General features: G+C 53.5%; 58 protein-coding genes and 1 CRISPR repeat array. Of the genes, 27 read left to right on the top strand and 31 right to left on the bottom strand.

Annotation, left to right across the window (positions count from 1 at the left end):
• Nucleotides 1–396 precede the first annotated feature (396 nt).
• From NP596_RS03920 to NP596_RS03910, 3 genes are all read left to right on the top strand, one after another.
• Nucleotides 397–963 (top strand): PAS domain S-box protein, encoded by a 567-nt coding sequence (locus tag NP596_RS03920; RefSeq protein WP_256613929.1) that lies wholly within the window; start codon nt 397–399, stop codon nt 961–963.
• Between the two features lie 133 nt (nt 964–1,096).
• Entirely contained in the window at nt 1,097–1,405 is a 309-nt protein-coding gene (locus NP596_RS03915; RefSeq protein ID WP_256613928.1) for a hypothetical protein, read from the top strand.
• A 208-nt stretch (nt 1,406–1,613) separates the two neighbouring features.
• Nucleotides 1,614–2,105: a septal ring lytic transglycosylase RlpA family protein gene (locus tag NP596_RS03910; RefSeq protein ID WP_256613927.1), complete on the top strand. Its 492-nt coding sequence runs from the start codon at nt 1,614–1,616 to the stop codon at nt 2,103–2,105.
• 96 nt (nt 2,106–2,201) lie between these two features.
• Here the strand turns inward: NP596_RS03910 and shc are convergent, their stop codons facing one another.
• Nucleotides 2,202–4,169 carry a squalene--hopene cyclase gene (gene shc / locus NP596_RS03905; protein ID WP_256613925.1) on the bottom strand — a complete coding sequence of 656 codons (1,968 nt, stop codon included), beginning with the start codon at nt 4,167–4,169 and terminating at the stop codon, nt 2,202–2,204.
• Nucleotides 4,170–4,606: 437 nt separating this feature from the next.
• Between shc and NP596_RS03900 the strand changes: the two genes are divergently transcribed.
• Nucleotides 4,607–5,335 (top strand): Crp/Fnr family transcriptional regulator, encoded by a 729-nt coding sequence (locus NP596_RS03900; protein ID WP_256613924.1) that lies wholly within the window; start codon nt 4,607–4,609, stop codon nt 5,333–5,335.
• Nucleotides 5,336–5,440: 105 nt separating this feature from the next.
• Here NP596_RS03900 and NP596_RS03895 read toward each other — a convergent pair whose 3' ends face one another.
• Nucleotides 5,441–5,779, bottom strand: a complete 339-nt coding sequence (locus NP596_RS03895) for a small metal-binding protein SmbP (protein WP_256613923.1) — start codon at nt 5,777–5,779, stop codon at nt 5,441–5,443.
• Nucleotides 5,780–6,168: 389 nt separating this feature from the next.
• On the opposite strand from NP596_RS03895, the gene NP596_RS03890 reads away from it, so the two are divergent.
• Nucleotides 6,169–6,903, top strand: coding sequence for a Crp/Fnr family transcriptional regulator (locus NP596_RS03890; protein WP_256613922.1), 735 nt, complete (start codon nt 6,169–6,171; stop codon nt 6,901–6,903).
• Between the two features lie 139 nt (nt 6,904–7,042).
• Here NP596_RS03890 and NP596_RS03885 read toward each other — a convergent pair whose 3' ends face one another.
• Entirely contained in the window at nt 7,043–7,411 is a 369-nt protein-coding gene (locus tag NP596_RS03885) for a DUF4870 family protein (RefSeq protein ID WP_256613921.1), read from the bottom strand.
• Between NP596_RS03885 and NP596_RS03880 the strand changes: the two genes are divergently transcribed.
• Nucleotides 7,410–7,658 carry a hypothetical protein gene (locus tag NP596_RS03880; RefSeq protein WP_256613920.1) on the top strand — a complete coding sequence of 83 codons (249 nt, stop codon included), beginning with the start codon at nt 7,410–7,412 and terminating at the stop codon, nt 7,656–7,658. The two genes, NP596_RS03885 and NP596_RS03880, sit on opposite strands and share 2 nt — an antisense overlap.
• On the opposite strand, the gene NP596_RS03875 is transcribed toward NP596_RS03880, so the two are convergent.
• Nucleotides 7,655–8,779 (bottom strand): DUF1207 domain-containing protein, encoded by a 1,125-nt coding sequence (locus tag NP596_RS03875; RefSeq protein ID WP_256613919.1) that lies wholly within the window; start codon nt 8,777–8,779, stop codon nt 7,655–7,657. The genes NP596_RS03880 and NP596_RS03875 overlap by 4 nt on opposite strands.
• Nucleotides 8,776–9,384 carry a BON domain-containing protein gene (locus tag NP596_RS03870; RefSeq protein ID WP_256613918.1) on the bottom strand — a complete coding sequence of 203 codons (609 nt, stop codon included), beginning with the start codon at nt 9,382–9,384 and terminating at the stop codon, nt 8,776–8,778. Before NP596_RS03870 ends, NP596_RS03875 begins: the two co-directional genes overlap by 4 nt.
• 330 nt (nt 9,385–9,714) lie before the next feature.
• Between NP596_RS03870 and hpnR the strand changes: the two genes are divergently transcribed.
• Nucleotides 9,715–11,262, top strand: a complete 1,548-nt coding sequence (gene hpnR / locus NP596_RS03865) for a hopanoid C-3 methylase HpnR (protein ID WP_256613917.1) — start codon at nt 9,715–9,717, stop codon at nt 11,260–11,262.
• 31 nt (nt 11,263–11,293) lie between these two features.
• On the opposite strand, the gene NP596_RS03860 is transcribed toward hpnR, so the two are convergent.
• Nucleotides 11,294–13,492, bottom strand: coding sequence for a putative bifunctional diguanylate cyclase/phosphodiesterase (locus tag NP596_RS03860; RefSeq protein WP_256613916.1), 2,199 nt, complete (start codon nt 13,490–13,492; stop codon nt 11,294–11,296).
• Between the two features lie 4 nt (nt 13,493–13,496).
• Entirely contained in the window at nt 13,497–16,103 is a 2,607-nt protein-coding gene (locus tag NP596_RS03855; protein ID WP_256613915.1) for a chemotaxis protein CheB, read from the bottom strand.
• Nucleotides 16,104–16,401: 298 nt separating this feature from the next.
• On the opposite strand from NP596_RS03855, the gene NP596_RS03850 reads away from it, so the two are divergent.
• On the top strand, nt 16,402–16,584 hold the full coding sequence (locus NP596_RS03850; RefSeq protein ID WP_256613914.1) for a hypothetical protein: 183 nt from the start codon (nt 16,402–16,404) through the stop codon (nt 16,582–16,584).
• A gap of 173 nt (nt 16,585–16,757) precedes the next feature.
• Here NP596_RS03850 and NP596_RS03845 read toward each other — a convergent pair whose 3' ends face one another.
• Nucleotides 16,758–17,813 (bottom strand): OmpA family protein, encoded by a 1,056-nt coding sequence (locus NP596_RS03845; RefSeq protein WP_256613913.1) that lies wholly within the window; start codon nt 17,811–17,813, stop codon nt 16,758–16,760.
• Between the two features lie 508 nt (nt 17,814–18,321).
• On the opposite strand from NP596_RS03845, the gene NP596_RS03840 reads away from it, so the two are divergent.
• A complete protein-coding gene (locus NP596_RS03840) occupies nt 18,322–18,636 on the top strand; it encodes a BON domain-containing protein (protein WP_256613912.1) in 315 nt (104 codons plus the stop codon).
• 287 nt (nt 18,637–18,923) lie between these two features.
• Here NP596_RS03840 and NP596_RS03835 read toward each other — a convergent pair whose 3' ends face one another.
• From NP596_RS03835 to NP596_RS03785, 11 genes are all read right to left on the bottom strand, one after another.
• Complete coding sequence (locus NP596_RS03835) at nt 18,924–19,145, bottom strand: hypothetical protein (RefSeq protein ID WP_256613911.1); 222 nt, start codon at nt 19,143–19,145, stop codon at nt 18,924–18,926.
• Nucleotides 19,146–19,195: 50 nt separating this feature from the next.
• Nucleotides 19,196–19,345 (bottom strand): lmo0937 family membrane protein, encoded by a 150-nt coding sequence (locus NP596_RS03830; RefSeq protein ID WP_256613910.1) that lies wholly within the window; start codon nt 19,343–19,345, stop codon nt 19,196–19,198.
• 155 nt (nt 19,346–19,500) lie between these two features.
• Entirely contained in the window at nt 19,501–19,818 is a 318-nt protein-coding gene (gene smbP, locus NP596_RS03825) for a small metal-binding protein SmbP (protein WP_256613909.1), read from the bottom strand.
• Between the two features lie 91 nt (nt 19,819–19,909).
• Nucleotides 19,910–20,086: a CsbD family protein gene (locus NP596_RS03820; protein ID WP_256613908.1), complete on the bottom strand. Its 177-nt coding sequence runs from the start codon at nt 20,084–20,086 to the stop codon at nt 19,910–19,912.
• A 610-nt stretch (nt 20,087–20,696) separates the two neighbouring features.
• On the bottom strand, nt 20,697–21,440 hold the full coding sequence (eutC, locus tag NP596_RS03815; RefSeq protein WP_256613907.1) for an ethanolamine ammonia-lyase subunit EutC: 744 nt from the start codon (nt 21,438–21,440) through the stop codon (nt 20,697–20,699).
• Nucleotides 21,437–22,825, bottom strand: a complete 1,389-nt coding sequence (locus tag NP596_RS03810) for an ethanolamine ammonia-lyase subunit EutB (protein WP_256613906.1) — start codon at nt 22,823–22,825, stop codon at nt 21,437–21,439. The genes eutC and NP596_RS03810 overlap by 4 nt, the downstream gene beginning before the upstream one ends.
• A 136-nt stretch (nt 22,826–22,961) precedes the next feature.
• The gene (lpxB, locus tag NP596_RS03805; RefSeq protein WP_256613905.1) at nt 22,962–24,110 is read right to left on the bottom strand and encodes a lipid-A-disaccharide synthase; all 1,149 of its coding nucleotides are present in this window, start codon (nt 24,108–24,110) and stop codon (nt 22,962–22,964) included.
• A 63-nt stretch (nt 24,111–24,173) separates the two neighbouring features.
• A complete protein-coding gene (locus NP596_RS03800; RefSeq protein ID WP_256613904.1) occupies nt 24,174–25,271 on the bottom strand; it encodes a DegT/DnrJ/EryC1/StrS family aminotransferase in 1,098 nt (365 codons plus the stop codon).
• An 11-nt stretch (nt 25,272–25,282) separates the two neighbouring features.
• Nucleotides 25,283–26,221 (bottom strand): Gfo/Idh/MocA family protein, encoded by a 939-nt coding sequence (locus NP596_RS03795; protein WP_256613903.1) that lies wholly within the window; start codon nt 26,219–26,221, stop codon nt 25,283–25,285.
• Between the two features lie 245 nt (nt 26,222–26,466).
• Nucleotides 26,467–28,728: a heavy metal translocating P-type ATPase gene (locus tag NP596_RS03790; protein ID WP_256613902.1), complete on the bottom strand. Its 2,262-nt coding sequence runs from the start codon at nt 28,726–28,728 to the stop codon at nt 26,467–26,469.
• Nucleotides 28,729–28,783: 55 nt separating this feature from the next.
• Nucleotides 28,784–28,993 (bottom strand): heavy-metal-associated domain-containing protein, encoded by a 210-nt coding sequence (locus NP596_RS03785; protein ID WP_256613901.1) that lies wholly within the window; start codon nt 28,991–28,993, stop codon nt 28,784–28,786.
• A 133-nt stretch (nt 28,994–29,126) separates the two neighbouring features.
• On the opposite strand from NP596_RS03785, the gene NP596_RS03780 reads away from it, so the two are divergent.
• The 4 genes from NP596_RS03780 to mutM are packed head-to-tail and all read left to right on the top strand — an operon-like array spanning nt 29,127 to nt 32,234.
• Complete coding sequence (locus NP596_RS03780; RefSeq protein ID WP_256613900.1) at nt 29,127–30,338, top strand: EAL and HDOD domain-containing protein; 1,212 nt, start codon at nt 29,127–29,129, stop codon at nt 30,336–30,338.
• Between the two features lie 5 nt (nt 30,339–30,343).
• A complete protein-coding gene (locus NP596_RS03775; RefSeq protein ID WP_256613899.1) occupies nt 30,344–30,784 on the top strand; it encodes a rhodanese-like domain-containing protein in 441 nt (146 codons plus the stop codon).
• A 5-nt stretch (nt 30,785–30,789) separates the two neighbouring features.
• On the top strand, nt 30,790–31,413 hold the full coding sequence (gene hflD / locus NP596_RS03770; RefSeq protein WP_256613898.1) for a high frequency lysogenization protein HflD: 624 nt from the start codon (nt 30,790–30,792) through the stop codon (nt 31,411–31,413).
• Nucleotides 31,414–31,418: 5 nt separating this feature from the next.
• Nucleotides 31,419–32,234 carry a bifunctional DNA-formamidopyrimidine glycosylase/DNA-(apurinic or apyrimidinic site) lyase gene (gene mutM / locus NP596_RS03765; RefSeq protein ID WP_256613897.1) on the top strand — a complete coding sequence of 272 codons (816 nt, stop codon included), beginning with the start codon at nt 31,419–31,421 and terminating at the stop codon, nt 32,232–32,234.
• An 8-nt stretch (nt 32,235–32,242) separates the two neighbouring features.
• On the opposite strand, the gene NP596_RS03760 is transcribed toward mutM, so the two are convergent.
• On the bottom strand, nt 32,243–33,940 hold the full coding sequence (locus tag NP596_RS03760) for an ATP-binding SpoIIE family protein phosphatase (protein WP_256613895.1): 1,698 nt from the start codon (nt 33,938–33,940) through the stop codon (nt 32,243–32,245).
• Nucleotides 33,941–34,025: 85 nt separating this feature from the next.
• On the opposite strand from NP596_RS03760, the gene NP596_RS03755 reads away from it, so the two are divergent.
• Nucleotides 34,026–34,391, top strand: a complete 366-nt coding sequence (locus tag NP596_RS03755) for a DUF6164 family protein (protein ID WP_256613893.1) — start codon at nt 34,026–34,028, stop codon at nt 34,389–34,391.
• 9 nt (nt 34,392–34,400) lie between these two features.
• On the opposite strand, the gene NP596_RS03750 is transcribed toward NP596_RS03755, so the two are convergent.
• The 11 genes from NP596_RS03750 to NP596_RS03700 form a co-directional block, all read right to left on the bottom strand.
• Complete coding sequence (locus tag NP596_RS03750; protein WP_256613892.1) at nt 34,401–34,637, bottom strand: TIGR02647 family protein; 237 nt, start codon at nt 34,635–34,637, stop codon at nt 34,401–34,403.
• Nucleotides 34,638–34,666: 29 nt separating this feature from the next.
• Nucleotides 34,667–35,443: a DUF3530 family protein gene (locus NP596_RS03745; RefSeq protein WP_256613891.1), complete on the bottom strand. Its 777-nt coding sequence runs from the start codon at nt 35,441–35,443 to the stop codon at nt 34,667–34,669.
• The gene (locus NP596_RS03740) at nt 35,440–36,519 is read right to left on the bottom strand and encodes an AI-2E family transporter (protein ID WP_256613890.1); all 1,080 of its coding nucleotides are present in this window, start codon (nt 36,517–36,519) and stop codon (nt 35,440–35,442) included. Before NP596_RS03740 ends, NP596_RS03745 begins: the two co-directional genes overlap by 4 nt.
• Nucleotides 36,520–36,602: 83 nt before the next feature.
• Nucleotides 36,603–36,941, bottom strand: coding sequence for a cold shock domain-containing protein (locus NP596_RS03735; RefSeq protein ID WP_256613889.1), 339 nt, complete (start codon nt 36,939–36,941; stop codon nt 36,603–36,605).
• Between the two features lie 440 nt (nt 36,942–37,381).
• Entirely contained in the window at nt 37,382–37,744 is a 363-nt protein-coding gene (locus NP596_RS03730) for a hypothetical protein (RefSeq protein WP_256613888.1), read from the bottom strand.
• 133 nt (nt 37,745–37,877) lie between these two features.
• Nucleotides 37,878–38,285, bottom strand: a complete 408-nt coding sequence (locus NP596_RS03725) for a ketosteroid isomerase-related protein (protein WP_256613887.1) — start codon at nt 38,283–38,285, stop codon at nt 37,878–37,880.
• A 64-nt stretch (nt 38,286–38,349) separates the two neighbouring features.
• A complete protein-coding gene (gene cobO, locus NP596_RS03720) occupies nt 38,350–38,886 on the bottom strand; it encodes a cob(I)yrinic acid a,c-diamide adenosyltransferase (protein ID WP_256613886.1) in 537 nt (178 codons plus the stop codon).
• Nucleotides 38,883–40,145 (bottom strand): cobyrinic acid a,c-diamide synthase CobB, encoded by a 1,263-nt coding sequence (locus NP596_RS03715; RefSeq protein ID WP_256613885.1) that lies wholly within the window; start codon nt 40,143–40,145, stop codon nt 38,883–38,885. The genes cobO and NP596_RS03715 overlap by 4 nt, the downstream gene beginning before the upstream one ends.
• Nucleotides 40,146–40,159: 14 nt before the next feature.
• Nucleotides 40,160–40,426, bottom strand: a complete 267-nt coding sequence (locus NP596_RS03710; protein WP_256613884.1) for a SemiSWEET transporter — start codon at nt 40,424–40,426, stop codon at nt 40,160–40,162.
• 7 nt (nt 40,427–40,433) lie between these two features.
• A complete protein-coding gene (locus NP596_RS03705) occupies nt 40,434–40,631 on the bottom strand; it encodes a hypothetical protein (RefSeq protein ID WP_256613883.1) in 198 nt (65 codons plus the stop codon).
• Between the two features lie 6 nt (nt 40,632–40,637).
• Complete coding sequence (locus tag NP596_RS03700; RefSeq protein WP_256613882.1) at nt 40,638–42,947, bottom strand: DNA translocase FtsK; 2,310 nt, start codon at nt 42,945–42,947, stop codon at nt 40,638–40,640.
• Nucleotides 42,948–43,120: 173 nt separating this feature from the next.
• Between NP596_RS03700 and trxB the strand changes: the two genes are divergently transcribed.
• The 13 genes from trxB (at nt 43,121) to cas2 (ending at nt 54,939) form a co-directional block, all read left to right on the top strand.
• The gene (trxB, locus tag NP596_RS03695; RefSeq protein ID WP_256613881.1) at nt 43,121–44,077 is read left to right on the top strand and encodes a thioredoxin-disulfide reductase; all 957 of its coding nucleotides are present in this window, start codon (nt 43,121–43,123) and stop codon (nt 44,075–44,077) included.
• 43 nt (nt 44,078–44,120) lie between these two features.
• Nucleotides 44,121–44,813, top strand: a complete 693-nt coding sequence (aat, locus tag NP596_RS03690) for a leucyl/phenylalanyl-tRNA--protein transferase (RefSeq protein ID WP_256613880.1) — start codon at nt 44,121–44,123, stop codon at nt 44,811–44,813.
• On the top strand, nt 44,801–45,529 hold the full coding sequence (locus tag NP596_RS03685; RefSeq protein WP_371927894.1) for an arginyltransferase: 729 nt from the start codon (nt 44,801–44,803) through the stop codon (nt 45,527–45,529). Before aat ends, NP596_RS03685 begins: the two co-directional genes overlap by 13 nt.
• Before the next feature lie 3 nt (nt 45,530–45,532).
• Nucleotides 45,533–46,099: an elongation factor P-like protein EfpL gene (efpL, locus tag NP596_RS03680; RefSeq protein ID WP_256613879.1), complete on the top strand. Its 567-nt coding sequence runs from the start codon at nt 45,533–45,535 to the stop codon at nt 46,097–46,099.
• A gap of 158 nt (nt 46,100–46,257) precedes the next feature.
• Complete coding sequence (gene cas3 / locus NP596_RS03675; RefSeq protein ID WP_256613878.1) at nt 46,258–48,528, top strand: CRISPR-associated helicase Cas3'; 2,271 nt, start codon at nt 46,258–46,260, stop codon at nt 48,526–48,528.
• Between the two features lie 47 nt (nt 48,529–48,575).
• Nucleotides 48,576–49,259, top strand: a complete 684-nt coding sequence (cas5c, locus tag NP596_RS03670) for a type I-C CRISPR-associated protein Cas5c (RefSeq protein ID WP_256613877.1) — start codon at nt 48,576–48,578, stop codon at nt 49,257–49,259.
• Nucleotides 49,256–51,157 carry a type I-C CRISPR-associated protein Cas8c/Csd1 gene (cas8c, locus tag NP596_RS03665; protein WP_256613876.1) on the top strand — a complete coding sequence of 634 codons (1,902 nt, stop codon included), beginning with the start codon at nt 49,256–49,258 and terminating at the stop codon, nt 51,155–51,157. The genes cas5c and cas8c overlap by 4 nt, the downstream gene beginning before the upstream one ends.
• Entirely contained in the window at nt 51,157–52,143 is a 987-nt protein-coding gene (cas7c, locus tag NP596_RS03660) for a type I-C CRISPR-associated protein Cas7/Csd2 (RefSeq protein WP_256613875.1), read from the top strand. The genes cas8c and cas7c overlap by 1 nt, the downstream gene beginning before the upstream one ends.
• Nucleotides 52,144–52,254: 111 nt before the next feature.
• Nucleotides 52,255–52,515 (top strand): hypothetical protein, encoded by a 261-nt coding sequence (locus tag NP596_RS03655; protein ID WP_256613874.1) that lies wholly within the window; start codon nt 52,255–52,257, stop codon nt 52,513–52,515.
• Nucleotides 52,515–52,913 (top strand): type II toxin-antitoxin system VapC family toxin, encoded by a 399-nt coding sequence (locus NP596_RS03650; RefSeq protein WP_256613873.1) that lies wholly within the window; start codon nt 52,515–52,517, stop codon nt 52,911–52,913. Before NP596_RS03655 ends, NP596_RS03650 begins: the two co-directional genes overlap by 1 nt.
• A 59-nt stretch (nt 52,914–52,972) precedes the next feature.
• Nucleotides 52,973–53,596, top strand: a complete 624-nt coding sequence (gene cas4 / locus NP596_RS03645; RefSeq protein ID WP_256613872.1) for a CRISPR-associated protein Cas4 — start codon at nt 52,973–52,975, stop codon at nt 53,594–53,596.
• A gap of 2 nt (nt 53,597–53,598) precedes the next feature.
• Nucleotides 53,599–54,633 carry a type I-C CRISPR-associated endonuclease Cas1c gene (gene cas1c / locus NP596_RS03640; RefSeq protein WP_256613871.1) on the top strand — a complete coding sequence of 345 codons (1,035 nt, stop codon included), beginning with the start codon at nt 53,599–53,601 and terminating at the stop codon, nt 54,631–54,633.
• Between the two features lie 15 nt (nt 54,634–54,648).
• Nucleotides 54,649–54,939, top strand: coding sequence for a CRISPR-associated endonuclease Cas2 (cas2, locus tag NP596_RS03635; protein ID WP_256613870.1), 291 nt, complete (start codon nt 54,649–54,651; stop codon nt 54,937–54,939).
• A 177-nt stretch (nt 54,940–55,116) separates the two neighbouring features.
• Nucleotides 55,117–55,469: a CRISPR direct-repeat array (repeat unit 32 nt; unit sequence GTCGCGCCCCACGCGGGCGCGTGGATTGAAAC).
• Nucleotides 55,470–55,516 lie beyond the last annotated feature (47 nt).

The raw sequence follows: 55,516 nt of genomic DNA, 5'->3' as shown, positions 1-55,516 counted from the left end.
CGGCGGCATGCTTGCGCAACCGCCGACAAAGGCGGCGGCCGCCGCACAGAGGCCAATGCCGCACAGCGAATGAGAGTATTTGAACGGGCTTAGTTTTTTCATGATATTTATCCTTATGAAAGATTGGCGTCCTTTCGAGCGACGCCAAAACGAATGGCATTGGAACAGGTTAATACACGGCCCATGGCATACAAATCCATGACTATGTTTAAAACCAAGCGTTTCTAATAAGCTTCGTGGATAATTAAACGCGCTTCCGCCGCTCAACACAGTTCGCTGGCGCACATACAGCGCCAGCGGATAAAGATAGAGTCCAGCGCTGAGCCGATTTTGGCCATAAAACCGATCCGTCGTTGATTGAACGACAACCACGACTCGCTCAAAGGAGAATACGGCATGAGTCCACAATGGAATGGCATTGAACGGCGTAAGACGCTGAGAATGAAGGCCGAGGCCATGGTTTCCAGTTTTTCCCCAGAGGAAATGAAGGCCAAACCGGCCGAAGTGCTGGTTCATGAGTTACTGGTCCACAAGATCGAGCTGGAGATGCAGAATGACGAGTTGCGTAACGCCCTCGATGCATTGCAGGAGGCTCGCAACCGTTACCGGGACCTTTATGAGTTTGCCCCGGTCGGCTACATTTCCCTCAACCGGGAAGATTTAATCAGCGCACTCAATCTAACCGGGGCTTCATTGCTGGGTGACGAACGCGACAAACTGGTCAATCAACGTTTCTCGAAGTTTGTCGCCCCCCGGGACAGCGACCGTTGGTTTCGCTTGTTGGTGGACATCATGGCAGCCGGCAACGCGGAAAAACGGGCTTTCGGTCTGCAAATAAAACGTGCCGACGGCGCCTGTTTTTATGCCCATCTCGACTGCCAGTACCGCGCAACCTCGGATGAGCCGCCGATGTTGCAAATCGCGCTAACGGACATCAGCCATAGCTGGCCGACCGATAACTAAACCTCCGCGCCGGCCGAGCTATCGCCAATGTGCGACAGCGTACGGACTTGAAGCCGTTGCATGGGTATCTTCTCAGCTTGGCAATAGCTATTGCCAACGGTTGCAAAATTCCCTCACGACAGGAGATATCCCCATGAAACGCTTCGTCCGAATCCTTGTTTTATCCGCCTTACTCCCTTTCTACAGCATCTGTGGCGCCGAACAAGCCAACGATCCCGCCATGGCCGGCGGCATGGATCCCGCGAAGCTGGAAGCCCATCTCAAGGATAGGCAAGCGCATGAATTGGCAATGCACGACTTGTCCGACAAAATTCTGGCCGAAACCGATCCGCAAAAGCTGCAGACGCTAAAAGACCAACAACTGGAATTGATGAAAACCGAACACCTAAAAATGATGTCTAAACATAAATCGATGGACCATAAGAAAATGCGCCAACCTTAACGCGCCTTGAGCGTAGTGATTCAGGCAGCGAGTCGCTCAATTGTCGCTACCGCCGTCTCTAGCCTTGGGGCCTGTTCATAAGCGCGCATAAACATCCCTGCTTCCCATCGTTAAGCAATGGCCATTGGCCATGCGTGCGCCAGAGTACAGACCCGGCAACCGATATAGCGCATAGTTATCTCTAACAACTTACATCGGGAGAACGGCGGTGTCATTCCATCCTTGGTATTCAGAGTTTTTCCGGCCGCTCTTGCTGGGTTGTGTACTTGTTGCCGTCACCGGCTGTAGTTCGGACCAAACGTCCCGACAAGACGACCGGAAGGCAAACGTCGAGTCCGCACCGAACGTTCACAAGGAAGTCGGCGAGGCATCCTGGTATGGTCCGGGATTCCAGGGCAAGGAAACCTCCAGCGGAGAAACGTTCGATCAAAAAAAAATGACCGCCGCTCATCCCACGTTACCGATGGGCACCAAGGCCACGGTGACTAACCTGGATAACGGCAACAAGGTCGAGGTCATTATCAACGATCGCGGCCCTGACGCCGATAATCGCGTCATCGATCTCTCGGGTGGCGCGGCCAACAAACTGGACATGAAAGAAGACGGCACGGCTCGGGTAAAAATCGAGACAAAAACCGCCGTAAAGAAAGGCGCCAAGGGCGAGCCAACGCTAATAGCGCCGGAACAGCTCAACGATTAAGGAAGCGTCCAGGCAGATACCGAAGCCGAAAGGAAACATTCTCTCCCACAGTATCGTAATTTAAAGCGGCAATGATATAACCACCAACCACCGCTTTTACAAAACGCGCCGCCGAATCTCGTTGCGGTAACGCGCCAACGCCCACAACGGGAAAAACTTGTCGTAACCGTGGTATTTCAGGTAAAAAAACTTCGGAAAGCCCGGCGCATTGAAGTATTCGTCCTCCCAGAAGCCGTGGACTCGTTGACTTTTCAGTAAATAATCCACTCCAGCCTCGACTTCCCCGCAGCCTACTTCTCCGGCCGCCAGCAACGCCAACAGCGCCAGCGAGGTGTGAAAGGCCGTGCCGGTGGAAAATTCGCCGCGGATGCCCGCATCGTGATAGCTGATGTTGCCCTCGCCCCAGCCGCCGTCTTCGCGTTGCTTGGATTTCAACCAGACAACGGCCTTGCGAATGCCGGGATCCTGCTTATCGACACCGACCGCCTCGAAGCCCAGCAACACCGACCAGGTGCCGTAAATGTAGTTGCTGCCCCAACGCCCGAACCAGGAACCGTCGGCCTCCTGCTGCTTGCGCAAATACGCCATGCAACGGTCAATGACATCGCGGTAGTCCGGGTGCCGGTTACCCAGTTTGCCCAACAACATGATACAGCGGGCGCTGACATCGGCGGTGGGCGGATCCAGTAAGGCACCATGGTCGGCAAACGGAATTTGGTTGAGGAAATAATGGGTATTGTCGACATCGAACGCGCCGTAACCGCCGTTTTTGGATTGCATGCCGGCAATCCAGTTGGCTGCGCGGCGAATATTACCGGCGAATTCCGGACTATCGGATTGCATCATCGCGTAGGCAACCACGGCGGTATCGTCGACATCCGGGTAATAACTGTTGCCGAACTGGAAAGCCCAACCGCCGCCGCGCAGGTTGGGCCGCTGAACTTGCCAGTCGCCGGGTTCGTCGCGTAATTGTTTCCTGGCCAGCCAGTCCAGGGCCGTTTTAATGGACTGCCCACTATGCGGCTCCCGGCCATGCCGCTCCACTTCCTGCAGCGCCAGCACCGCTAGGCCGGTATCCCAGACCGGCGATACGCAGGGCTGGCAATAGGCCGTATCGCCCTTGACGACCAACAATTTATCGATCGCCGCGCGGGCGATTTGCCGCTGCTCATTGTCGGCGGAAATACCGAGGTAATCCATGGCCTCGTAAGCATTGACCATCGCGGTAAAAATGCCCCCGAGTCCATCGTAACCGTTCAGTCTGGCCATGAACCAGTCTTGTGCCCTGGCGGTCGCCTGGCGGCGCACGAAACCGGGTATCAAGGGTTCCATCAGCAGGCCGATACGGTCCAGCACCAGAATGGCCTTGCCCAGCCGGGTATTGACATGAGAAAAATACCGTTTTTCCTGCGCCGGCGGCCGGATAAATAACTCGGGGATGCCGATTTCGAGCGGATTGCGCGCCTTGACCCGGTTGGAGCAAAGTATAGACAAAGGCACCATCACGGTACGCGACCAGTAGGAAATCTTATCCGGGTGGAACGGAAACCACCTGGGCAGCAACATGATTTCGACCGGGATAAAAGGTACCGCGCGCCAGGGAATTTGCTCGAACATCGCCAACATGATGCGGGTAAACACATTGGCCTTGGCCGCGCCGCCTTGAGCCAGTATCCAGAGCCGCGCCTTGCGCATGTGCGCCGCATCGGGCGAATCGCCGGCCAGTTTCAATGCGTAATAGGTTTTGACGGTACAGCTCAGGTCGCCGTCGCCGCCTGTATAAAGCGGGTGGCTGCCGTCGGCGCTTTGCCGACCGCGCAGGAAATTGGCGATCTTGCGCTGTAGCGCCGGGTCGATTTCGTCCATGTAATGCATCATCAGGATGTATTCGGCGGGAATCGTGCAATCCGCTTCCAGTTCGAACACCCAATATCCCGCCGGGTTTTGCAAACCCAGAAGACTATCCTTGGCCGAGGCAATGGCTCTGTCCAGGACTGAAGAAGAACGACAGAAATCGGCATAATCCGTATCCGAACCGGACAGTGAAGAGTTTTCTGTTAGCATGGTTAAGGTTTATCCGATTTCACTGGTCTGGTTGGGACTTGTTCGGCGTCCGTCAGGCCATGGGCCGTTCAAAAAAAACGCCGCAACGTTGAGCACATTGCCGCGGCGAAGGGGGCACCCATGGCCCATAAGTATATTATCTTGGCGTTTCAAGCCGATTTAGACACAGTTTAGTATTGCCCCGACACGGCTTGAAGCGCCGACGGTCAGTCTAAGCGGCTGTTCATGCACGGTCTGTACGCTGCCGCACATAGCGCCGATTCCCGCGCGCAAAGCCCGCGGATAACTTAGCGGACTGGCTTATCATAAAACCGGCAAAATGATCCGTGCTGTAGCGAACAGAGCGGAATCTCTCAACCCCGTAACATTGGAGAGTTACACTAGCCTTGCGCCAATGAGCCAATCCGATTTCCCCCCATTTCTATCGAGGATAGCTGATGACCGATCTCGACAATTCTGCTCTGAACCAGTTATTGAACACTCTACCCGGCGAGGAATACCAGCGGTTGCGACCGCATCTTGAGCCTATTGAAATGCCGCTAGGCGAGGTCATTTACGAACCCGGCGGCGAATTGCGCTACGTCTATTTCCCCATCACCTGCATTGTGTCGCTGCTGTATGTCATGGAAAACGGCTCGTCGGCGGAAATTGCCGTTATCGGCAACGACGGCATGGTCGGCGTGGCATTGTTCATGGGCGGCGGCAGCATGCCCAATCGGGCCGTAGTGCAAAGCTCGGGCCGCGCCTACCGCCTGCGGGCCCATCAACTGATGCGGGAATTCAACCAATTCGGCGCCATGCTGCACCTGCTACTGCGTTACACGCAATCGCTGATTACCCAAATGGCGCAGACCGCAGTCTGCAACCGGCATCATACGGTGGACCAGCAATTGTGCCGCTGGCTACTGTTAAGCCTGGATCGGTTGCCAAGCAACGAATTGAACATGACCCAAGAGTTGATCGCCAATATGCTGGGCGTGCGCCGGGAAGGCGTCACCGAGGCCGCCGGCAAACTGCAGCAGGCAGGATTGATTCAGTACAGCCGCGGCCACATTACGGTATTAGACCGGCCCGGCCTGGAGACCCGGGTTTGCGAGTGCTACCACGTCGTCAAAGCCGAATCGGACCGACTCTTCCCCCCCCCCCCCCCGATGCCGCTAGGTTAGAAGCGCACGCCATTCTTCCAACGGCGGAAAATCAGGGGGGGATTTAGCCGATCGAAAAAAACGGATTTCCGTTAACGATCGGCTAGCATTCCCCAAGCTTGAATCTTATTTATCGACCTGCATGTCCGCGATGCCTTGCTCAACCTCGACGATGCCTGCTTGCAAATTGCCGGCTTTTGCCGCTTTTATCGCTGCCTTGAGTTTGGAATTAGCCCTTTGCAGGCGAATGGAGCTTCCTTTCTCGTTTTGTTCCTTTAATGCTTCCCAGGCAACAGTGGCACTGTCGATAAAACCTTGGGTATCGCCTTTTTTACCTATCTCAATGGCGTTTTTGGATAAGGCAATCAGGTTTGTAAAGCTTTCATTCATCGGGCTACCTGCGGCATGCGCGCTAAGCGAAACGCAAGACAGAAGCAATGCCGCCAAAAAGTATTTAATTTTCATAATCTTACCTATTTACACAGTGTATTGGAGATACAAAGCGACAACTTTTGACAGTTTTAAGCTCTCAAGAGATTGTCTCTTGCCATGACAGCATCGCGATTAACCCGAGGCCTGCCGCATGGATATGCATGGCGCGAGTTCCCAATCTTTCTGCCGGGCAATAACACTTTAGCGGTATCGCTCCGCCATAGTCTGTACGCTAAAGCACATATCGCCGGTTCGAACCTAAATTTCAACGTCGGCCGCTGCCTGCCTACGTGCGCCAACATACAGACAACGAAATCCCACTTCGGTAGTCTTCCCGAGCCCGGAGGAGTTGTCTTGTCCGGCCGCCCCGGCAGCGCCGTTACCGTCGGCCGGGCTTCTTACGACATCGCCGGAGGGCAAGCGTGCCGTCTATCCAAACCATCCATGCCGCCAACCGGCTCCTGACAACGCTTCCCGCCAAGGATCGCGGCAATGTGCTTACACATTGCGAACCGGTTGAGTTGGTGTTTGCCGAGATACTCTATTGCGCCGGCGACCGAATACAGCACGTCTATTTCCCCACCAGTAGTTTTATTTCCCTGGTCACGCCGGTGAATCGGAATAACGGTTTGGAAGTGGGCTTGATAGGCAACGAGGGCTTGCTGGGTATTACCCTGATGCTGGACATCGATACCGCGCCGTTTCAAGCGCTGGTGCAGGGAGCCGGCACCGCTTTACGGATAGCGGCGCCGCTGTTTTTGGATGAACTGGCGCGGAGCCAGGCATTGCAATCGGAACTAAAACGCTATCTTTACGTATCGATGAGCCAGTTGGCGCAAACGGCGGCCTGCAACCGCTTTCATCTGGTGGAGGCGCGCTTGGCGCGCTGGCTGCTGATGACGCACGACCGCGCCCACGCCGATACCTTTCATGTCACCCACATCTTCCTGGCGTATATATTGGGCGTACGCCGAGTCGGCATCACTAAAGCGGCGCTGTCGCTACAACAGCAAAAATTGATCAGTTACCGGCGCGGCGACATCACGATTCTGGATCGCGCTGGCCTGGAGGCTGCCGCGTGCGAATGCTATCGAACCGAGCAAGAAACTTACGATCGCATCTTGGGATGCGGGACGGCGGCGAGCCGGATGGATTAAAGATTAAAATTTTGTCAAAAAATAACATCCCTGCCTTCTCAGGATTGTTGCCGGCAGGAGTTACCTTGGCGCCGGGCGGTTTGTTAGGCGCATGCCGAACCGATAGCCTTGGCAGCGGAGAACAAGGAGCGGCAAGCCATCAAGTCAGCTCGGTAAGAGGTTTTTCGGCGCTCAAGGCCGTCCAGCCAATGACAATTCTATAAATCAGCAACAGCAGGGTCGGAATCAAAATGATCAGACTGATTTGAATGTCCACCATCAATACCAGCCCCGACAAGGCAAACCCCGCCAAGGTGACCCAAACGGTTTTGATCTGCCAGTTAAAATGCGATTCCAGCCAAGTATCTTTCACATTGTTGCGATAGAAGAAATTAATGGCCACACCGACTAATAGAGGTGCCCCCGCCAAGGCAAAGGTCAATATCTGACACAGATACACCGTAGCGGTGAGTTTTTTAAGCGCGGCAAAATCCTCGGCGGTTTTTGCGTTAGTGATTGGCGTGTTCATGAATACTTACCTCATCGTGAAGAATTTATCTTTGGCTCCATGGATTCTCTCCAATCGGAACCCGTGTTCGGCGGCGCCAAACCGTAATCCGAACTGTAGCCCTAAAAATCCCGTCTACGCGGACGGCGTAAAAGAGAATCAAAAAGACCTTCCCGAGAAACAGCAAGAACTCAGCGAAACACAAGAAGAAGTCCATGAAAAACAGATCGAACTCAATCAAGCCAACAAGGCTGCAGGGAGCGCTTAAAAGTGATAATGCGCTCCCAAGCCGACGTATTCCACTTTGTCCTTATAGAACTGGCCGCTGGGCGTAAAGCCGTTGAAGTATTCGACCATGACCTGCAGTTTGCGGCCCATGACTTGTAAATTGTCGAACTCGACCCCGGCTCTGGCCGAAATATCGGTACTCCAATCGTTTTCCTCGTAATTTTTGATGTCGGCGGCAATGATGGGCCGCATGTTGGCAAGCTCGAAACGCCAGGGGCTCCTAAACTCGATACCGTATTGGGCCGACCATGTTTTCAGTGCCGACGGTTCGGTGTGAAACAAACCGGCGCCGCCGCCGTATATTCTGACCCCATAGGGCAACTCATAGGACAATTTCAGATCCGCGCCTTCATAACTGAGGTTCACCCGCTCGAACTTGGTGTTGACCTTGCGCAGTAGAAATTCGTCGCCCAGATGCGAACTCTGATGGAACAACCTGCCGAAGGCGGAAAACTGCCCGGCCCGCACGCTGGAATACAGGGATGCGATGAAATCGGTATTGACCAGATCGGACGATGAGGCACCCAGATTGAAATCGCTAAACACGCCGGCCTGAATGCCGGTTTCCCATTGCGCCGAGGAATGCCCGTAGTTGGCGCGGTAAAACGGTATGGTTTCGCCGAAACTCACCGACGCGATATCGCGGCCGTCGAAATTGTTACTCTGGTAATTGCGGTAGGCCGCCGAAAAATGGGCCCAACGCGGATCGGCCAACAGGGGTTTGAATAAATGCCCGGACGGCAGCAAGCCGGTCGGCAGTATCAGCGAATCCGCTGTCGCGACCGCCTCGGTACCGGTAATGGCGGCGGCTTCCGTCGCCTGTTCGCTGGTGATTTCGGCGACCTTGACCGCCGCAACGCCGGGGATGGTCGACAGGATTCCGACGGCTTCCGCGCGTTCGCGATCGGCCAAATCGGCCGCCGGCAAGGTAATCACGCCGTCTTTTACCGTCAATGTCGGCATATCCAGTTTTAAATCATGCTTTAACATTGCGGCGGCATAGCCGGCGATGTAAGCGTCGTTAGCGGCCGCGGCCCAAACGCACGTCACAGGCGCCAGAAATAAGGCGGCTAACCCTAGCCGGAAACGATAAGTCATCATTGCTGACTCGGCACGCCGGCTTTGATCATCAGCTGGTTTTGCACCGACTTTACATGCTCCTGACTATTCGCCAAGCCGATGGCGCGCGCAACCAGTTGCTCGGAATCGACAGCGCCGCTCAAGGTCACCACGCCATTCACGGTAGTGACTTCAATTTGCGAGGCCTGCAAAAATTCGTCTTTTATCATGCTGGCCTTGATATTGGCGGTAATCGCCGAGTCGTCAAAATATTCGCCGGTTGCCACGCCGGTATCGACAACCGCTTCCTTGACGCTATCGATTTGATTTCCCGCTTTATTGATCGCCTGATCGATTTGTTTGCCGGCTTTTTCCAGCGAGGACTCGGAGGCTGTAACCGACTCATCGATATAGGCGCCGGTCTTTTCGGATTGTTCGGTCACGGACTGTTTGACGGCGTCCATCTTCCGGCCGGCTTTTACTGTCGTGTCCTCGATATTTTGACCGACGCTTTCAACGGCCTTATCGACTTTTTGCCCGGCCTTTTCCGCCGAACCTTCTTGCTGGCAGGCCGGCAGGCTGAGCGCGATGGCCATGCAGCCCAGGTACATGAGTAGTGCTTGTTTGTGTTGATGAGTGATTTTCATTGGATATTCCTGTTATGGCGTAATTAACCGTGGACTAAACTGGCCCGAAAACGCTGCCGTTAACTATCAAGCTTGCGGAAAGGCATTGGACAGTGTGTTGTATGCTTGCCATGGATATTAACTACAAGCTCGGGCCGGGTCTGTACGCTGTCGAACATAAGCCCGCTATCGCTGTTGCCGGGCCGGCTTGGACCGATCCGTTGAATGAATTAAGTTTGACCGCCGCGCCTTAGCTTCTTATAGTGAAGTCGAATCTACGATTGCGTAGGGCCGTTATGCTCAAGCATGGAACGCCACGGACAGTCATTAGTCACTATAGGAATCAAGGCCATGAAGTTTCTTGCCGTTCATCCCAGTCCGTTGATGTACACCAAGGTGTTTTTACGCCTCGAACCGCTCGGTTTGGAAATGATCGCCGAAACCGCCCGCCGCTGCGGTTGTCAGGTTAGACTGATCGACTTGCAGGTGGAATCGCATCAAGACTTGAACCGTCTGCTGAACGACTGGCAACCCGACATCGTGGCGTTTTCATTGAATTATCTGGCCAATGTGCCGGAGGTGATCGATTTGGCCAAGGCGGCTAAAGACCGCTTGCCGAACAGCTTTGTGTTTATCGGCGGTCATAGTGCCTCGTTCACCGCCGAGGAATTGTTGGAACACGGCGAAGGTAAAATCGATGCCGTGCTGAAGGGCGAGGGCGAATCGGGTCTACCGTTGTTGCTGAGGGCCCTGAAAGACGACCGAGCCACTCTGCATGCCATACCGGGCGTGGTGACGATGAATGGCAGCGGCGGACAACCGACGTTCATCCCCAATCTGGACGATCTGTCGCCGGCCCGCGATTTGATCAAACACCGCAAAAAGTATTTTCTGGGCATGCTGGACCCGTGCGCGTCTATCGAATTCTCCAGGGGTTGCCCCTGGGATTGTTCGTTCTGTAGCGCCTGGACTTTTTACGGCCGCAGCTATCGGGTGATGAGCCCCGATAAAGTCGTCGAAGAAATGCAGCGTATTCGTGAACCCGGGGTTTTTATCGTCGACGACGTTGCCTTTATCCAGGAGAAAATGGGCTTTGAAATCGGCGAAGCGCTGATCAGAAAAGGCATCCGTAAAAGATATTATCTGGAAACCCGCGGCGACGTGCTGTTGCGCAACAAGGATGTGTTCAGGCTATGGAAACAGCTGGGGATGAGTTATCTGTTTTTGGGTATCGAATCCATCGATGAAGGCGGCCTGGAAAAATACCGCAAACGCATCGATTTGAGCCGTAATTTCGAAGCCCTGGAATTTGCCCGCTCGCTGGACATTATGGTTGCCATCAATATCATCGCCGACACCGACTGGGACCATGAGCGTTTCAGGGTGGTCCGGGAATGGTGCAAGGAAGTGCCGGAAATCGTCAATATCAGCGTCAATACGCCCTACCCCGGCACCGAGAGCTGGCTGACCGAATCGCGTAAGCTGACGACCCGCGATTACCGCTTGTTCGACATACAGCACGCGGTGTTGCCGACCCGGATGTCGCTTGAAGAATTTTATGCCGAGTTGATCGAGACCCAGCGCGTGATGTTCACCAAGCACATGGGCTGGTCGGCGATTAAGAAACTGTCGAAAAACATCGGCGGCAACCTGTTGCGCGGGCAAACCAATTTCGTCGGCAATTTATGGAAATTCGACAAGGTATTCAACCCGGCGTTGCAACTGGCCGATCATCAAATGCCGGTCGAATATCAAATGAAACCGCCGGTTCGCGATACCCAATTCGCCAGCGCCAAGGCGCTTTCGCAATCGCTTTATGTGCATCAACCGCTGGGACGCGCCAGTCGGCAACTGGACGATGACACCGAGCAATTTGTCGACGAGAGTCGGGGCGTTTGAGTCATTTGTGCTGACAAACTCGAAACCCAACTCAGCCTTTAACTTGAGTCGCCTTAAGCAGTGCCTCAAACTCTTCGGCGGACACCGGTTTCGAGAACAAATAGCCTTGGCCGTAATCGCAGCCGGCTTGGATCAGCAATTCATGCTGTTCGTCCGTCTCCACCCCTTCGGCGATAACCTTCATACCCAACGTGTGCGCCATCAGGATAATGGCGCGGCATAAAGCTATGTCGCTGGAGTTGGCGGTCAGATTGGAAACGAAGCTCCGGTCTATTTTCAAGAAATCGATGTGGTATTTTTTCAGATAGGCTAGCGCCGAATAGCCGGTACCGAAATTATCGAGCGAAGTCTGAACGCCGGCGCTTTTTAAAGCCCGCAATTTTTCGGAAACGACGGCAGAAGCGTCAAGCAACAATCCCTCGGTAATTTCCACCGCAATACAACCGCCGGGCAGTCCCAGGCTCTCCAGGTGCTCCAACCAATCGCTCAGTTTGTCGGCGTTACTGTGAAACTGCGCGGAAGACTTATTGATGCCGACCTGGAACAGCGGGCAATAATCGGCGCGCCAATCGGCCACCTGCTTGGCCACCTGATGGAATACCCATCCGCCTAGTTCGGTAATCAGACCGGTGTCTTCGGCGACGGACATAAACTCGGCGGGGCTGACCTGTCCGCGGGTAGGGTGTTGCCAGCGAATCAATGCCTCGGCTTTCTCAATTGCACCGCTTGCCAAGTCGATAATGGGTTGATAGGCCACCCAGATTTGATGATCGCTCAGTGCGTGGCGTAAGTCATTGGTCAAGCGCAAGCGAACTTCGGCGGCTTCCTGCATGGCCGGCGTGAAGTAGCTGAAACGGCCGCGCCCCATATCCTTAGCCGCATACATGGCCTGGTCCGCTTTCTTCAACAACTCCTCCAGATTGTCGGCGTCGTCCGGATACAGGGCAATGCCGATGCTGACGGAAACATAGCTACGTTCGCCTTTCAACTGAAATGGCGCCATCATGGTCCGCAACATGGCTTCGGCCACGCGCTCGATACTGTTGGTTTCTTGCAGTTCGCCCATAATCAGCGTGAATTCGTCTCCGCCGGGCCGCGCCAGGGTATCGGTTTCGCGAATGCAGGCCTGCAGTCTTTGCGCGGTTTCCCTCAGCAAACGATCGCCAATGTCGTGTCCCAGAGTATCGTTAATATCCTTGAAATGGTCCAGGTCCAGGAACATCAGTGCCAGTTTCTGATGTCCGCGGCGGGTTTTATTGATGGCTCGCTGCAGCCGGTCGAGAAACATTCGCCGGTTAGGCAATCCGGTCAGAGGGTCGATGTTGGCCTGTTTATGCATGATCTCGGCCGCGCGTTTTTTTTCAGTGATATCGGAGGATGTGGCAACCCGGCGGATGACCTTACCCTTGTCGTTATACAGCGTGTTGATGGATAAATACTCCAGGTACTCCTCGCCGTTTTTTCGCCGGTTCCATATCTCGCCCTGCCATTTCCCATTGGTATTAAGCTTGTTCCACATATCCCGATAAAAGGCATCATCCTGGCGTCCGGATTTAAGCAGCGACCTGGTTTGGCCGACAACCTCTTCCGCCGAGTACCCCGTCAATTGGGTAAAGGCCCGGTTAACGGCGATAATCCGGCTGTTTTCATCCATCACCGTAATGGCTTCTTCCAGCGTCAAATAAACGGCCGCCGCCAGTTGTAACTCCCGTTCGCTCTGTTTGCGGCTGCTGATATCCAATACCGCGACAAGACAGCTTTGCCGGCTAATATCCGCAGTCGCCTCAATGACGATCCAGCAGGGATCGTTATCGGTCTGTAGCGTTAACTCGCAGCTCCGTACCCCATCGTCGGTGAACGCTTTTTCCAGAAAGTGATTGAATAAGCTCCTATCCTCTTGGGAAATGCGATGGACAAAATGACGTCCGACTAAGTCGGACCGCTCGCTACCCAGCAATTTTTCGCCGCAATAATTCGTCTGGCGAATAATGCCCTCCCTCCCTAGCGTAAAATAAGCGATCGGCGCAAAATCGAACAGTTCCGCATAGCGTTCCAGCGCTTGCTCGGCGCAGACGCGAGCTTCCCGCAAGGCTTCGTTCTGCATTTCCAGCTCGATCTGGTGCACTTGCAACTCATGCAGCAGCCGATCTTGCGTTTCGGCCGTTTTTTGCGTCGCGGTTTCGGCCAGCCGCCGTTCGGCGCGCTGGCGCAGCCCTCCTTTCGTACCCATCGCGTTATTCCGATTGTTCATTGCCCTTCCTTAATTCGGCTTCCAGCTTCTTGGTTTCGGAGATATCGATAAAGGTAATGACCACGCCGTCGATCAAATTGTCCTGGGTTCGATACGGCATGATCCGCACCTTGAACCAACGCTTGTCGCCCGCTCTAATCTGCTTTTCGACGAACACCAGCGTCCGCAGCACTTCTTGAGCATCCTGCTGCAGTTCGGGGTAGTCCAGATCGGTGACGATATCGGATAGCGGCCGGCCGACATCGGCCGCGATCAATTTGAACAAATGGCTGATATGGCTGGTAAAACGGCGGATATTGAGGCTGCCGTCCAGAAACACGGTGGCGACTTCCATGCTGTTCAGCAGGTTGTTCATGTCGTTGCTGGCCCGCGACAGATCTTCGACCTTGATCTGCAATTCGGTATTCACGGTTTGCAGTTCCTCGTTTAACGACTGCATCTCTTCCTTGGAAGTGGTCAGCTCCTCGTTAGTGGATTGCAATTCTTCATTGGTGGATTGCAGTTCTTCATTGGCGGATTTCAATTCCTCCTGCGAGGTCTGCATTTCTTCGCGCAGGGTTTGTAAATCTTCCTGGGCTTGCACGAGTTCCGCCCGCAGTAGTTTCTGCGCCGCATTCGGCGATTTGCGCGACGATTTACCGGCTGGCGGCGTCGCCACATCGGTAAACACCACCATCAACATACCTTTTAGTGCATCGGGTTTGTGAATGGCCTGTACCGACAAATTAACGGTTTGGCAGCCGCCATCGGTAGCGACCGTCAAACCCGGGATCCGCACGACCTCGGTTTGAGTTCGGGCTTTACTCAGTGCGCCGATCAATTCGTGCCGCAAACCGTCGCGGGCCATGGCATGGATATTCCAATTGGCTTTACCCGCGGCCGGCTCCAGATATTTACCGGTGCGGCCGCTGATGTACAGAATATCGCCATCGGCGTTGACCAATACCGCCGCCGGCGCGAAGTGTTGCAATAACAATTGGTCCGCCAAGGTTTGCAAGTTGGCGATCGGTGGGTGTTTTTCGGTTTCTTCGACCATAGCTGCAACGGGAAAATATTTGGTGGGGAAATCGACATTCAACGAAAAAGGGGTACCGATGCGGCGATAAATCCGGGATTTGTTGTCGATTACGCTAAATAAATGGCCGGCATTACCAATCGCTTCGGCGCTGCCGAGCAACAGAATACCGTGGTTGCCGAGGGTATAGTGAAACAACAAAATCAGTTTTTTCTGTAACTCCTGGTTTAAGTAAATCAAGAGATTGCGGCAGAAAAGCAGGTCGAGTTTGGTAAACGGCGGCTCCATAATCACGTTATGCGGCGCGAAAATCACCATCTCGCGGATATCCTTTTTTATGCGGTAGCCACTGCCATCGACACTAAAAAAACGGCTAAGCCTATCCTCGGACACATCGCTAACGATATTGGCGGGATAGAAACCTTGCCGCGCCTTGTCGATGGCATCCTGGTCCAGGTCGGTGGCAAAGATTTGCAGTTTGAACGGCTGCCGGCCCTGGCTTTCCGCCAACACTTCCTTGAAAATCATCGCCAGCGAATAAGCTTCCTCGCCGGTCGAGCACGCCGGGATCCAAGCCCTCAAGGACTTACCGGCCGGGTATTCGGTCAACAGCGCCGGAATGGCCTCGGACTTTAGCGACTCCCAGACCCCCGGATCGCGGAAAAAACTGGTGACGCCGATCAGCAATTCCTTGAACAACAAATCCAGTTCCTGAGGATTCTCGCGCAGATAGCGCACATATTTGGCTATCGAGTCGATTTGGTGCAAGCCCATGCGCCGCTCGATACGACGGTAGATGGTGTTTTTTTTGTACAGCAAAAAATCGTTGCCGGTACGTTCGCGCAGCAAGATAACAATTTGTTCCAGCGCGCTCCGGCCTTTTAAGGCCACCGCCAATTCAGGCACGACATGCAAACCGCGCGGACTGTGCCCGAGATAAGCCAGTATCTTATGCCACATCTCCGACGGTGGCGCCACGATATCCGCCAAGCCGGCATTGATCGCACTACGCGGCATCGAATCGAATTGAGCGGACTCCGGAGACTGCACTACAGCCAGACCGGCATTTTCCTTGATGGCGCGTAACCCCAAGGTACCGTCCGAACCCATACCCGACAGAATCACGCCGATTGCCCGCTCATGCTGGTCGTCGGCCAACGCTCGGAAAAACGCATCGATCGGCAATCGCAAGCCTCTTGGCGCCAGCGGCTCCAGTAGATGCAGTTTGCCGTGCAGGATGGACAAATCTTTATTGGGCGGAATCACATACACCCAGTCCGGCTTAACGTGCATGCGATCGCCGGCCTGAATGACTGTCAACGGCGAGGCGCGCTGCAATAATTCCGGTAGCATGCCTTGATGATGGGGATCGAGATGCTGAATAACGACAAACGCCACGCCACTGACTGCCGGAATCTGGGCAAAAAATTGTTCCATGGCATCCAACCCGCCCGCCGATGCACCGATGGCAATAATAGGCGGCTTACTATCGATACTGGCATTAGCGGCCGGGAAGGGGGGGCTGACTTGCGCTAAGGTGTCCGGTCCTAAACTGGCGACATGAGTTTTAACCATTTTTTCCGGTTCACTTGGGATTAGACGAATGCCGAGAATCAACGCCACTAGATTGTTGTCATTCCTTAGCGCGAGTTTAGCGGCTGCATTTTATGAGATCCGCAGAGGCTATGCTCGCCCTCGCTTAATGATTTCCAGCGTTAAAATTAACACAACCATAACATCACCTCGGTACGTTAACACACATAACGTCACAGTTCCGAAACGTGAATTACACCCCCAATTACACCCATCTCACGTTCCACGATTTGAAACGCAAAACCATCACAGGCAGGAATGAAACCGAACAGGAAAAAAGATGCGTTACAGGCTTGCCATCCTTGGTTTCCGTTTCTGGGCAATCCCTGCGGAGATGGCGGTTTTTGACTTAACCGAACAAAAATCCGGTGCCATTCAGGTACCTTTATTCGTAATTATTCAGTCAAAACAGCGTAAAACAAGCGTAGGCTGGGTAGGTGAAGCCCAGCCGGCAATCATGTGAATGGCACGGCTTTATACACGCTATAGGTCAAAACCGCCGAATAGATACATTTACGCTTGGCAATCGCCTTAGATGTTGAAATTTCTCTTCGAATTCTGCACAAACATGCAAAAAGCCCACTTTAAAAAGCAGGCTTTCGTTTAAATTTGAACCGCTTTTGGCTTAAAAATCCATCATTCTTCAATCCAGATCAATTCGACCCGGCGATTTTCGGATTTACCCGCTTCGGTAGCATTGTCGGCAATTGGCTGGGTTTCACCGTAACCTTTCGCTGACAATTTATTAGAGACACCCTTCATTTTCAGATATTCAACCACCGAATGCGCCCGGCGTTGCGAAAGCCTCATGTTGTAGGAATCCGTGCCTTCGCTGCTGGCGTGTCCCTGCACTTCGATTTCGTTCTTCTGCGGGAAGGCAATCAAATCCCTGGCAACAGCATCCAACAATTCTTTAGCATTCAAGCTCAGTTCGGCGGAATCGTATTCGAAGTGCTGTCCTCTGAGTATCAGCCTGACCGCGCAACCTTTGGCATCGACCATGGCGCCTTTGATAGTTCCAGGGCATTTATCCAGACAATCGTTGACGCCGTCGGCATCGGCATCGAGCTTGCTGCAATCGACTTTGGCCGCAACAACCGGAGCGGTTTCCATGCGGGTTTCGGACTTGGCCACGTATTTAGGCTTGTCGCCAAACGGTATCACCACACCCAGATTAACCGTCATATCGTGGAATTCGTCGGTACCCGCTTGGACGTGGGCATTGAGATTATTATTGTAGCGATAACGCACGTCGCTGCGAATCAACAAATGGTCGTTGACCTCGTAACTCGCCCCCACGCCAGCTTCGCCGATTAAACCAACGCCGCAGTTGGCGGAAGCGCAGGTATTCATGCCGCCCACGCCCACTACCGCATACGGCGAGAACGTGTCGCGGAAAAAATAGTATTGCAAATCGGCCGTGCCGCCGGCCAAGTCCCAAGGCCCGTTATCGCCGCCGAAACCTTGATAAAAACCTCGAAGTTCGGCGTTGAAATGCTCATCGATCATCTTGCCGACACCGACACCGCCACCCCAGCCATCGGCGGCACGCCTATCGCCGCCGGTATTGACAAACGAAGCGAAAGGCGCCACGTACCATCGATTATCGTCGAGTCGATCGGCGGCTTGGGCCAACGGTAGGCAACCCGCTCCGACCAACGATACTATGACCCATTGTTTTTGTTTCAGCATGATGCTTTCCTTTAATTAAAGTAAAAATAGAGTTCCAGGAGCGACATCGTCATGCTGCCAAACCCGGGAAACATGCTTGCCCGTTAGATCGGCCCCTACGGCCAACCCGACTGCCACCGTTACCCGGCGAAAACTGGCCGGGCACCTGAACAAGCAGGACATGTTGTTACAAAATCTCAAATGTAGCCTAACCGCAACAGCCGCGGAACGTCGGTGCGTTACCGCACATAGCCTAAAAATCCGTGCCTGCCGCTAACGGCTATAACGCATTTAGGGTTTACAGAATGAATACATAATTCCGCTACGAATATGTTCGGTAGCGTACCGACGAAGATCGGTCTTGCGCCTAGAGTGCATTACAGGGAATCGCTTAACCGGATGGTTCCGCCCCTGGATCGGCAAGCCAACACTGAATGGAGCAAGCATTTTCCGTTCGTCCGTTTATAGATGACCATGGCGAAGCCTGTCGAAAGACTTAATCAGTTAATCCTTAACCGGAGACCTAATCATGAAACAACTTAGCAAAGTTTTAGCCGCATTTATTGTGGCTCTTACATTAATCGCCGCAACGGGTTGCGCTTCAACGGCTAAACACGAGGGAACCGGCGAATATGTCGACGACAGCGTCATCACCACCAAGGTGAAAGCGATGTTATTCGACGAGCCCAATCTCAGATCGGGTCAGATCAATGTCGAAACTTTCAAGGGTGTCGTGCAATTGAGCGGCTTTGTCGGCACGCGAGCGGACATCAATCGAGCTGTCGAGATTGCTCGCGGCGTCAAAGGCGTGGAGTCGGTCAAAAACGACATGCGTCTTAAATAACCCAGGAAACCATAAATAAGGCATCGAATTTTACGCATGCGGCCGTCGATAAAATCGCCAGCGCCTATCTCCGCGACAATACCCGCGACTTTGCCGGGTATAGCGGTAGGCGCCCGCTTTGCCGCCGGCCAGGATGATCAAATCGTCCTGTCAACCGGCCCCATCGCATCAATCATGCAACGGCTGGCGCCGAAAGAGCAGCCAGCCGTTTTGTTGATCCATGCATTGGATGCTATCAAACCGCCGAGGCCTCCTCAGACTCGCGCCCGATCGACCTGCAGGCGGCGCTAGACTTTCCTGCCCGCAACCAGCAACAACGCACCGCCCGCCGCTATTGCCGCCACGCCAGCCCAAACCGGGATATTCACGGTCTTGGTATCCTTGACCAATAACTCTAACGGCCCCAACTTGGCCTCCTGCGTTGCCTGGGTATAGCTGAAACGGCCGTATATCAACCCCAATATCCCCGTAACGATCAGTAGGATGGCCACAATCTTGAGTGTGCTCATATCGTTTCCCCTAGCAATGATGGCGATAAAATTCTACAAACCCGGTGTAGCTAAAGAACTCGCCGGCCCTTTATAACCCGCAACACGATCACAATCAGCGCAATGACCAATAACAAATGAACGAATCCGCCAAGCGTGTAAGAGGAAACCAGGCCCAATAACCAGAGGACAATCAATACAATCGCTAATGTTTCAAGCATGTTTTACTCCCAAAATGCCCGTCGACTGACGGCGCAAAAAAGAATCGGAGACGAGCAATAACAGTGTTGCCGACAATGACCCGGTCACTTGACGCTCATCTCCGGTTAAAAATCGCATGCCGGATTTTTAATCCGCCGCGAAAGCGACAGCCGGCTTATTGGGCCGCTTTCAGATGCGTTACCGCTTCTTCCGCCGCTTTTTTCGCTAAATCGGCGTGCCCCTGCTTACCATGTTCGATGGCTGAATCCAGGCTCGTGGCACCGGCTTTCAAATGTTCTTCAGCGATGGTCACATGGCTCTTCGCCGTCTCCGCATGTTCGGTTATCGCCTTTGCATCGGCGGCCTTGGCCCCGGCTTCTGCATGCTTAAGGGCTTGCGCCATATGGCTTTCGGCGGCATAAGCGCCGAAACAAGCCATGGTCAAGGCAATGCCAACCCCAAAAGTGTTCAATTTCATAGCAGTAAGTTTCATAGTTGTTTCCTGAAAAATATTGGGAATATTCAGTTGCCATCGGGCAAATCAGGCCATCGTAATGGCTTGAGTTGCCAGATTGCAGGGGTACTTAGTCGGATTTTTTGATATCTTCCTTAAGATCCCCAAAACCCGCTCGGACCTTGCCGAGCGTTTTCTGAAGCGTGCCTTCCACTTCCAGTGTCTCGTCGTCCGTAATCTTACCGATTGCTTCCTTAACGTTGCCTTTGGCTTCTTCGACCCTGCCTTTCACTTGATCTTTATTCATAAGTCCCCCGGTAATTGTGAGTTTTTTACAACACGGCGCTGAAGGTACTCCAAGCGCCAAGCTATAACATACGCATACAAGGGGATGCAGTCGGTACGGCAACGCACATAGACTAAGAGCTAGTTTCGACGGCGCCCAATAACTTGAGCAGGAGTAGCGGTGTTGCGCCAGTACCACCTATGTGCCGGTCAATAAAGAGAGTTGCGACTTGGTCTATGAAACGGTGAACTGGTGGCCGACCAGTTGCCCGGATGTTTCGGCCAAGATTTTCGCGCAATTCAAAGTGGCCGGGCCGTTGTTGAAAAATATCCAGATACTTGATGGCGGGCCATTGGTCAGAGTATTCTTGATGCCCGCCGGCCCTGGCTGTGTATCGATTAAAAAAGAAACCGTGTTTTAGCCACACCAGGCGGATCGCGAACGGACCCAGCCACGTAGGCCGGAATAAGCGGTAGCGTTTCCGGCAGACTTTAAATCGCCGGAAACGCCTATCGGCTTATTCCGGCCTACGACTAAACAGGCGTTTTGCTGCTGTCGGCAAAGCTCGACGTCAAACCGGCATTCCGAACCTATCGATTGGATTTCAGGTTTAAAGTCCGGAATCGATGACTCAGCCGAGCAACCGCTTCGGCATATCGTCCTTTAACAGCACGCCGGAAATACCGCTGCGTAACGCTTCCCGGCTCAGATAGGCCAGTTTTTGCGCGGCGGCTTCATAGGACAAGCCGTCCGGCGGGCGGATGTTGGACAGGCAGTTGCGTTCGGCGTCGGTGTTACCTTCGCGCGGAGCGTAGGTCATATACACACCCAAGCTGTCGGCGGCGCTGAGGCCCGGGCGTTCGCCGACCACTATCACGGACAGACGGGCATGCAATAAAGCGCCGATGGGATCGGAAATGGCCACCCGCGCATTGGGCAGCAGACAAATGGGCGCGATGCTTAATTGCATTTCCGTGTAACGGGCCACGATGCGTTGCAATAACGGCATGCCATGGGTTTCCACCGCCGTCGACGACAGGCCGTTGCTGATAACAATCGCCACATCGAAACCCGGTTCGGCAACCTGTTTAAGGCGTTGCAAGCTGTCGTCATCCAACCGGCGCCCCAAATCGGGCCGCCGCAGATAGTGGGTTCTGTCGATTACCGGGGTGTTCAAACGGATATGAGCCAGCGACTGCTGCTGGAGTTGCTCGGCAAAATCGTCCACGTTCCAAGTTTGCTGCACGGCATCGCGGGCGCCGGCGTGCGCCAGCTGAAATTCAAGATAGGCCGCCGTGGTAACGCCGCTACCGGCCCGGCCCAAGGCGATTCTAGCCTGGGTGAAGCGGCGCAGGCCGTGCCAGGGATCGTTCATAGCGCTTCTCCCGAAATGCCGCGAAATTCGCTTAGTAAGGGGATACTCGAACGCGCATCCGCCAAGCTGTTGCGGCCATTGAAAATACCCATGCCATTCAGCCAGGCCTCGAACTCCGGCGCCGGCCTTAAACCCAACACCTGGCGCAAATACAGGGCATCGTGAAACGAGGTGCTTTGGTAAGCCAGCATCACATCGTCCGCGCCCGGCACCCCCATGATATAGGAGCATCCCGCCACGCCCAGCAGGGTCAGCAGATTATCCATATCGTTTTGATCGGCTTCGGCATGGTTGGTGTAGCACACGTCGCACCCCATCGGCAGACCCAGCAACTTGCCGCAAAAATGATCTTCCAGCCCGGCGCGGATGATTTGTTTGCCGTCGTACAGATATTCCGGGCCGATAAATCCCACCACGGTGTTGACCAAAAGCGGCGAAAACTCTCTGGCCACCGCGTAAGCCCGCGCTTCGCAGGTTTGGGCATCGATGCCGTGATGCGCATCGGCGGACAACGCGCTGCCCTGGCCGGTTTCGAAATACATCAGATTGCTGCCCGCATCGCCCCGCCCTAACGACTCGGCCATGGCTTTGGCTTCCCGCAGCATCGCCAAATCCACGCCAAAACTACGATTGGCGGCTTCGGTGCCGGCAATGGATTGAAACACCAAATCCACCGGCGCGCCGCGCTGCATCAGTTGCATGCTGGTGCTGACATGCGCCAGCACGCAGGATTGGGTCGGGATATGGTGATACTGGATAATGTCGTCCAGCAGATTCAGCAAGGTGCAGACATTGTCCAGATTATCGGTGGCGGGGTTGATGCCTATCACCGCGTCGCCGCTGCCGTACAGCAAGCCATCCAGAATACTGGCGGCAACCCCGCGCGGATTGTCGGTGGGGTGATTGGGTTGCAGGCGGGTGGAAAGCCGCCCCGGCAAGCCCAGGGTGTCGCGAAAACGTGTAACCACCCTGCAACGGCGCGCCACGGCGATCAAGTCCTGATTGCGCATGATCTTGCTGACCGCGGCCGCCATCTCCGGCGTCAAACCGAAACGCAGGTGTGACAAGTCGCTGCCGCCCGCCAACAGCCAGTCGCGGAATTCGCCGACGCTCATGGTCGCGAGCGGCGCGAAGGCAACAGCATCATGCTGTTGCAGAATCAGCCGGGACACTTCATCGGTTTCCGGAGCGATCAACGGTTCTTCGATAAACCGGCTTAACGGCACCTCGGCCAACAGGCGTTGCGCCAGCGCCCGTTCCACTTCCGATTCAGCCGCCAGCCCGGCTAATTCGTCGGCGGCACGGCACGGCGAGGCCTTGGCCAGCAAGGTACGCAAATTTTTAAAATTAAAGCATTTGCCTTGAACGGAAATCGAATAGTTCATGTTATGCGCCTATGGATAGCGGCGATCCCTTCTCACTGACCAGCCCGCAAGAGTACGGCAAGGATATGACGGTTATGTGACAGAACGATTGCCGGAAACGCTTACGCTTATTCCGGCCTACCCGATACCGGGACGGTTATCTCAACATCTCCAACGCCAAATCCGCCATGTTTTTCGAACCGCCGCCCTCGCCCAGCAGTGTTTTGACCCCTTGCAGTTCGAACAATACGCTTTGGCGATAATCCGCGTCGAACAGCAGGCGTTCTATTTCGCCGGCCAGATTTTCCGCACTGACGTCATCTTGGATTAGCTCTTTAACGATAGCCTTACCGGCGATAATGTTAGGCAAACCGATAAAGGGAATTTTTACCAGCTGTTTACCCAGCCAATAGGTAAACGGCGACAGGCGGTAGGCAATCAGCATCGGTACTTGCAGCAAGGCGATTTCCAACGATGCGGTTCCGGACGTGGTCATCACCGCATCGCAACATTGAATGGCGTCATAGACCTGCTGTTTGATGACCTTGACCGGCACGGCACAATCCCGCAGATAACTTTGCAGCACCTCATCGGAAACGGAATCGGCCTGCGGCAGCACGAATTGCAACTCGGGAACGCGCGGCGACAACAAGGTAACCGCCTGCAGCATGACCGGCAGCATGCGTTTGATTTCATTGGCCCGGCTACCGGGCAACACACCCACCACTTGGCGCGTGGCATCCAGGCCGAATAAAGCAAAGTCTTCCTGTTTGCCGCGCAAGGGATGTACTTTATCGACCGACGGGTGGCCGACGTAACGCACCGGGACGTTTTTCGCGTCGTAATAGGCCGTTTCGAACGGAAAGATTACCGCCATCATGTCGATGGCCTTGCCGTAAGTCTCCACCCGCCCCGGCCGCCAGGCCCAGACTTGCGGACTGACATAAAACAGCACTTTCACACCCCGGCGCTTGGCGAATTGCGCCAGTTTCAGATTGAATTCCTTGTAATCGACGCAGACCAGCAAATCCGGTTTTTCGTCGGCGACAAGCTGTTTCATCAGCCGCAAGGCCCGGCGAATTTCGCCGTAATGCTTAAGGATTTCCACCAAGCCGATCACGCCGATGCCGGACGAGTCGAAACGAATATCGATGCCGGCCTGGCGCATCTTGTTGCCGCCCATGCCCATGCCGCGAATACCCGGACATTGCTTATGCAATTCCTGAAACATATGCGCGGCGTGCTGATCGCCGGAGGATTCGCCGGCGCTAAACATCACCGTGTAGCTTGTGCTGGAATCGGACATTTGAACGGAGTTTGGGGAAACGTGGTGGGCTTTGCTTTGCTTAGCCCACCCTACATTTTTAACTTAGGCTCGGAAAACGTTACGAATAACGCCGACTATTTGTTTGACGGTTTCATCGCTCAAATTGGCGCAAATCGGCAGCGAGAAACAGCGCGCGGCCACCGATTCGGTTACCGGCAACGACAAACCGGCGCATTCGTCCTTGAACACATTTTGCCGGTGCAGCGGTACCGGGTAATAGACCGCGCAGCCGATCTGCCGGTCCTGCAAGGCTTTCATCACCTCGTCGCGGCGATCGCATAGCAAGGTGTATTGATGGTAAACGTGCACGCCCACCCCGTCTTCGTAAGGGGTGGTCAACGGTAAATCCTCCATCAGGCTGGAATATAAGTGCGCGGCGTGGCGGCGGGCGGCATTGTATTGATCGATGCGTTTCAATTTGGCCCGCAATACCACGGCCTGCAATTCATCCAACCGGCTGTTGTAACCGATTACGTCATGGTAATAACGCACATCGGATCCGTGGTTGCGGTATTGCCTGATTTTGGCCGCCGTGTCGTCGCAGTTTGTGGCGACCAGGCCGCCGTCGCCGAAACAGCCCAGGTTTTTGCTCGGAAAAAAACTGAAGCCCGCGGCAAGCCCGAAACTGCCGGTTTGCTGGTTGTTGACCGTGGCGCCGAAGGATTGCGCGCAGTCCTCGATCAGTTTCAGGCCGTGCTTGTCGCAAATGGCCTTGATGGCCGGCAGATCGGCCGGTTGGCCGAACAAGTGCACTGGCATCACCGCCTTGGTTTTAGGGGTAATCGCCTTCAAAATATTTTCCGGGGTAATATTGAAAGTACCCGGATCGATATCCACGAATACCGGCGTGGCGCCGACATATTTTATGGCCTCGGCGGTGGCGATAAAGGTAAAGGCGCTGGTGATGACTTCATCGCCCTGCCCTATGCCGGCCGCCAACAGCGCCAGATGCAATGCATCCGTTCCCGACGCGCAGCCGATCGCATGTTTGACCCCCAAGTATTCGGCTGCCTCTTTTTCGAACGCCTGCACATTCGGCCCTAGAATAAAGGCGCAATTGTCCAGGGTTTCGGCAAAGCCGCCCAGGATTTCGTCTTGAATGTCGGCGTATTGCGCCTTTAAATTGACCATGGGGATCATAGCTGCTGCCTTTAACCGTGTTTGAGGAATTTGGTGATTTCGATGGCGGTAGCCAGCGCTTTTCGCCCGGCCTCGCCCGATACCAGCGGATTTTCGCCGGTTTTGACGCAATGTACAAAATGTTTGATTTCTTCCAGCAAGGCATCGCCCGATTCGAATACCGATTCTTCGGTAACAATCTCGGGGATACCGGGGAACATTTCTTTTTCGCCGGTGCGGTGTTTGATCAACACACGGTTCTGGAAATCCACCGAAATATAGGAACAAGGCCGGAACATGCGCATTTTGCGCTCCATTTTCATGCTGATGCGGCTGGCGGTAACGTTGGCGACGCAACCGTTTTTGAAGGTAATGCGGGCGTTGGCGATATCGGTGCCCTGGGTCAAAACCGAGGTGCCGCTGGCATCGATTCGCTCCACTTCGGAACCGACCAGCGCCAGAATGATGTCGATATCGTGGATCATCAAATCCAGCACCACGCTGACATCGTTGGCGCGCGGGTTAAACGGCGACAGCCGGTGCGACTCGATAAATAGCGGCTTGTCTTCCATTTTTTCCAGCCCGGCCACGGCGGGATTGAATCGCTCCAGGTGCCCGACCTGCAGGATGACATTTTTTTCCCTGGCAATCGCAATCAACTCGTCGGCTTCTTCAACCGTTACCGTAATCGGCTTTTCCACCAACACGTGCGCCCCGGCATTTAGAAAATCGCGCGATACGAGGTGGTGCAAACTGGTGGGCACTACAACGCTAACCGCGTCGACTTGGCCCAACAGGGGTTGATAGTCCGTCATGGCTTGCGCGCCATGCAGCTGAGCGACTTGCTCGGCGGCGTCGCGGTTGATGTCGACCACGGCGACTAATTCGCAATCCTTTAACGCCGCATATTTTTCTGCATGAAATTTTCCCAAATAGCCGGCGCCTATCACGGCACACTTCAGTTTACTCATAAACGACCACACGTTGATTCAGCGTTCCCCCGAACCGTGGCGGCCCGGGCGTAAAACAGACTATTGTAACATTAGAACGTATTCAGAATCAGCCGTAGCTGCAAATCGCAAACCGCATATACCGCAATGAAAATGACGGCAAAAACCGCGATAAGCCTTTACTAAAACTTGGCCGCGGCTGGAAAACGTATGCCAATTTGACGATGCCGGCGGTAGCGCTTTCTAAAGGCAAGCGCCGGCATTATTCAGGAATAGGGCTCTTCGCCATTGAGCTTGATCCAGCGCAAGCGGTTGGCATTGCTGACCACCGTCACGGAGGACATGGCCATGGCCGCCCCGGCTATCATTGGGTTCAACAAAATGCCGAACAAGGGATACAACAAACCCGCCGCGACCGGAATGCCGATGGTGTTGTAAAAAAACGCGCCCAACAGATTTTGCTTGATATTGGCAACGGTCAATACTGACAACGCCATCGCCTCCGGCACTTTCAATAACGAACCTTGCAGCAACACCACATCGGCGCTTTCGATCGCCACATCGGTACCGGTGCCGATGGCAAAGCCGACATCGGCCTGCGCCAAGGCCGGCGCATCGTTAATGCCGTCGCCCACCATGCCGACCTTTTCGCCCTGGGCCTGCAATTCCTTGACAACCGTTGCCTTGTCTTGCGGCAACACTTGGGCGCGCACTTCGGTTATCCCCGCCTGGGCCGCAATGGCTTTAGCGGTGATTTCATTGTCGCCGGTCACCATCAGTACCCGCACGCCGCGTTGTTTTAACTGTTGTACAGCCCTTGCCGAATCGGCTTTGATCGGATCCGCCACCGCCACGATGCCCACCAGAATTTTGTCGGCCGCCAGCAGCATCGGCGTTTGCCCTTGCCCTGCCAATTCGGCCATAGTGTCGGCATGCGCATCGATGGCAATGCCATGCTCCGCCATCAGCGCGGCATTGCCGAACAGCCAGGGTTGCTTGTCGATCAAACCGGTGATGCCGTGGCCGGCCACGGCGTGAAATTTCCTGACCTTATCCAGCTTGAGTTGTTTCTGTTCGGCCGCCATCAATATTGCCGCCGCCAAGGGATGCTCGGAACCGGATTCCAGACTGGCGGCGCGTTGCAACACCTGATCTTCGCTGTAGCCTTCAAAAGCCGCGATATGCGACAACGTCGGCTTGCCCACCGTCACCGTGCCGGTTTTATCCAGAATCAGACAAGTCAATTTGCCGGCCGTTTGCAGGGCCTCGCCCTTGCGAATCAGCACACCCATCTGCGCCGCCCGGCCCACGGCCACCATCACCGAAATAGGCGTCGCCAGCCCCAAGGCGCACGGGCAGGCTATTACCAGCACAGTCATCGAGGTGACGAAGGCATAACCCAAGGATGGCGATGGACCGAAAATCAGCCAGATAAAAAAGGTGAATATCGAGATGGCCACTACCGCCGGCACGAAAACCGCCGAAATCTTATCAGCCAATTTGGCCAACTCGGGTTTGCTGCTTTGCGCCTGCCGCACGCTATAAATGATTTGCGCCAGCGCCGTATCGCGGCCGATACGGGTTGCGGTAAACAAGAAACTACCGTTTTGGTTGATGGTGCCGGCCGCCACATTGGCGCCGGCGCTTTTTTCCACCGGCAGCGATTCGCCGGTCAGCATGGATTCGTCGACCGTGGAATGGCCTTCCAGCAATACGCCGTCCACGGCGATTTTTTCGCCGGGCCTGACCCGCAACACCTCGCCCAAACCCACTTCTTCGATGGGAATGTCGACTTCCTGCCCGTCCCGCACTACCCTGGCGGTACGCGGCTGCAGGCCTATCAAGGCCCGAATGGCCGCCGAGGTTTTGCCGCGGGCGCGGGTCTCCAAGGCGCTACCCAAATTGATAAACGCCAGGATAATCGCGGACGCTTCGAAATACGCATGATTCGATAATGACGGCAGTTGGTCGGAATAATCGATGACGATGGAGGAATACAGCCAGGCCGAACCGGTACCCAAGGCAATCAGGGTATCCATATTGGCTTGCTTGACGCGCATCAATTTGATGGCGCTGGCGAAAAAGTGGCCGCCGGAATAAAACATCACCACCAGGGTCAAGACGGCGACGTTAGTCCAGAACCCGGTCCCGGCACTGGTGCCCATCAAAGGAAACCAGTCCAGATGCGCGCCCAACATCAGCGGCACCCCCAAGGCACCGGCCACGGCCGCTTTCCGCATCAAATCCCGGTAACGTTCTTCTTCCTGCTTTTCCTCTTCGCCCGGATCTTCCAAACCTTCCATCACCGCCGCATCGTAACCGGCCTGTTTCAAAGCCAATTTCATCTGCTCCGGTTCCGCCGCCCCCGTCACCACGGCCGAATGATCGGCAAAATTGACGTTAACGGTTTTCACCCCGGCCACGCCTTGTAGCGCCGTTTCCACGGCGGCAATGCAGCCGGCGCAGCGCATACCCAAAATGGATAAACGTATTTCCTGTTCCTGATTGAAAGTGTGTTCCGTATTCATAACAACCTGCTCGGATGGGTTTTGGTTTAACATTTAGGGAATGCGAATGACATCTCTACTCGACGCTGAACCCGGCGTCGGTGATGGCATCCTCGATTTCGTCCAGATCGGTTTTGCCGGGATCGAACTCAACCTCCACCTTTTTGTCCTGGTGCGACGCCTTGACGGACAACACGCCGTCGATCGCCTTTAGCGCGGTAGTTACCGTGTTTTCGCAACCGCCGCATTTCATGCCGGTGACGTTAATCGATGCTGATTCGGACATAATGTACCTCCTGAGTAAAATTGGAAAATTGCAAAAAACCTTAGCTTGGCGCCAACTCGACTTGGTTTTGTCACTCATGGTATAAGGTTTTTAATTTTCATCATAGTTCAACGCTTCTCGATTCGTAAACTAAATGACAGACTTCTTAATCGGTCGCCAACAAATCCTCGACCATAAACTGAATACCTTTGCCTATGAAATTCTGTTCCGCGGCAAGGATTTCGATTTATCGGTTCAAGAAAGCGCCGCCTCGGCCACCAATCAAGTCATTACCGACACCATACTGGAAATCGGCTTAAACGAATTGGTGGGGCCTCATCTGGCCTTTATCAACTTTACCGCGCAAAACATTCTGGAAAAGACCCCGCTGGACCTGCCCAGGGACCGCATCGTAGTGGAGGTTTTGGAGAATGTGAAAGTGGACATGCACATCGTCAAGAATTTGCGCGAATTGTCCTCGCGCGGCTATACCATCGCGCTGGACGATTTCGAGCTGACGCCGGAATGGCTGCCGCTGCTGGAATTTGTCGACATCATCAAACTGGACATCATGGCTTATAGCCTGGAAGACACCCGGCGGCTGATCGAAACACTAAAACCCTATAAACTCAAGCTGCTGGCGGAAAAAGTCGAGACGCATCAGGAGTTCAAATTATTACAGGAATGGGGCTGCGAACTGTTTCAAGGCTTTTTTTTCAGCAAGCCCAACATTGTGGAAGGCAAGCGCATCGGGGTCTCGCAAACCGCCACTCTGCAGCTGCTGGCGGCCATCAACAAGCCGGACGTCACTTTTCAGGCAGTCAGCAAAGTCATCTCCCAAGATGTCAGCTTGAGTTATAAATTGCTGCATTACATCAACTCGGCCTCCTTTGCCATACCCAACAAAATTCAATCGCTGCAACACGCCGCCACCTATCTGGGACTCAAGGAATTAAGACGCTGGACGAATATTTTGGCGCTTTCCTCCATGTCGTCGAAACCGCCCGCCGTATTACAAACCGTGTTAGTACGGGCCAAAATGTGCGAATTGCTGGCGACCGAGATCAAACAAGACCCGGAGACTTATTTTTTGGTGGGCTTGCTGTCCGGCCTGGACAGCATTTTGGATATGCCCTTGGAAAAAGGTTTGCAGCAATTGCCCTTATCCAATCTGGTCAGCGACGCGATATTACAAAAAACCGGTTCTGCCGGCGAAGCATTACAATACGCGCTGGATTACGAACGCTGGGATGTGGATCGGCCCACTTTCGGCAACATCAAGCCTAAGCGTATTGCCGACATCTACCTCGAATGCATCCAATGGTGGAGTACCCAGGTTTATCCCCATATTAAAAACACGGTCTAAATACCATGAAAATCCTTCCGAATCTGCTGTTTACCGGTTTTCTATTCTGTAGTCAAACGTTGCCGGCCGATGAAGTGACCGGGATCGGCCCCGAACAATTGCTGGACATGCAGCAAAACCGAAATGCACTGGTCGTCGACATTCGCACCGCGGACGAGTGGCAACATTCCGGCGTCATTGCCGATAGCCGCAAATTGCAATCCTTCGACCGGCAAGGCCGCTTCGACCAGGAAAAGTGGCTGGCCGACCTGGAGAAAATGAAGTCTTCTCCCGACCAACCGGTGATCCTGGTTTGCCGCTCCGGCAACCGCAGCGGCAAGGTCGGTGCGTTTTTGGCCCAACAAGCGGGCATGAAAAATATTTATCACCTGGATAACGGTCTGCAATCCTGGCTGAAAGCCGGCCACCCAGTCTCGCCCAATTGCTTACAAGTCGCCTGCAAATAACCTACATGTCATTAATTTCGCTCAGCAATCAAACCATCGCCCTGGCCGGCATCGCTCAGGCCTGCTCGTTGGTTCGCCAACTGGCCACCACCGGCAACGCGGATCCTGACGCCATGACGGCCAGTATCGGCAGCGTGCTAAAAATAGATTCGGACAGCGTGGCCGATGTTTACGGGGGCTTGAGCGGCATAAAACTCGGCCTGGAACAGCTGGATTTGCAGCTCACCAGCCGAGTGGTCGCCAACCCCGAGCAAGCCCGTTATGCTGCCCAATTGGTGCATCTGCAAAAACAGCTAAGCCAAAACCGCGACATGCTAAACCAGATCCGCACCGGCATTACCAAAGCGCAAAACCAAGCCGAACATTTCGGCGTCATGCACGAGAATGTATTGGCCAACCTGGCCGATGTATACCACGGCACCATCAGCACGCTGCAACCCCGCATCATGATTAATGGCGACCCGCAGCATCTCGGCAATCAAGCCACCGTCAACAAAATCCGCGCCCTGCTGCTGGCGGGCATTCGCGCCAGCCTGTTATGGCGGCAATGCGGCGGTAGCCGCTGGCATTTATTGGTCTCCAGAAAAAAATTGCAAGCCGAAGCCAAACGCCTGCTTTCGCAAATCTGAACGCCATGCCGGAATTACCCGAAGTCGAAACCAGCCGGCGCGGCATCGCGCCGCATATCCAGGGCAAAACCTTTCAGGAAATTATCGTGCGCCAACCGCGCTTGCGCTGGCCGGTGCCCGGCAGTTTGACAAGCACCCTGCCCGGTTTGCGCCTGGACCGGGTCGAGCGGCGCGGCAAATATTTATTGCTGGCCACAACGGCGGGCACCTTGATACTGCATTTAGGCATGTCGGGTAATCTGCGCATCTGCGACCGCGGACAGCCGGCGCTTAAGCACGACCACGCCGACTTTATCTTTAGCGACGGCACCCTCTTGCGCTTCAACGACCAACGCCGCTTCGGCGCCATTTTGTGGACCGACGCCCCCGCCGAGCAACATGCCTTGCTGGCCGAATTGGGGCCGGAACCGCTTTCCGACGCTTTCAACGCCGAATTCCTGCTGCATCATTGCCGCAACCGCCGCGCACCCATTAAAAGCCTGATCATGGACAGCCATGTCGTGGTCGGTGTGGGCAACATATATGCCAGCGAATCGTTATTCCTGGCCGGCGTGCACCCCAACCGGCCGGCGGGAGAGATTGAGCCGGCCGCTTGCCGGCGTCTTTGCGAAGCCATAAAAACCGTGTTGCAGCGGGCGATTGAGCAAGGGGGCACCACCTTGCGCGATTTCGTCAATGCGCAAGGCAAACCCGGTTATTTTCAGCAATCACTATCGGTATACGGCCGCGCGGGCCAGTCCTGTCTAAAGTGCGCCGAACCCATACAGCACATCAAGATCGGCCAGCGCGCCAGCTATTTCTGCGGCACCTGCCAAGCCTGACCGGCGGCCTATTTTTTCCAATCGAATACCGCGGTCACCCGATTACCCTTGCCGTGGTAAGTCAGGCTTGAACATAAGGTTTCCACCAGCTTGACGCCGCGCCCGCTAAAGCCTTCGTTGCTTTCCAACTTTTCATTGTGCATTTTCCAATCGAAACCGTCGCCGCTGTCCATCACCTTGATCGTTAACCGTCCGCCTTCCGGGGTTGGCCGATGGCTCACCGACAATCTCACTTTACCCTGCCCCCAATTAGCCAAGCGGTCTTCCTTTAGCTGATAAAAACGCATAAAACCTTCCGGAGTCGATTTAACGGTGGAATCCAGCTTCAATACGCCATGGTCCAAGGCATTGGCAAACAATTCGCCGACAATCAGAAAAATAGCCTGCCTATGCCGCTTTAAGCCTTGTATTTCCATCAAGGCATTCACCATCACCGGCACCGGATTGACTATCCGTAACGCATCGATACCGAACTCCATACTGCTTTTCCAATGCAAGGCCGCCGGCTGGTGCTCCGTTTCAATCTTAGGACTGGTTTGCCAGGGTATTTTGTCGACATCGCAAACCAGTTCGACCAGAGAAATATCGTCCTGCTGACTCGAGCCCTGGGTATGCTCATCCAGACAAGCCCGTAAGGCGCTAATCGCATCCCGCGGATTTTGCTTTACGGCATTGAGGACGCGCGCGCTACCGAAGGCCTCCCCGCGCGGATTTTCCGCTTCAAAAACGCCATCCGTCATCAGGAACACGTGGTGATGCTTGTCCACGCTGACATTTTGGATCTCCAGCTCGATGCGATCCAAAATCCCCAACGGCACATTCTTAGCCTGTACCGTTTTGTGGCTGCCGTCTAAATCGTTAACGATAAAATGCTCGGGCAAGCCGCAAGTAATCAAACTTAAGGTTTTAGAATCGGGATATAGCCCAACCGCGGTCGCCGCCAAAAACATGTTGGCCGGCAACATATTGTAGAGTTTGAGATTGATCTCCTGCACAATATCGGCCAGGGAAAACCCCTTGCGGGCCATGCCGTAAAAAGTATCCGCCACCGGCATCGCCCCCACGGACGCCGACAACCCATGCCCGGTGAAATCGCCCAACAACAAATACAATTGGTTGTCCGGTGTTTTTTCCGCCAACAGCAAATCGCCGTTAAAAAGGGCCAGCGGAGACATCACGGATTTAACCGCCTCGGTGCGCAGCAAATTGCGCTGGAACACCGTGTCGTAAATTTTGGCGGCCAACTCTTGTTCAATTTCCACATTTTGCAGATAGCTCATCAATTGGCTGCGCTGGTCGCATTCATGCCGATAGAGTTGCCGCATCCTGAAAGCGGATTTGATTTTGGTCTGCAATAAGCGGAAATTGACCGGCCGAACCACATAGCTATCGATATGGGCATACTCATAGCCATCCATCAAGGCGTCATCCAAGGCTTCGCTAATGACGATAACGGGCAAATAGGCGTCCGCCAAACTTCTGAAGCCAGCCACCTCGGCGTTTAAACAAGCGCTTGTCGCTATAATCAGCAGCCCCACGCCCTCCCCGGTTTCAAGGAATGCCAAGGCTTCCGCCGCGGAAGCCGCGCAATGGGTGCGATAGCCGGCTTTTGCCAGAAATTGCAACAAACTTCGATCGTGAATCTTGTCATCCGAAATCAATAAAATCGTTTCGGGATTCGCTTGGCTTGGTATGCTTACAGTCATGGTTTATAACAAAGATTACGGCAGTCGGACGACCGGCCGGCATTTTATAATAGGCGAACTTGTCAATTTTCCGAGCATGCTATTTATGTCGATACTGTTTTTTAATTTAAGAGGCGTTTCCGATGAAGAGGCGGAAGAGGTTAGAGAGCTGCTTTCGGCCAACGGCATCGCATTTTACGAAACCTCGGCGGGCATGTGGGGCATTTCGCTAGCGGCCATCTGGCTGCAACAAGCGGATGATTTAGCGCTAGCCCAACCATTGTTCGATGCCTATCAACAAGAGCGAGCCCGCCGGCAGCGGGCCTTGTACGCGGAACGTAAAAAGCAGGGCCGACAACCCGGTTTTTTACGTCACAACCTGCAAAACCCACTTCGGTTCATCGCCTTAAGTTTTATCTCGGCTCTGGTTATCTATGCTTCCTGTTATTGGGTACTTAAATTAGGCTTATAAAGGGGCCGCTCATGTCGCATTTAAAATAATCAGCATCCTTTGCACGTGCTCGGCGACTTCTATACCCAGATCGGTCAGATAGCCGCCGTCGGGCTGACTGGTCAGGCCTTTGCCGAACAAGCGTTTGGCGGCTTCGATCAGATGCGGCTCGGCATCTTGATGCACCTTTACGCCTTCCTGATGCGACGCCAGATTAAACAGGGATAATAAATGAATTTCTGCGACAGTTTCGTCGGATATGCGCATTGAGCTGCTCCTGATGGATGGTTTAGAAATCAATTGGGGCCGAGGCTTAAAGCCAGCCAGCTGTATATTCGTTTAATCAACATCATGGGATCATGTCGATAGGCGTGATTTTCGCCGTTAATCCTGATTTGCCGGTAAACCGGATTATCCTTGCCCAGCATGCGCCGTTGCCTGGCGGTATCCGCCACCTCCGGCAAGTCGAATTCCGCATACACGTCCAAAAATGGCAGCGCGATGTTTTTAATGAATTCGCCTATTTGCGCTTGCGGCAAAGCGCTGTCCGGCAGCGGCAGGCTAATCGTTGCCAGCGCGTCCAAACCCTTGGAATCCTGACTGAGCGTATAAGCCGCCATGGCGGCCCCCATCCCATACCCGACCAAGGCGATATTTTTCGCCCCCCGGTTGCGTAAATAATCCGCGCCGGCCTGGATCCGCCCGCGCGCTTCATCGAACAAGCCGTAGTAGTCCTCCCGGCTGGCGCCCATTTCCCGCAGCGGCAATTGTATCGACACGGTTGTCCAGCCATGCTGGGGCAATACGATGCGCAAACCGTGAACGACCGGCTGCTGGTCGGGGTGTTCGCCCATATCGTGCAACACGATCACTGCCCGGCTGTTGTCGGTTTTTTCGGCCTCGGTAAATAAAGCGAAAAACGGCTGCCCGCCGGAAGTCAGCCAAACCCCGCCGCTCTGGCCGGCACTCTGCTGTAAACCGTTGGCATAGTCCAGCTCGCGCTGCCGGTTGCCGGCCTGCACCGCCCCCATCGCGACCGACAGCATCAACAACCCCAGCAGCCTAAGCCTCACGGATAAGAACCGTCGCTGTAAAAGCCACTAAAGGTATAGCGTTCATGGATGTGCCGCAACAAAACCATAATGACCGAGGCCACCGGCAAGGCCAGCAAAACCCCCAAAAACCCGAATAATTGGCCGCCGGCCAGCACCGCAAAAATCACGGCGACCGGATGCAGGCCGATTTTATTGCCCACCAACCAGGGCGTCAGCAGCATGCTTTCCAGGCTGTGGCCGACGGCGAACACGATGAACACGGACAGCAGATGCATGGCATCCTGAAATTGCAGTATCGCCGCGATGCAGGCCATGCCGATACCCACGATGGCGCCCATATAGGGTATAAAACTGATCAGGCCCGCCATCATGCCTATCGGCAGCGCCAAATCGAGGCCGATCAGGCGCAGCCCGATGCTGTAAATCAGCCCCAGGGCCAACATGACATAAAACTGGCCGCGCAAAAAAGCGCCGAGCACCGTATCGGCCTCGGCGGCCAATTTGCCGACCGTGTTCGCCATGCGCCTGGGGAACAAATCGTGCACCTTGGCTACCAATTCATCCCAGTCGCGCAACAGGTAAAACGTAATGACGGGAATCAACACCGCATTCATCAGCCAGCCCAGTACAATCGCGCCGGAATGCGAAACGGATTGGAGAAAATTTTCCGTGACGGCCGAACCGCCTTGCCAGTAATTGCGCACCAGCTCAAGCAATTGTTCGGTTTTTAACGGCCGGATACCCTTGCCGAAATACTTTTGCAGGGTAGGAATGACGGATTTGTTCAGCCAATGCAAATAAGAGGGCAGTTTATCGATGAATTCGCCGATCTGATATTCAATCGTTGGAATGATGAATAATAAAATGGCGGTTGCGCCGATGATGATGCCGAAAAAAACCAGCATAACGGCCATGGTACGATTCAAGCGGAATTGTTTATAGCGCCAGGTTTCCAGCCTGTCCACCAGAGGGTCCCCCAGGTAGGCCAGGATGGCCGCCACGGCAAACGGCATTAGTATGGGGGCCAGCAAATACAGCAACCAACCCAAACCGGCCACCAAAAACAGCGCGAGCCACTTTTGCGAGTCATTCATAGTTAAATTCGCTCCAATAAAAACCGCTGCATCCGCGAAACCGTCTCCAAACCGTCATAACGGTGGCTGGTGGTAGAGGCGATTTAAGCAGCCTGATTAACCCAAAAGGCGTACGCCGCTACCGCTGCGCTCACCAAGCCCAAGGCGGCAAAGGCTATCCACAGCCATTTTTTCGAAATTTTTGCCGATGTTGCCATTAATTCCACCCCTTCGATACGGGCGTTGACGGCTTTAAACTTGCCGCCGGCATCTCGGCCGACCTGATAAAACAGTACATCGCCGCGTACCGGGCGGCGCGCCATGCCTTTCAATGCCGAAATATGCACAAAAATGTCCTTGTCGCCATTGTCCGGCTGGATAAAACCGAAACCTCTGTCGTCCTTCCAGGTTTTTAAAACCCCTCTTTGGAGCTCCTCTGTCATTGTCTTTACCTCTGTCTTATTATTGTTGTCATAAAAACCTTTCATGCCGTGCCCTACGCCAAGCCCGCGTCCGCTTGACACTTGAAAAACACTAGATTTCCGCTGTACAAGCCATCCATTGATGAATCCGCCCGCGGCATCGGCAGCATAATACCAGACCAAGCCGGGCTCCACCCATAACTGCGCACGGCGGCCGGCCCATGCGCCGAACCTTGCCTCGCGCGCGGTTGCGCCCGGCATTCGTTATCGCGAGAATACAAAGTTGGGCGATTCGGCACGACTGAAAGAGTCCCGCCATGCACCGAAAAGAGAATTACGCAACGGCGGCGGAAATTGCATTGACCATAAAGCCGCTTAGCGTGCGCCGGAAGGATTGGCGAATACCAATAAGGAAAATGGCGTCCCTACTAAATAGCAACCAGTAGAAACGCCGAATTGATTTAGAATTTTTTGTCGATCAGGACTTGGCCGTCAATGACCAGTTTCGATACGCCGCCCAGTTGCTGATGCAAGGTGCAGGAAGCGGTTTTGAAGTTATCGCCCTGTTCGCCAACCCATTCCAGAGTCACGTAGGTTTCCTTGTCCGTATCGGTTTTGGACGGGAAATAGACTTGAGTTCCGGTTTTATTTTGGATCAGTTTGGGACATTTGGTATTGGCCATCTCCTGCATGGCGACCAAGGTACGAATTTGCGACGCCGCCTCTTTTTCCTCGTTGGACTGCTCCTTATTGACGCCGACCATGATAAATCCCGCTGCAAAGACACCCGCAACCGCGAGCATCAACTTTTGTGATTCGCCCATGCTTACTCTCCTCTCGTTATAGTTATATTCGGTCAATCCGAATTCCTGCCGTTTCGGATTCTAAGCCATGTTGCCAATATCAGCAATTGATGATTCCGGCGGCGGCCGGAATCCTTCTAAATCCGCAAAGCGCTTATTGCGGATCGACTTGGGCAATCCAGTCGCCCAGATTGTAATAATTGGTGATGCGCGCAACCTTGCCGTCGCGAATGTCGAAAAACGCCCCGGCGGGCAGGCGGTATTTTTGACCGTTGGCTTCCGGCAAACCTTCATCGGTATTCAAATATTCGCCCAATACCACGAATTCCGCCGCCGCGCGCGTGCCGTCCTCGTTGGCCATAATCACCATATCGACCAACTGTTCGCGGTAATGGTGGTTCATTTTATCCATGAACTTGGCGAAAGCGGCTTTACCTTGTTCGCGGTCGCCCTGGTTGATGTCATGCACCACGTCGTCGGTCAGCAAACTCAGGAAAGTATCCATATCGTTGTTATTGAAAGCTTGATAGTAATTTTCGATAAGTTGTTTCGCTTGTTGCATGCTTGCGCTCATAGGAAAGGTTAAAAAGGCGGCAATTCTGCCAGAATCGGCGAAATATTTCAGCTTAAAATTCAACACCCTGCTCGGCTTTGATGCCGGTTTCGAAGGCGTGCTTGATGCGGGTCATTTCGGTGACGGTATGCGCAGCCTCTATCACTTCCTGTGCCGCGTTGCGGCCGGTCAGCACCAGGTGCAGCCAAGCCGGCTTGTCGTTTCGAATAAAGTCGGCGATTTCCCGGCCGCCGATCCAGCCGTAACCGCAGCAATAATTGATTTCGTCCAGCAGCACCAGATCGAATTCCCCGGACAACATCTTCTGCTTGCTGAACTCCCAGATTTCCCGGCTGGTTTTGATGTCCTGTTCCGGGTTTTTGGTATTCCAGGTAAAGCCGTCGCCCAAGGCATGCCATTCGATATTGTCGAAGCGCTCGGCGGCCTTTTGTTCGCCGGTTTGCCATTGGCCCTTGATGAACTGAATCACGCAGACCTTCATGCCCCAGCCGGCGGCGCGAAACACCATACCGAAGGCACTGGACGATTTGCCCTTACCTTCGCCGGTATGCACCAGCACCACGCCCTGTCGTCTCTCTCTCGTTTTCATGTCAGCCACTCCGTTATCGCCTTGCCGGCACTGGCAAAATACCAGTGATTGTAGGAGGCGCGTAAATTTTTATAGCGTATGCCTTGGTCGCCGTTACAGACAAAACCCGGCGTAAATGCCTGCCGGCTTTCCCGAACCGAATAATGGAATTCGTGCCCGCGCATGCCCGAGGCGTCTTCTCTGTAACCCAAGGCCGCCAGTTTGCTTTGCATGCAGGAATCGAACGGCAACACATTCGCCATCGGCCAGCGATTGCCCTGGCTGTCTATCAAGGCCTCGCCCAGCAGCATGGTGCCGCCGCATTCGGCCAACACCGGTTTACCCGATTCGATAAAGGCTTTTATCGACGCCAAACTAACAGACTCGGACAATTGCCGGACATATAACTCCGGGTAACCGCCCGGTAGCCACAGCGCATCGGCGGCGGGCACCGGCTGGCCGGCCACCGGCGAAAACCATGCCAGCCGCGCGCCCTGCTCCAACAAGTAATCGACATTGCCCGGATAAATGAAACAGCAGGCCTCATCCCTGGCAACGGCGATGGTTTTACCTTGCAGCCGCGCCGTCTCGCTTTCGGCAACATCGCCGGGAACACATTCGGCAAACGCCGCCAGCAACGCTTCATGCTCGACCCGCAAGGCCGCTTGAAAATCGGGTATCCGGGCTTGATCGGGAATCGTCAAGCCCAAATGCCTTTCCTCCAAGCCCGGCGCGGCCTTATCCAACCAAGCCAGCACCGGCGGCAAACCGTAGTCGGCCAAGGCCTCGGACAACAGGCGGGCATGGAACTCGCCGCCGACCCGGTTGGCGACAATGCCGGCGATTTCGACCCCGCGTTGGCGGGCAAAATCGCGGTAACCGCTCACCAGCGGCACGATGGAACCGGCGATGCCGCGCGCATCGACCACCAAAATAGCCGACACTGCGAGTTGGGCGGCCAAATCGACACTGGAACCGGCTTGGCCGACCCCGGAGCGGCCGTCGAACATGCCCATCACGCCTTCTATCAAGCCATACTCCGTCTGGCCGGCCAACCGGTTCAACACGCGGCGGGATTCGGTTATGCCCACCATTTGGGTATCCAGGTTATAGGATGGCGAACCGGTAACCGCCGCGTGCCAGAGCGGATCGAGAAAATCCGGCCCGACCTTGAATGCCCGCGGCTTCAGTGCTTGGTTTTTGAGGTATTGCAGCAAGGCCAGCATCACCGTGGTTTTACCGCAACCGGAATGCGTTCCGGCCAATAAAGCGATTCTCATGGTGGTCCGGACAGCTATTTGCGCAGCAAATTATGGATTTTAAAACTCAATATCAAAGCCGCCAGCAAAAACGTCACCGCGTTGGCGGCAATAATGGCCGGATTGGACAAATAAATGCCGTAGATCAACCACAATAACACCCCGCCGGTGAACAGGCTGTACATGCCCAGCGACAAGGAATCGGTATCGCGGGTTTTCAAAGTCAGAATGGCTTGCGGCAAAAACGACACCGTGGTCAGCGTGGCCGCCAGGTAGCCGATCAAATCGGGAACGATGTTCATAGGGAGGTTAAAGAGAAAAAAAACGCCGGCCAATGTAATACAGCAAGGCGGCCAACAGCAACTGCAGAAAGGTCAGCAACCAGAAATAACCGATAAACATCATGATTTTCACCGGCTTTTCCTGATCCTTGCGCCTGATCATCCACCAACTGCTTACCGTGGACATCAGCATCACAACCAATAACACAATAATCGCCGCATTCATCGGCTATCAACGTGGCGGCGGCGCCAGTACCTCGCGGGTACCGTTGGTCTCGGCCGGGCTGACCACGCCGGCGTTTTCCATGTCTTCGATGATGCGGGCGGCGCGGTTATAGCCGATTTTAAAGCGGCGTTGCACGCTGGAAATCGAGGCCTTTCTGGATTCGGTGACGAAGGCCACGGCTTCGTCGTATAAGGCGTCGCTTTCGCTGTCTTCGCCATCGGCCCCGGCCACATCGCCGCTGTCGGTACGTTCCTGAGTGATTTCGTCCAGATAATTGGTGGGGCCGGTTTTTTTCAAAAACTCCACCACTCTATGCACTTCATGATCGTCGACGAAGGCGCCGTGGGCGCGCAACGGGATGCTGGTGCCGGACGGCAGAAACAACATGTCGCCGTTACCCAGCAGCGCCTCGGCGCCGCCCTGGTCGATAATGGTACGGGAATCGATGCGCGATGAAACCTGAAACGAAATCCGGGTCGGCACGTTGGCCTTGATCAAACCGGTCAACACGTCCACCGAAGGGCGCTGAGTCGCCAACACCAAATGAATGCCCGCCGCCCTCGCCTTCTGCGCCAAGCGGGCGATCAATTCCTCGACCTTTTTACCCACCACCATCATCATGTCGGCCAATTCGTCGATGACGATGACGATACTGGGCAGGGTCATCAGCGTGGGATAGTCTTCCAGCGCCACCGGAGTCTCCGGCCTGAACAGCGGATCGCGGATCGGCTTGCCGGCCGCCTCCGCCTCGCGCACGGCATGGTTGTAACCGGCCAGATTACGCACCCCGACCTTGGACATCAGCTTATAACGGCGCTCCATTTCCGCCACCGCCCAGCGCAGGGCATTCTGGGCGTCCTTCATATCGGTGACGACCGGCGTCAACAAATGCGGAATGCCTTCGTAAACCGACAATTCCAGCATTTTCGGGTCTATCATGATCAGCCGCACATCGTCCGGTTTGGATTTGTACAGCAAACTCAAGATCATGGTATTGATGGCGACCGACTTACCGGAACCGGTGGTGCCGGCCACCAGCGCATGCGGCATCTTGCCCAGATCCGCCACTACCGGCGTACCGGAAATATCCTTGCCCATCGCAATGCTGAGCTTGGATTTGGAGCGCTCGAATTCGTCGGACACCAATAAGTCGCGCAATGACACCATTTCGCGTTCCTGATTGGGAATCTCCAGACCAATGACCGATTTGCCTTCTATCACCTCGACGATACGCACGCTGGTCACCGACAAGCCGCGCGCCAAATCCTTGGCCAGCGTGCTGATACGGCTGACTTTAACGCCCGCCGCCAAGCGCAACTCGAAACGGGTAATCACCGGCCCCGGCAGCACGGCTTCCACTTCAACGGCGATACCGTAATCCTGTAATACGTCCTCCACTTGCCTGGAAATTTCTTCCAGCTCCAGTTTGGAATAACGTTTGACTTTAATCTCGCGTTTATCCAGCAAGGTCAAGGGCGGCAAGGCGTTCAAATAAATGTCCGGTCCGAAATCCTCGATTTTGCCGTCTTTTCTACGTTGCGGCTTAGCGGCGGCCGGTTTTTCTATTTTCGCTTCGGGCGCCAGTTTTAAAATTTGCAGCTTGGGCTTTTTCGGCGCCTCTTCTTCATCCACCGCATCCGGTTTCGGCGGGCGGATTTTTTTGCCGGCGGCGGCCGGCCGTTGCGGCTTGTCGGCCCGGTAAAGCGCGGGCACGGCGATGGCTTTCCGGCCCACTACCGTGAACGCTCCCAAGGCGAATTTGCCCACCCAATTCATCGCGCCCAGCCAGGATAACCCGGTCAGCATGGTCACGCCGGTCATAAATACCGCCAGCAACAGCAGGGTCGAGCCGGAATTGCCCAGCAGATGCACCAGCACATCGCCGATTTCCCTGCCCAAAATACCGCCCGGACTTTCCGGCAAATCGACCTTGGTTCTTAAAAAATGCAAATGCAAAAAGAAAATCGCCGACCCGGAAACCATGGTGGCGATAAAGCCGCCGCTGCGGCTCAAAAACAACCAGCGATTACTTTGAGTATTGTCGGCGGCATACAGCATGTAGCCGTAACTGAACACCATCAGCGGAATCAGGTAAGCCATCAAACCGAAGAAATATAAAACGAAATTGGCCAGCCAGGCTCCCAACAGTCCGCAGGCATTGTTGAGTTCCTGAAACGAGGTGCTGTGGCTCCAGCCCGGATCGTTGGAATCGAATGTCAACAGGGCAATCAACAGAAACAGTCCGCAGCAGGAAAACCCCAGTAATGCAATTTCTCGAAAACCTTTCGCAGTTCTCTCTTCCACAACAGCTACCATGACTAAATGCTCGCAAAATAAAGCTCAATAAAACAGGATTATAGATGATAAAAGCAGATTTCACATTAGCTTAACCGCTTGACAGGCCAAACATAGGCAGCTTTACGGTTTTATCGCCCGCCAATTGCCCGTATAATTTTGCCACCTCAACCCGACATCTGGAGACTGCCTCAATGGCTGCCGCAAAACATTGCAAACTGTTAATTTTAGGTTCCGGCCCGGCCGGCTACACCGCCGCCGTTTACGCGGCGCGCGCCAATCTGAATCCGGTGATGATTACCGGTATGCAACAAGGCGGACAATTGACCACCACCACCGAAGTCGACAACTGGCCCGGCGACGTCGACGGCGTGCAAGGCCCCGAATTAATGGACAGAATGCTGCGCCATGCCGAGCGCTTCAATACCGAAGTAATCTTCGACCACATCCATACCGCCGACCTGTCCAAACGGCCTTTTACGCTAACCGGCGACAGCGGCGTCTATACCTGCGATGCGTTGATCGTAGCCACCGGCGCGTCGGCCAAATACCTGGGGCTGCCCTCGGAGGAAGACTTCAAAGGCCGCGGCGTGTCCGCCTGCGCCACCTGCGACGGCTTTTTCTACCGCAATAAACCGGTGGCCGTGATCGGCGGCGGCAACACCGCCGTTGAAGAAGCCTTGTATCTGGCCAATATCGCCTCCGAGGTCACCGTGGTACATAGACGCGATAAGTTCCGCTCCGAAAAAATCCTCTCCGACAAACTGCTGGAAAAGGCCAAATCCGGCAACGTGCGCATCGAGTGGAACCAGCAACTGGATGAAGTGCTGGGCGACGACATGGGCGTTACCGGCATCCGCATCAAAAACAGCCGGGACGGCTCGACCAAGGATATCGACGTACACGGGGTATTTATCGCCATCGGCCACACCCCCAACACCGATATTTTCGCCGGCCAGCTGGAGATGCAGCACGGCTATATCGTCGTCAACAGCGGCATTCAGGGCAATGCCACCGCCACCAGCGTACCCGGCGTATTCGCCGCCGGCGATGTGATGGACTCGGTTTACAAGCAAGCCATCACCTCGGCGGGCGCCGGTTGCATGGCGGCGCTGGACGCGGAAAAATTCCTGGACGAACTGACCGGTTAAGGTTTGGCGGGAGCAGCGGCAGGCTGTTCCCGCTTCATTCTCGATGCAACTCAACGTTCTCGACGCACTGAACCCCAATCAAGCTTTTCCATCACTCGACAAGGCACTGGGCGAACCCAACGGCTTGATTGCCGTGGGCGGCTGTTTGTCGCCGCAACGCATTCTCAACGCTTACCGGCACGGTATTTTTCCCTGGTTCAATCCCGGCGAACCCATCCTGTGGTGGTCTCCCGATCCGCGGCTGGTACTGTTTCCGGACAAGCTCATCGTGTCGCGCAGCTTGCGGAAAACCTTGCGTAAACAGTTGTTCGAAATCCGCTACGACAGCGCCTTCGAACAGGTCATCGCCGCTTGCGCCGCGCCGCGTAGCGACCAGGGCGGCACCTGGATTACCGGAGACATGAAACAGGCTTATCTGCAATTGCACAGAATGGGCTTTGCCCATAGCGTCGAAGCCTGGCAAGACCGACAGCTGGTCGGCGGCTTGTACGGCATCGGCATCGGCCGGGTATTTTTCGGCGAATCCATGTTCCACCGCAAAACCGATGCCTCGAAAGTCGTGTTCGCGCATCTGGTCGGGCAACTGACGCTTTGGGATTATCAACTGATAGACTGCCAAGTCAGCAGCGGACACCTGTTCAGCCTGGGAGCGGAAGAAATCCCGCGCCAAGTATTCGCCGGCCTGCTCGACCGGCTTTGTCCGTCGCCCCCCGCCCCATTAGCATGGCAAAAATGATATCCGTGCCATTGTGGCTCACCGCCGAACACGATTGCAGCTATCTGGACGGCAAACTGGCTCAATCGGCGGTGGTTCACCCCGACTTTGCCATGGACACCACGCTCTATGCGCACCTGATCGAACAAGGTTTCCGCCGCAGCGGCGATCAAGTCTACCGGCCCCATTGCGATAATTGCCGGGCCTGCGTGCCCAGCCGAATTCCGGTCGCGGCCTTTCGGGCCGACCGCAAGCAACGCCGCTGCGCCCGGCGCAATCAATATACCCAGGTTGTGATTAAAACCGCCGAATTCAACGAACGCCATTTCGATTTATACCGCCGTTACCAAATCGCCCGCCACGAAAAAACCTCGGACGCCGCTATCAGCCGCGAGGATTACCTGCATTTTTTGGGCAGCCACTGGTGCAATACCTGGTTTGTGGAATTTCTGATTGAGGGGCGGCTGGCGGCCGTCGCCGTGGTGGACGCATTGGACCGCGCGCTGTCGGCGGTGTATACCTTCTTCGATCCGGATTTCGACGATTACAGCCCCGGCGTGTTTGCGGTGTTATGGCAAATCGAAGAAGCCAGACGCCGGAAACTCGAATTCGTTTATCTGGGCTTTTGGATAGAAGATTGTCGTAAAATGCGTTACAAAATTCAGTACCAGCCGCTACAAGGCTTGATAGCCGGCCAGTGGCGGGATATCCACTTTCATCAGTCCGACGAGGAATAAGCAGTGCCCAAAGCCAACGAACTCAAGCAAGGAACCGCCATCGAAATCAACGGCGAGCCGTATGTGGTCAAAAAAATCGACGTGCGCAATCCGACTTCGCGCGGCGCCACCACGCTGTATAAAGTCCGCTTTACCCACATGAAAACCCGGCAAAAACTGGACGAAACCTTCAAAAGCGACGACATGCTGAAAGCCGCCGATTGCTCGCGTTGCGCCGTGCAATTTTCCTATCAGGACGGCGACAGCTATTACTTCATGAACAGCGAGACCTACGAACAATACGCGCTGTCGGCCGAAGACCTGGAAGGACAAACCGAATATCTGACCGACGGCCTGGAAGGCATCGTCATGCTGCTGATGGACGACGCGGCGCTGGGCATCCAGTTGCCCAACATCATTTCCCTGCAAATCGTCGAAACCCCGCCGGCCATGAAAGGCTCCAGCGCCACCAAACGCACCAAAACCGCCAAACTCAGCACCGGCCTGGAAGTCCAGGTGCCGGAATACATCGAGACCGGCGAGATCATTAGAGTCAACTCCGAAACCGGCGAATTTTCGTCGCGGGCCTGAGCCGGCGGCATCTGTAGTGGTCTAATAAAAAAGGACACCCGAATAGGTTGATAAACTATCCCTATCAACCTTGAAGGTAAAATGTTGTGTTCCGCGAACATGGACAGAAAAAGGCTTCACTCCCAACCTGCTTAATCGAGCTTAAACAAACACGCATAATGCCAACACAACATTTGGATCAAACGGTCTACTATGCCCACTCAGGTGCTCTTGAAGATTTATCCGATGGCCAAACCTTATTTGATCACCTGAGCGAAGTAAGTGAAATTGCCCGGCAAAACGCGCAGTGGTTCGGGGCTGAAGAGTTAGCCATGTATGCCGGCTTGCTTCATGATCTTGGCAAATATTGCCCTGAGTTTTTGAGGCGTCTACAAGGCGGAAAAATCAGGGTAGACCATGCCACTGCCGGGGCAAAGATAGCTAATGAGCGCTGGCAACAAATGGGAAAATTGCTTGCCTATTGCATCGCTGGACATCATGCCGGTTTAGCAAATGGCATTGATGAAGGGCAGCAGCGTTCAACGCTGGATGAGCGTTTGAAGCTTAAGTTCGGTGAAGATATTCCTCATCTTGATCCGGTATGGCAGCAGGAAATAAAACTGCCTACGCACTTAACGCCACCAGCATTAAAACTCCACAAGATTTGGCCCGGCTTTCAATTGGCTTTTTTTACCCGCATGATTTTTTCATGCTTGATTGATGCGGACAGGAGGGACACCAACAACTATTACCGTCGATTGGAAGGGAAAGGAAATGCTGAATCTAACTATCCGCCGCTGTCGGCTTTGCGCGAGCGGTTCAATACAAAATTAGAAAAAATTCAGCAGAACTTGGCAACCCAGCCGCCGAAAAGCATTAATCAACTCCGGCAACGCATACTTGACCACAGTCGCAAACAAGCGCAATTACCTCCCGGCTTGTTTTCGCTCACCGTACCGACCGGTGGCGGAAAAACCTATACCTCAATGGCCTTTGCATTGGATCATGCCATTGCCCATCAATTGCGTAGGATAATTTACGTCATTCCGTTTACCAGCATTATTGAACAGAACGCTAAAGTCTTCCGCGAAGCGTTTGGTGACGACTTGGCCTATGCGATCACGGAACATCACAGCGCTTTTGACGATACCAAGCTGCCGAATAACGACGCTCGCGATACCTTAAAACGAGCAATGGAAAGCTGGGATGCGCCCGTTATTGTTACTACCGCAGTGCAGTTTTTTGAATCCCTGTTTGCCGACCGACCTTCGCAATGCCGCAAGTTACACAACATTGCCGGTAGTGTGATTATTCTCGACGAGGCCCAGACCTTGCCGCTTAAATTGCTGCGGCCCATCATGGCGGCGATCGATGAACTGGCGTTGAATTACCGCTGCAGCGTTGTTTTATGTACCGCGACGCAACCCGCGCTAAAAAAAGCGGAGGGCTTCATCAATGGTTTTGAAAATGTCCGGGAAATTTCACCCGATCCGCTCGCTTTGTTTACTGAGCTTGAACGGGTCACGGTAAAAAACATCGGCGAGCAAACTGACGAACAACTACTGACCCATTTGCAGGAAAAAGAACAGGTATTAGTCATCGTCAACAATCGCCGCCATGCCCGTAGCTTGTATGACAGCATGAAGAAATTGAAGCTCGAAGGCGCGACTCATCTAACTACTTTGATGTGCGCCAAGCATCGCTCGCAAATTTTGGAAAAAGTGCGCGAAGACTTGTTAAATGGAAATCCCTGCCGTTTGGTTTCAACTTCTCTGATTGAGGCCGGCGTTGACGTTGATTTTCCATGCGTACTTCGCGCCGAAGCTGGCTTGGACTCCATTGCCCAAGCCGCAGGACGCTGTAACCGTGAAGGCAAGCGCGAGCCTAAAGATAGTGAAGTCTTGATATTTCAAAGCCCCGATTGGCGTGCGCCACCGGAACTGGAGCAATTGGCCGGCAATATGCGCGAGGTCATGCGTAATCATAACGGTAACTTGCTGTCACCCGGCGCTTTAACAAGCTATTTCAATGCGGTGTACTGGTCTAAAGGCGATGAACTGGACAAGAAAAAAATTCTGGAGGCCCATAACAATCACTGCCGAAAACTCAGCTTTCCATTTCAGAATATCGCCCGCGACTTTCGCATGATAGAAACCCGCCTCAAGCCGGTAATCATTGCATTTGATGATAACGCCACCAAGCTACTGCAAGACTTGGAGTATACCGAAAATGTCGGCGGTATCGCCCGTCAGTTACAGGTTTATTTGGTGCAAATACCTGAATATGCCTTTAAAGAGCTGTTAAAAGTCGGCGCTATTGAATCGATCCAGCCAGAAAAGTTCGGTGATCAGTTTTGGCGATTAATAGATTCCGATCTTTATGATAAAAAAGAGGCCGGGCTTAGTTGGGATAATCCATATTTTATTCAATCTGAAAATGGTGTTTGGTAACAGAGCGAACCCATACTTTCTTTTAACTCGACACAAGGATAAACATCATGGCGTACGGAATAAAACTACATATCTGGGGCGACTATGCGTGTTTTACCCGCCCGGAAATGAAGGTAGAGCGCGTGTCTTACGATGTCATCACCCCTTCGGCAGCGCGAGGCATTCTTGAGGCCATTCACTGGAAGCCGGCGATACGCTGGGTCATCGACAAGATTCACGTTCTACAACCGGTGCGTTTTGAGTCGATACGGCGTAACGAAGTCGGCAGCAAGATTTCTGCGGCTAAAATCAAAACCGCCATGCGTAGTCAGAGAGCTAATGATTTGTATCTTGTAGCCGATGATTCAACAGAACGGCAGCAACGCGCATCAACAGTCTTGCGTGATGTTGCTTATGTTATTGAAGCCCATTTTGAATTGACTGACGCAGCAACTGATAAAGATAATGAAGGCAAACATTTAGATATGTTCAGCCGTAGGGCACGGGATGGTCAATGCTTCCAGCAGCCTTGCATGGGCGTTCGTGAATTTCCCGCTTATTTTGCATTAGTTGAACCAGGAAATCCGTTGCCTGAATCACGGCTGACAGCTGAACAACAAAATCGTGATTTGGGGTGGATGCTGCACGATATTGATTTCGCCAATGGCATGACACCGCGTTTTTTCAAAGCCGAACTTAAAGGCGGCGTAATCAACGTGCCAGACTTTTATAGCGACGAGGTGAAAGCATGATACTGAGTTCCTTGGCGCAATATTATCAACGGCTCTCGGATTTGGCGCGTGTGCCGTCTTATGGATTTAGTGAAGAGCGTATTAACTATATTCTGGCTCTTAATCGCAATGGACAGCTTGTGGCTGTACAGTCAAACTTGTCGGATGACAAAAAGCCAAAAGGCAGATATTTAACTGTGCCTTGGTCTGTTAAACGAAGCGGGCAATTTACTGAAAAAGCATTTAAAAATGGAAAAAATAATGCGTTTTTCCTATGGGATAAGACGGCATATTGTCTTGGTGTTGAACTTAGCGATAAAAAAGATCGATTAATATCTCGGCTCACATTTGAAGCGTTCAAAAAATTACATTTGGATTTATTGGTTGATACTGAAGACGAAGGCTTACGTTCTGTTTGCCTTTTTTTAAAAAACTGGTCACCCGAACAATTTGAACCCCCACTTTTTAAAAATGAAATGCTTGATGCTAATTTTGCCTTTAAGCTCGATGGTGACAGGGAATATATTCATGAACGGCAGGAAGCGATAAATATTTGGTTACAAACTATCGCACCTAAAGCCGATGCCGACAAAACCGTATGTCTCGATACAGGGGTGAATGAGCCGTTCATGAATTTACATCCATCAATAAAAGGCGGTTATTTCACAAACTACGGTGGTCAATCAAGTGGGTGTTCGTTGGTTTCCTTTAATAAGGAATCGTTCGCATCTTACGGAAAGTCCCAAGGCGAAAATGCGCCTGTTTCGGAAATGGCTGCATTTGCTTACACGACAGCATTAAATTATTTGTTGAGACGTGAAAACAACCAGTGTGTATCTATCGGTGATACCAGTACCGTCTTTTGGGCTGTCGCCGGGGATGGGCAAACAGCACAGCAAGCTGAATCCTTATTTGCTTTTATGCTGAACATGCCTGCAGACGATGGAGAGCAAGCTACACAAATAAAACCGGTATTGGACAAAATAGCTAAAGGCAGGCCTTTAAACGAGTTTGCCCCTGATATTGACCCCGAAACCCGTTTTTTCGTCCTAGGTTTAGCGCCCAATGCCGCAAGGTTATCAATACGCTATTGGTTAGATACTACTTTCGGTGTATTGGCTGACAATATAGCAAAACATTATCAAGATTTAGCGCTTGAACCTGTTGCTTGGAACAAGCCACCCTCTATTTATCGGTTACTTATTCAAACTGCCGTGCATCGTAAGAAAAAAGCAGGCAAAGATAATAGTCAAAAATACGATACTAAATATAAAGAGATTCCACCGCAGTTAGCTGGGGAGTTAATGCGTTCAATAATAACGGGGCAACGTTACCCTGTTTCATTGCTTGCCAGACTAATATTACGCATACGTTCAGATAGTTATATCAGTCCGTTGCGGGTTGCCATGATTAAATCCGTACTCAATCGAAATTATCGCTTTGACCAATCAAAAGAGGCTATCACTATGGGATTAAATAAGGAGGAAGCAGATATTGCCTACCGGTTAGGGCGATTATTTGCGGTTTTGGAATTGGCACAAAATGCTGCTTTGGGAGATTTAAATGCAAATATAAAGGATCGCTTTTTTGGTAGTGCATCTGCATCCCCAAATATTACTTTTCCTCTATTGATGCGAAATTATGTTCATCATGTTTCTGGGTTACGGAAGGGTAAAAAGGCTAGATGGGTAAAAGATGCACCAAAATTAGCTGGTTGGCTGGAAAGAGAAACAGCGCAAATTTCGGCTGTTTTTTCATCCTGTAAGCCTTATCCAACCACCTTAAATTTAACCGAACAAGGCAGGTTTATTATCGGTTATTACCATCAAAAATTTACTAAACAAAACGAAGCTCCAGAAGAAATTGCTGACGTTGCAGAAAAAATAGATTCAGACACCGAAATAACAGGAGAAGAGTAATGACCATTCAAAACCGCTACGAATTTGTTTATTTATTTGACGTAAGCAACGGCAATCCCAATGGCGATCCAGACGCGGGCAATATGCCGCGTTTAGATCCCGAATCAAGTAAAGGCTTGATTACCGATGTCTGCTTAAAGCGAAAAATCCGTAATTTCATTGAGCTTACTCATTCAAACGAACCGGGTTATCAGCTATTCATACAAGAAAAAGCAATCTTAAACCATCAGATTGAACGGGCTTATACGGAAAGCGAGTCGGTTCGTAAAAACCTTGAGTTGTGGGATCAGTATCAAAAAGATAAAAAGGACAAAAAGAAAAAAGCTGAGGATAAAACACCTCAACCTGACAGACATTATGAAGATATTGCCCAAGATTGGATGTGTGAAAACTTTTATGATGTCCGAACGTTTGGGGCGGTTATGAGCACAGGTTCAAGCTCAGATTCAGAAGATGAGGATGGCGAAAAAAAGAGCAAAATTGTTAAACGGGCTGGACAAGTACGCGGCCCGGTTCAACTGGCATTCGCCAAATCGATAGACCCGATCATTCCGCTGGAAATATCCATCACCCGCATGGCGGTAACCACTGAAAAAGAGTCTGAAGAGCAGGCCGGCGGAAATCGTACCATGGGGCGAAAACACATTGTGCCTTACGGCTTGTACCGCGTACATGGCTTTATTTCCGCTAAGCTGGCGGAAAAAACCGGCTTTTCCGATACCGACCTGGAAAAACTCTGGCAAGCTTTGAGCTTAATGTTCGAACACGACCGCTCTGCCGCTCGTGGCGAAATGGCGGCGCGTAAACTGGTCGTCTTTAAACATAACGATGCGTTAGGCAATGTACCCGCTCATGCATTATTCGATCGCGTGAAAGTTGAACGCATTAACGGCGAAAAAGACACGCCGGCGTCGAGTTTTAGTGACTATAAAATCAGTGTCGACGAAACCGATCTTCAGGGTGTCACCGTAGACGAAAAATTTTGAATTGCCGATGTAACCCCTTGAACCCATCAATCCTAGGAATGATGTGTAAAAAAATTGTAGCAATATCAAAATAGCCTGAACCATTTCTATATAGTAAAACGAGGGTCAACGATGACCACCATCCAAATCAAACTAAAGGACGTTTATGTCGACCACTTGTTGGCGCTTATTTCCAGTCATAACGAAATACCGATTGATGACATCACTATTGAAGCACCGGCCCAAGCGGTCGATGCGGAAAAGTCGCATAGCAAAGCCAAACTGCTGCGCATCGCCCAAGAATGCGCGCAGCTGCCAACCCTGGATCAGCGTTCGGCGGAGCAAATTCTTGGCTATGCGGGTGATGACCGGGGTTTATGGGGTGGTGAATAATGGTCGTCGATTCATCGGCGCTGATTGCCGTGTTGCTGATGGAGCCGGGTGCCGAGCAGTTCTTGCAGCAACTTGCAGAGTCAGAGGCGCTTTACCTAAGTCCGGCCAGTTTGCTGGAAACGGCAATGGTCATTGAATACAAAAAGGGTAAAGTTGGTGCCGACAAACTGGATGAATTATTGGCGGAGTTGATGCCAATTATTGTTCCATTCGATCACCAGCAAGCCTTGCTTGCCAGAACGGCATGGCGCGAATATGGCAAAGGCCGACATCCGGCCAAGTTGAACTTCGGCGATTGTTGTAGTTACGCGCTGGCCAAGCAGCTGAATAAACCCTTGCTATTCAAGGGCAACGATTTTTCCCAAACGGATTTGCTGTTAATGAATTCCGGGGATTGAACGTCATGCTTGGTTCAAAAGTGTAAACCCGCAAAACTGGCTCAGAACAGGAAAACCCAATGGAACTGGAACCCATCTACCTCTCCCGTCTGCAACACTATCTCTATTGCCCCCGGCAGTTTGCCTTGATCGAACTGGAAGACGTCTGGATCGAAAATCAGTTTACCGCCGAGGGCAAGGTATTACATCAACGTGTAGACCAGCCCGATAAGCAAAAACGCGGCGATATTCGTACCGTGCGTTCCCTGCGTTTGTCTCACAGTACGCTGGGCATCGAAGGTGTGGCCGACGTGGTGGAATACCATCGCCAGCCCGACGGCACCGAGCAACCGTATCCAATCGAATACAAACGCGGCAAGCCCAAGGCGCACCGTGCCGACGAAGTGCAACTTTGCGCGCAGGCTTTGTGTCTGGAAGATACGGAAGGCTTGGCGGTACCGGAAGGGGCCTTGTTTTACGGTGAAGTACGACGCCGGCATGGCGTGGAGTTCGATGTTGGCTTACGCGAATTGACCTTGCAAACCATTCAAGCCTGCCGCGACATCGTGCAATCCAAAATCACCCCCAAGGCGGTTTATCAGGCTGGCAAATGCCGCAATTGCTCGCTGATCGAGCAATGTCATCCACAAGACTTCACCCGGCCTGCATCGGCCTGGTTGGCGCAACAACTGGCACAGGACTAAGCATGCGGCCGTTACGTAACGTGATTTACATTCAAACCCAGAATGCCTGGGTGCATAAGGATAACGACAATCTGGTGATGAAGGTCGGCGACGAGATAAAAGCCCGTGTACCGATACACAAACTACAAGGCTTGGTATGTTTCGGCCAAGTCAGTATCTCGCCGTATCTGATGGCGCATTGCGCGGAAAATGCTGTCACCATTACTTACCTGAATCAATTCGGCAAATTTCTGGCGCGCGTCGAAGGTCCGGTCAGCGGCAATGTGTTATTGCGCCGCACCCAACATTTGACCGGTGCCGACCGCGACAAAAGCGTTGCCATCGCCCGCACGATGTTGTCCGGCAAACTGTATAACCAGCGCGCGGTATTGCGCCGTTACCTGCGCGACTACGGCGATCAGCCCGACGGGCAAGCGATGGCGGCGGAATTGGCGACGGCGGAAAAACGATTGAGCCGCTGCCTGCAGCAACTAACCGACTGCGATGCCATCGATACGCTGATGGGACGGGAAGGCGAAGCGGCGCAAGTCTATTTCGGCGTGTTCCAACATTTGATCCGCCAGCCGGACTTTCAATTCGACGCCCGCAGGCGACGTCCGCCGACCGATCCGGTTAATGCCTTGTTGTCGTTTTGTTATACCTTGCTGACCCACGATTGCCGCTCGGCATTGGAAACTACCGGCCTTGATCCGGCCAGCGGCTTTCTGCATCAATTACGCAGCGGCCGGCCATCGCTAGCGTTGGACTTGGCGGAAGAATTTCGGCCGATGATAGACCGCTTCGTGCTGTCGTTAATCAACAAACGCCAATTGTCGCTCAAGGATTTTGAAGAATGGCCCAACGGCTCGTTCACTTTGAAGGAAGAGCCACGACGCACCTTGCTGGCGGCTTGGCAGGACCGCAAGCAGGATACCTTGACGCACCCCTGGTTCGAGGAATCGGTGTCGGTCGGTTTGTTGCCGTGGTTGCAGGCGCAGATTTTGGCAAGATTTTTGCGCGGCGATTGCGACAGTTATGTGCCGTTTTTGTGGAAATAAGCCGGAGTTTTAATCATGATGATCTTGGTGACTTACGACGTCAGCTTTAAAAACGATGGCGGCCCGAAGCGCCTGCGCCGCATGGCCAGATTGTGTCAAGTGTTTGGTCAGCGCGTGCAATATTCGGTGTTCGAGATTGAAGTGGATATGGCGCAATGGACTGAACTGAAGAATCAGCTGATGGGCGTAATGGATCCGGAAGAAGATAGTCTGCGGATTTATTACTTGGGTAGCAACTGGGAACGCAAGGTCGAACACATAGGCGCGAAGAAGGCTGTGGATTTGAACGGCTTATTGTTGTTGTGATGCGAACCCCAAGTGAACATGGAAATCCCGCTGGTTTCGCATTTGCGGAAATGTCCAGTGTTTACGCCGATTCTTGAATTTTCCGGAAATACTTTAGAATGTTATTTGCGTTGATTTTGATCGGTTCGCATTTCATAGGCGCTTTTGCCTTTGAAATCAACCGATAACCTTAACGCTGTCGCGCCCCACGCGGGCGCGTGGATTGAAACAATAATCTGCAAGGGCAAATAATCGGCCATGGTGTCGCGCCCCACGCGGGCGCGTGGATTGAAACATCGATGATGATCAAAGCCTTGAAGGGTGCCCGTCGCGCCCCACGCGGGCGCGTGGATTGAAACGGCCAAGAGTGCGGCAGGTGTAACCAAAAAACGTCGCGCCCCACGCGGGCGCGTGGATTGAAACGATTTTTGCCATCAAATCATCAAGTTCCGCATGTCGCGCCCCACGCGGGCGCGTGGATTGAAACACCCTGGGAATCCTGGGAGACGGATATCTGACGTCGCGCCCCACGCGGGCGCGTGGATTGAAACCGCGATATGGGGTATTGCGATGCGGAGTAACCGTCGCGCCCCACGCG

Source organism: Methylomonas rivi, from assembly GCF_024505165.1.
Classification (GTDB): Bacteria; Pseudomonadota; Gammaproteobacteria; order Methylococcales; family Methylomonadaceae; genus Methylomonas; species Methylomonas rivi.
This window is presented reverse-complemented; position numbering and strand designations above follow the sequence as displayed.

Bases quoted from the DNA above. Each gene is read 5' to 3' on its own strand.
- NP596_RS03920 (WP_256613929.1), top strand. From the start codon at position 397: ATGAGTCCACAATGGAATGGCATTGAACGGCGTAAGACGCTGAGAATG.
- NP596_RS03915 (WP_256613928.1), top strand. From the start codon at position 1,097: ATGAAACGCTTCGTCCGAATCCTTGTTTTATCCGCCTTACTCCCTTTC.
- shc (WP_256613925.1), bottom strand. From the start codon at position 4,169: ATGCTAACAGAAAACTCTTCACTGTCCGGTTCGGATACGGATTATGCC.
- NP596_RS03900 (WP_256613924.1), top strand. From the start codon at position 4,607: ATGACCGATCTCGACAATTCTGCTCTGAACCAGTTATTGAACACTCTA.
- NP596_RS03895 (WP_256613923.1), bottom strand. From the start codon at position 5,779: ATGAAAATTAAATACTTTTTGGCGGCATTGCTTCTGTCTTGCGTTTCG.
- NP596_RS03880 (WP_256613920.1), top strand. From the start codon at position 7,410: ATGAATACTTACCTCATCGTGAAGAATTTATCTTTGGCTCCATGGATT.
- NP596_RS03885 (WP_256613921.1), bottom strand. From the start codon at position 7,411: ATGAACACGCCAATCACTAACGCAAAAACCGCCGAGGATTTTGCCGCG.
- NP596_RS03875 (WP_256613919.1), bottom strand. From the start codon at position 8,779: ATGATGACTTATCGTTTCCGGCTAGGGTTAGCCGCCTTATTTCTGGCG.
- NP596_RS03870 (WP_256613918.1), bottom strand. From the start codon at position 9,384: ATGAAAATCACTCATCAACACAAACAAGCACTACTCATGTACCTGGGC.
- hpnR (WP_256613917.1), top strand. From the start codon at position 9,715: ATGAAGTTTCTTGCCGTTCATCCCAGTCCGTTGATGTACACCAAGGTG.
- NP596_RS03860 (WP_256613916.1), bottom strand. From the start codon at position 13,492: ATGGGTACGAAAGGAGGGCTGCGCCAGCGCGCCGAACGGCGGCTGGCC.
- NP596_RS03855 (WP_256613915.1), bottom strand. From the start codon at position 16,103: ATGGTTAAAACTCATGTCGCCAGTTTAGGACCGGACACCTTAGCGCAA.
- NP596_RS03850 (WP_256613914.1), top strand. From the start codon at position 16,402: ATGCGTTACAGGCTTGCCATCCTTGGTTTCCGTTTCTGGGCAATCCCT.
- NP596_RS03845 (WP_256613913.1), bottom strand. From the start codon at position 17,813: ATGCTGAAACAAAAACAATGGGTCATAGTATCGTTGGTCGGAGCGGGT.
- NP596_RS03840 (WP_256613912.1), top strand. From the start codon at position 18,322: ATGAAACAACTTAGCAAAGTTTTAGCCGCATTTATTGTGGCTCTTACA.
- NP596_RS03835 (WP_256613911.1), bottom strand. From the start codon at position 19,145: ATGAGCACACTCAAGATTGTGGCCATCCTACTGATCGTTACGGGGATA.
- NP596_RS03830 (WP_256613910.1), bottom strand. From the start codon at position 19,345: ATGCTTGAAACATTAGCGATTGTATTGATTGTCCTCTGGTTATTGGGC.
- smbP (WP_256613909.1), bottom strand. From the start codon at position 19,818: ATGAAACTTACTGCTATGAAATTGAACACTTTTGGGGTTGGCATTGCC.
- NP596_RS03820 (WP_256613908.1), bottom strand. From the start codon at position 20,086: ATGAATAAAGATCAAGTGAAAGGCAGGGTCGAAGAAGCCAAAGGCAAC.
- eutC (WP_256613907.1), bottom strand. From the start codon at position 21,440: ATGAACGATCCCTGGCACGGCCTGCGCCGCTTCACCCAGGCTAGAATC.
- NP596_RS03810 (WP_256613906.1), bottom strand. From the start codon at position 22,825: ATGAACTATTCGATTTCCGTTCAAGGCAAATGCTTTAATTTTAAAAAT.
- lpxB (WP_256613905.1), bottom strand. From the start codon at position 24,110: ATGTCCGATTCCAGCACAAGCTACACGGTGATGTTTAGCGCCGGCGAA.
- NP596_RS03800 (WP_256613904.1), bottom strand. From the start codon at position 25,271: ATGATCCCCATGGTCAATTTAAAGGCGCAATACGCCGACATTCAAGAC.
- NP596_RS03795 (WP_256613903.1), bottom strand. From the start codon at position 26,221: ATGAGTAAACTGAAGTGTGCCGTGATAGGCGCCGGCTATTTGGGAAAA.
- NP596_RS03790 (WP_256613902.1), bottom strand. From the start codon at position 28,728: ATGAATACGGAACACACTTTCAATCAGGAACAGGAAATACGTTTATCC.
- NP596_RS03785 (WP_256613901.1), bottom strand. From the start codon at position 28,993: ATGTCCGAATCAGCATCGATTAACGTCACCGGCATGAAATGCGGCGGT.
- NP596_RS03780 (WP_256613900.1), top strand. From the start codon at position 29,127: ATGACAGACTTCTTAATCGGTCGCCAACAAATCCTCGACCATAAACTG.
- NP596_RS03775 (WP_256613899.1), top strand. From the start codon at position 30,344: ATGAAAATCCTTCCGAATCTGCTGTTTACCGGTTTTCTATTCTGTAGT.
- hflD (WP_256613898.1), top strand. From the start codon at position 30,790: ATGTCATTAATTTCGCTCAGCAATCAAACCATCGCCCTGGCCGGCATC.
- mutM (WP_256613897.1), top strand. From the start codon at position 31,419: ATGCCGGAATTACCCGAAGTCGAAACCAGCCGGCGCGGCATCGCGCCG.
- NP596_RS03760 (WP_256613895.1), bottom strand. From the start codon at position 33,940: ATGACTGTAAGCATACCAAGCCAAGCGAATCCCGAAACGATTTTATTG.
- NP596_RS03755 (WP_256613893.1), top strand. From the start codon at position 34,026: ATGTCGATACTGTTTTTTAATTTAAGAGGCGTTTCCGATGAAGAGGCG.
- NP596_RS03750 (WP_256613892.1), bottom strand. From the start codon at position 34,637: ATGCGCATATCCGACGAAACTGTCGCAGAAATTCATTTATTATCCCTG.
- NP596_RS03740 (WP_256613890.1), bottom strand. From the start codon at position 36,519: ATGAATGACTCGCAAAAGTGGCTCGCGCTGTTTTTGGTGGCCGGTTTG.
- NP596_RS03735 (WP_256613889.1), bottom strand. From the start codon at position 36,941: ATGACAGAGGAGCTCCAAAGAGGGGTTTTAAAAACCTGGAAGGACGAC.
- NP596_RS03730 (WP_256613888.1), bottom strand. From the start codon at position 37,744: ATGGGCGAATCACAAAAGTTGATGCTCGCGGTTGCGGGTGTCTTTGCA.
- NP596_RS03725 (WP_256613887.1), bottom strand. From the start codon at position 38,285: ATGCAACAAGCGAAACAACTTATCGAAAATTACTATCAAGCTTTCAAT.
- cobO (WP_256613886.1), bottom strand. From the start codon at position 38,886: ATGAAAACGAGAGAGAGACGACAGGGCGTGGTGCTGGTGCATACCGGC.
- NP596_RS03715 (WP_256613885.1), bottom strand. From the start codon at position 40,145: ATGAGAATCGCTTTATTGGCCGGAACGCATTCCGGTTGCGGTAAAACC.
- NP596_RS03710 (WP_256613884.1), bottom strand. From the start codon at position 40,426: ATGAACATCGTTCCCGATTTGATCGGCTACCTGGCGGCCACGCTGACC.
- NP596_RS03705 (WP_256613883.1), bottom strand. From the start codon at position 40,631: ATGAATGCGGCGATTATTGTGTTATTGGTTGTGATGCTGATGTCCACG.
- NP596_RS03700 (WP_256613882.1), bottom strand. From the start codon at position 42,947: ATGGTAGCTGTTGTGGAAGAGAGAACTGCGAAAGGTTTTCGAGAAATT.
- trxB (WP_256613881.1), top strand. From the start codon at position 43,121: ATGGCTGCCGCAAAACATTGCAAACTGTTAATTTTAGGTTCCGGCCCG.
- aat (WP_256613880.1), top strand. From the start codon at position 44,121: ATGCAACTCAACGTTCTCGACGCACTGAACCCCAATCAAGCTTTTCCA.
- NP596_RS03685 (WP_371927894.1), top strand. From the start codon at position 44,801: ATGGCAAAAATGATATCCGTGCCATTGTGGCTCACCGCCGAACACGAT.
- cas3 (WP_256613878.1), top strand. From the start codon at position 46,258: ATGCCAACACAACATTTGGATCAAACGGTCTACTATGCCCACTCAGGT.
- cas5c (WP_256613877.1), top strand. From the start codon at position 48,576: ATGGCGTACGGAATAAAACTACATATCTGGGGCGACTATGCGTGTTTT.
- cas8c (WP_256613876.1), top strand. From the start codon at position 49,256: ATGATACTGAGTTCCTTGGCGCAATATTATCAACGGCTCTCGGATTTG.
- cas7c (WP_256613875.1), top strand. From the start codon at position 51,157: ATGACCATTCAAAACCGCTACGAATTTGTTTATTTATTTGACGTAAGC.
- NP596_RS03655 (WP_256613874.1), top strand. From the start codon at position 52,255: ATGACCACCATCCAAATCAAACTAAAGGACGTTTATGTCGACCACTTG.
- NP596_RS03650 (WP_256613873.1), top strand. From the start codon at position 52,515: ATGGTCGTCGATTCATCGGCGCTGATTGCCGTGTTGCTGATGGAGCCG.
- cas4 (WP_256613872.1), top strand. From the start codon at position 52,973: ATGGAACTGGAACCCATCTACCTCTCCCGTCTGCAACACTATCTCTAT.
- cas1c (WP_256613871.1), top strand. From the start codon at position 53,599: ATGCGGCCGTTACGTAACGTGATTTACATTCAAACCCAGAATGCCTGG.
- cas2 (WP_256613870.1), top strand. From the start codon at position 54,649: ATGATGATCTTGGTGACTTACGACGTCAGCTTTAAAAACGATGGCGGC.